The organism is Paracoccaceae bacterium Fryx2, from assembly GCA_032334235.1.
GTDB lineage: Bacteria > Pseudomonadota > Alphaproteobacteria > Rhodobacterales > Rhodobacteraceae > JAVSGI01.
In genome coordinates, this window is sequence record JAVSGI010000003.1 from 1,175,217 (window position 1) to 1,232,887 (window position 57,671).

The 57,671-nt window shown below is 64.3% G+C and carries 42 protein-coding genes, 5 pseudogenes and 3 other annotated features (2 of these 50 cut by a window edge); of the genes and pseudogenes, 22 read left to right on the top strand and 25 right to left on the bottom strand.

Annotation, left to right across the window (positions count from 1 at the left end):
- The 5 genes in view from RNZ50_06815 to RNZ50_06835 are tightly spaced (at most 48 nt apart) and all read left to right on the top strand, a layout consistent with a single transcriptional unit that may run on beyond the window.
- Nucleotides 1–526, top strand: the 3' portion of a protein-coding gene (locus RNZ50_06815) for an iron ABC transporter permease (GenBank protein ID MDT8854737.1). It extends 524 nt beyond the left edge of the window; 526 of the gene's 1,050 nt are visible here — the last part of the coding sequence; its start codon lies off the left edge, out of view; its stop codon occupies nt 524–526.
- Nucleotides 527–1,405, top strand: coding sequence for an ATP-binding cassette domain-containing protein (locus tag RNZ50_06820; GenBank protein MDT8854738.1), 879 nt, complete (start codon nt 527–529; stop codon nt 1,403–1,405).
- 43 nt (nt 1,406–1,448) lie between these two features.
- A complete protein-coding gene (locus RNZ50_06825; GenBank protein MDT8854739.1) occupies nt 1,449–1,856 on the top strand; it encodes a transposase in 408 nt (135 codons plus the stop codon).
- A complete protein-coding gene (tnpB, locus tag RNZ50_06830) occupies nt 1,853–2,206 on the top strand; it encodes an IS66 family insertion sequence element accessory protein TnpB (protein ID MDT8854740.1) in 354 nt (117 codons plus the stop codon). The genes RNZ50_06825 and tnpB overlap by 4 nt, the downstream gene beginning before the upstream one ends.
- Nucleotides 2,207–2,254: 48 nt before the next feature.
- A complete protein-coding gene (locus RNZ50_06835) occupies nt 2,255–3,910 on the top strand; it encodes an IS66 family transposase (protein MDT8854741.1) in 1,656 nt (551 codons plus the stop codon).
- A gap of 45 nt (nt 3,911–3,955) precedes the next feature.
- Here RNZ50_06835 and RNZ50_06840 read toward each other — a convergent pair.
- Nucleotides 3,956–5,199, bottom strand: a protein-coding gene (locus RNZ50_06840) for an IS3 family transposase (GenBank protein ID MDT8854742.1) whose coding sequence is annotated in 2 segments (ribosomal slippage) — nt 3,956–4,896 and nt 4,896–5,199 — 1,245 coding nt in all. Because the reading frame shifts where the segments join, the coding sequence is not laid out codon by codon here.
- Nucleotides 4,787–4,903 (bottom strand) — a sequence feature (AL1L pseudoknot). Its footprint overlaps the gene before it by 117 nt.
- A gap of 79 nt (nt 5,200–5,278) precedes the next feature.
- Here RNZ50_06840 and RNZ50_06845 point away from each other — a divergent pair.
- Nucleotides 5,279–5,806 carry a YecA family protein gene (locus RNZ50_06845; GenBank protein ID MDT8854743.1) on the top strand — a complete coding sequence of 176 codons (528 nt, stop codon included), beginning with the start codon at nt 5,279–5,281 and terminating at the stop codon, nt 5,804–5,806.
- A gap of 100 nt (nt 5,807–5,906) precedes the next feature.
- Here RNZ50_06845 and RNZ50_06850 read toward each other — a convergent pair whose 3' ends face one another.
- Nucleotides 5,907–6,095, bottom strand: coding sequence for a DUF1826 domain-containing protein (locus RNZ50_06850; GenBank protein MDT8854744.1), 189 nt, complete (start codon nt 6,093–6,095; stop codon nt 5,907–5,909).
- A 160-nt stretch (nt 6,096–6,255) separates the two neighbouring features.
- On the opposite strand from RNZ50_06850, the gene istA (RNZ50_06855) reads away from it, so the two are divergent.
- On the top strand, nt 6,256–7,764 hold the full coding sequence (gene istA, locus RNZ50_06855; protein MDT8854745.1) for an IS21 family transposase: 1,509 nt from the start codon (nt 6,256–6,258) through the stop codon (nt 7,762–7,764).
- Entirely contained in the window at nt 7,761–8,576 is an 816-nt protein-coding gene (istB, locus tag RNZ50_06860; GenBank protein MDT8854746.1) for an IS21-like element helper ATPase IstB, read from the top strand. Before istA (RNZ50_06855) ends, istB (RNZ50_06860) begins: the two co-directional genes overlap by 4 nt.
- Nucleotides 8,577–8,757: 181 nt before the next feature.
- Here the strand turns inward: istB (RNZ50_06860) and RNZ50_06865 are convergent, their stop codons facing one another.
- From RNZ50_06865 to hutW, 6 genes and pseudogenes are all read right to left on the bottom strand, one after another.
- The gene (locus RNZ50_06865) at nt 8,758–8,988 is read right to left on the bottom strand and encodes a DUF1826 domain-containing protein (GenBank protein MDT8854747.1); all 231 of its coding nucleotides are present in this window, start codon (nt 8,986–8,988) and stop codon (nt 8,758–8,760) included.
- Between the two features lie 86 nt (nt 8,989–9,074).
- Nucleotides 9,075–10,318, bottom strand: a protein-coding gene (locus RNZ50_06870) for an IS3 family transposase (GenBank protein ID MDT8854748.1) whose coding sequence is annotated in 2 segments (ribosomal slippage) — nt 9,075–10,015 and nt 10,015–10,318 — 1,245 coding nt in all. Because the reading frame shifts where the segments join, the coding sequence is not laid out codon by codon here.
- Nucleotides 9,906–10,022 (bottom strand) — a sequence feature (AL1L pseudoknot). (Overlaps the previous gene by 117 nt.)
- Before the next feature lie 161 nt (nt 10,319–10,479).
- Nucleotides 10,480–10,734: pseudogene (locus RNZ50_06875) on the bottom strand (IS21 family transposase).
- A gap of 291 nt (nt 10,735–11,025) precedes the next feature.
- A complete protein-coding gene (locus tag RNZ50_06880) occupies nt 11,026–11,916 on the bottom strand; it encodes an SDR family NAD(P)-dependent oxidoreductase (GenBank protein ID MDT8854749.1) in 891 nt (296 codons plus the stop codon).
- Nucleotides 11,913–12,461, bottom strand: a complete 549-nt coding sequence (hutX, locus tag RNZ50_06885) for a heme utilization cystosolic carrier protein HutX (GenBank protein ID MDT8854750.1) — start codon at nt 12,459–12,461, stop codon at nt 11,913–11,915. The genes RNZ50_06880 and hutX overlap by 4 nt, the downstream gene beginning before the upstream one ends.
- Nucleotides 12,462–12,511: 50 nt before the next feature.
- Entirely contained in the window at nt 12,512–13,888 is a 1,377-nt protein-coding gene (hutW, locus tag RNZ50_06890) for a heme anaerobic degradation radical SAM methyltransferase ChuW/HutW (GenBank protein MDT8854751.1), read from the bottom strand.
- A 450-nt stretch (nt 13,889–14,338) separates the two neighbouring features.
- On the opposite strand from hutW, the gene RNZ50_06895 reads away from it, so the two are divergent.
- From RNZ50_06895 to RNZ50_06905, 3 genes are all read left to right on the top strand, one after another.
- A complete protein-coding gene (locus tag RNZ50_06895; protein MDT8854752.1) occupies nt 14,339–15,421 on the top strand; it encodes an AAA family ATPase in 1,083 nt (360 codons plus the stop codon).
- Between the two features lie 251 nt (nt 15,422–15,672).
- Nucleotides 15,673–16,916, top strand: a protein-coding gene (locus RNZ50_06900; GenBank protein ID MDT8854753.1) for an IS3 family transposase whose coding sequence is annotated in 2 segments (ribosomal slippage) — nt 15,673–15,976 and nt 15,976–16,916 — 1,245 coding nt in all. Because the reading frame shifts where the segments join, the coding sequence is not laid out codon by codon here.
- Nucleotides 15,969–16,085 (top strand) — a sequence feature (AL1L pseudoknot). (Overlaps the previous gene by 117 nt.)
- Nucleotides 16,917–17,586: 670 nt before the next feature.
- The gene (locus RNZ50_06905; protein MDT8854754.1) at nt 17,587–18,810 is read left to right on the top strand and encodes an IS256 family transposase; all 1,224 of its coding nucleotides are present in this window, start codon (nt 17,587–17,589) and stop codon (nt 18,808–18,810) included.
- Nucleotides 18,811–19,147: 337 nt separating this feature from the next.
- On the opposite strand, the gene RNZ50_06910 is transcribed toward RNZ50_06905, so the two are convergent.
- From RNZ50_06910 to RNZ50_06935, 6 genes are all read right to left on the bottom strand, one after another.
- Entirely contained in the window at nt 19,148–25,132 is a 5,985-nt protein-coding gene (locus RNZ50_06910) for a DEAD/DEAH box helicase (protein MDT8854755.1), read from the bottom strand.
- Between the two features lies 1 nt (nt 25,133).
- Nucleotides 25,134–28,337 (bottom strand): hypothetical protein, encoded by a 3,204-nt coding sequence (locus tag RNZ50_06915; GenBank protein ID MDT8854756.1) that lies wholly within the window; start codon nt 28,335–28,337, stop codon nt 25,134–25,136.
- Between the two features lie 14 nt (nt 28,338–28,351).
- Nucleotides 28,352–30,193 carry a hypothetical protein gene (locus RNZ50_06920; protein ID MDT8854757.1) on the bottom strand — a complete coding sequence of 614 codons (1,842 nt, stop codon included), beginning with the start codon at nt 30,191–30,193 and terminating at the stop codon, nt 28,352–28,354.
- A gap of 54 nt (nt 30,194–30,247) precedes the next feature.
- A complete protein-coding gene (gene istB / locus RNZ50_06925) occupies nt 30,248–31,009 on the bottom strand; it encodes an IS21-like element helper ATPase IstB (GenBank protein MDT8854758.1) in 762 nt (253 codons plus the stop codon).
- A 12-nt stretch (nt 31,010–31,021) separates the two neighbouring features.
- Entirely contained in the window at nt 31,022–32,560 is a 1,539-nt protein-coding gene (gene istA / locus RNZ50_06930) for an IS21 family transposase (protein MDT8854759.1), read from the bottom strand.
- An 87-nt stretch (nt 32,561–32,647) separates the two neighbouring features.
- Nucleotides 32,648–33,616 (bottom strand): hypothetical protein, encoded by a 969-nt coding sequence (locus tag RNZ50_06935; GenBank protein ID MDT8854760.1) that lies wholly within the window; start codon nt 33,614–33,616, stop codon nt 32,648–32,650.
- 129 nt (nt 33,617–33,745) lie between these two features.
- On the opposite strand from RNZ50_06935, the gene RNZ50_06940 reads away from it, so the two are divergent.
- Nucleotides 33,746–34,612: a WYL domain-containing protein gene (locus RNZ50_06940; GenBank protein MDT8854761.1), complete on the top strand. Its 867-nt coding sequence runs from the start codon at nt 33,746–33,748 to the stop codon at nt 34,610–34,612.
- Between the two features lie 26 nt (nt 34,613–34,638).
- Here the strand turns inward: RNZ50_06940 and RNZ50_06945 are convergent, their stop codons facing one another.
- From RNZ50_06945 to istA (RNZ50_06955), 3 genes and pseudogenes are all read right to left on the bottom strand, one after another.
- Nucleotides 34,639–35,667 (bottom strand): hypothetical protein, encoded by a 1,029-nt coding sequence (locus tag RNZ50_06945; protein ID MDT8854762.1) that lies wholly within the window; start codon nt 35,665–35,667, stop codon nt 34,639–34,641.
- Nucleotides 35,664–41,630 (bottom strand): AAA family ATPase, encoded by a 5,967-nt coding sequence (locus RNZ50_06950; GenBank protein MDT8854763.1) that lies wholly within the window; start codon nt 41,628–41,630, stop codon nt 35,664–35,666. The genes RNZ50_06945 and RNZ50_06950 overlap by 4 nt, the downstream gene beginning before the upstream one ends.
- A gap of 151 nt (nt 41,631–41,781) precedes the next feature.
- Nucleotides 41,782–42,477 (bottom strand): annotated as a pseudogene (gene istA / locus RNZ50_06955) (IS21 family transposase).
- 116 nt (nt 42,478–42,593) lie between these two features.
- Here istA (RNZ50_06955) and RNZ50_06960 point away from each other — a divergent pair.
- Nucleotides 42,594–43,331 (top strand): annotated as a pseudogene (locus tag RNZ50_06960) (phage tail tape measure C-terminal domain-containing protein).
- Nucleotides 43,331–43,957: a DUF2460 domain-containing protein gene (locus RNZ50_06965; GenBank protein MDT8854764.1), complete on the top strand. Its 627-nt coding sequence runs from the start codon at nt 43,331–43,333 to the stop codon at nt 43,955–43,957. The pseudogene RNZ50_06960 and the gene RNZ50_06965 overlap by 1 nt, the downstream one beginning before the upstream one ends.
- A 3-nt stretch (nt 43,958–43,960) precedes the next feature.
- Here RNZ50_06965 and RNZ50_06970 read toward each other — a convergent pair whose 3' ends face one another.
- On the bottom strand, nt 43,961–44,455 hold the full coding sequence (locus RNZ50_06970; protein MDT8854765.1) for a GNAT family N-acetyltransferase: 495 nt from the start codon (nt 44,453–44,455) through the stop codon (nt 43,961–43,963).
- A gap of 17 nt (nt 44,456–44,472) precedes the next feature.
- A complete protein-coding gene (locus RNZ50_06975) occupies nt 44,473–44,766 on the bottom strand; it encodes a DUF1778 domain-containing protein (protein MDT8854766.1) in 294 nt (97 codons plus the stop codon).
- Nucleotides 44,767–44,843: 77 nt separating this feature from the next.
- On the opposite strand from RNZ50_06975, the pseudogene RNZ50_06980 reads away from it, so the two are divergent.
- Nucleotides 44,844–45,248, top strand: a pseudogene (locus RNZ50_06980) (DUF2163 domain-containing protein).
- Between the two features lie 21 nt (nt 45,249–45,269).
- Here the strand turns inward: RNZ50_06980 and RNZ50_06985 are convergent.
- Nucleotides 45,270–46,361 (bottom strand): IS630 family transposase, encoded by a 1,092-nt coding sequence (locus RNZ50_06985; protein ID MDT8854767.1) that lies wholly within the window; start codon nt 46,359–46,361, stop codon nt 45,270–45,272.
- Between the two features lie 80 nt (nt 46,362–46,441).
- Between RNZ50_06985 and RNZ50_06990 the strand changes: the two genes are divergently transcribed.
- The 3 genes and pseudogenes from RNZ50_06990 (at nt 46,442) to RNZ50_07000 (ending at nt 48,377) form a co-directional block, all read left to right on the top strand.
- Nucleotides 46,442–46,900, top strand: a complete 459-nt coding sequence (locus RNZ50_06990; protein ID MDT8854768.1) for a DUF2163 domain-containing protein — start codon at nt 46,442–46,444, stop codon at nt 46,898–46,900.
- Nucleotides 46,897–47,317 (top strand): annotated as a pseudogene (locus tag RNZ50_06995) (NlpC/P60 family protein). Before RNZ50_06990 ends, RNZ50_06995 begins: the two are co-directional and overlap by 4 nt.
- Before the next feature lie 127 nt (nt 47,318–47,444).
- Nucleotides 47,445–48,377, top strand: coding sequence for an IS5 family transposase (locus RNZ50_07000; GenBank protein ID MDT8854769.1), 933 nt, complete (start codon nt 47,445–47,447; stop codon nt 48,375–48,377).
- 62 nt (nt 48,378–48,439) lie between these two features.
- On the opposite strand, the gene RNZ50_07005 is transcribed toward RNZ50_07000, so the two are convergent.
- Together RNZ50_07005 and RNZ50_07010 are read right to left on the bottom strand one after the other, a co-directional pair.
- Nucleotides 48,440–49,747 carry a HipA domain-containing protein gene (locus RNZ50_07005; GenBank protein ID MDT8854770.1) on the bottom strand — a complete coding sequence of 436 codons (1,308 nt, stop codon included), beginning with the start codon at nt 49,745–49,747 and terminating at the stop codon, nt 48,440–48,442.
- Nucleotides 49,744–50,082 (bottom strand): helix-turn-helix transcriptional regulator, encoded by a 339-nt coding sequence (locus RNZ50_07010; GenBank protein MDT8854771.1) that lies wholly within the window; start codon nt 50,080–50,082, stop codon nt 49,744–49,746. Before RNZ50_07010 ends, RNZ50_07005 begins: the two co-directional genes overlap by 4 nt.
- Before the next feature lie 322 nt (nt 50,083–50,404).
- On the opposite strand from RNZ50_07010, the gene istA (RNZ50_07015) reads away from it, so the two are divergent.
- Together istA (RNZ50_07015) and istB (RNZ50_07020) are read left to right on the top strand one after the other, a co-directional pair.
- On the top strand, nt 50,405–51,943 hold the full coding sequence (gene istA, locus RNZ50_07015) for an IS21 family transposase (GenBank protein ID MDT8854772.1): 1,539 nt from the start codon (nt 50,405–50,407) through the stop codon (nt 51,941–51,943).
- A gap of 12 nt (nt 51,944–51,955) precedes the next feature.
- On the top strand, nt 51,956–52,717 hold the full coding sequence (istB, locus tag RNZ50_07020) for an IS21-like element helper ATPase IstB (GenBank protein ID MDT8854773.1): 762 nt from the start codon (nt 51,956–51,958) through the stop codon (nt 52,715–52,717).
- Nucleotides 52,718–52,990: 273 nt separating this feature from the next.
- Here the strand turns inward: istB (RNZ50_07020) and RNZ50_07025 are convergent, their stop codons facing one another.
- Complete coding sequence (locus tag RNZ50_07025; protein MDT8854774.1) at nt 52,991–53,251, bottom strand: hypothetical protein; 261 nt, start codon at nt 53,249–53,251, stop codon at nt 52,991–52,993.
- Nucleotides 53,252–53,339: 88 nt separating this feature from the next.
- Nucleotides 53,340–53,924 (bottom strand): poly-gamma-glutamate hydrolase family protein, encoded by a 585-nt coding sequence (locus RNZ50_07030; protein MDT8854775.1) that lies wholly within the window; start codon nt 53,922–53,924, stop codon nt 53,340–53,342.
- Nucleotides 53,925–54,354: 430 nt separating this feature from the next.
- On the opposite strand from RNZ50_07030, the gene RNZ50_07035 reads away from it, so the two are divergent.
- Complete coding sequence (locus tag RNZ50_07035) at nt 54,355–55,248, top strand: phage exclusion protein Lit family protein (protein MDT8854776.1); 894 nt, start codon at nt 54,355–54,357, stop codon at nt 55,246–55,248.
- A 378-nt stretch (nt 55,249–55,626) separates the two neighbouring features.
- Here RNZ50_07035 and RNZ50_07040 read toward each other — a convergent pair whose 3' ends face one another.
- The gene (locus tag RNZ50_07040; GenBank protein ID MDT8854777.1) at nt 55,627–57,069 is read right to left on the bottom strand and encodes a hypothetical protein; all 1,443 of its coding nucleotides are present in this window, start codon (nt 57,067–57,069) and stop codon (nt 55,627–55,629) included.
- A 225-nt stretch (nt 57,070–57,294) separates the two neighbouring features.
- Between RNZ50_07040 and RNZ50_07045 the strand changes: the two genes are divergently transcribed.
- Nucleotides 57,295–57,671: the 5' end (the start) of a tyrosine-type recombinase/integrase gene (locus RNZ50_07045; GenBank protein MDT8854778.1), read on the top strand. It continues 778 nt past the right edge of the window; only the first 377 of its 1,155 coding nucleotides appear in the window; it begins with the start codon at nt 57,295–57,297; its stop codon lies off the right edge, out of view.

Below are 57,671 nucleotides of genomic sequence, written 5' to 3' on the forward strand. Positions count from 1 at the left end.
CGCGGTAACGGGCGTGCTGATCTATCTGGCCGATGACAGCCAATTGCGCGATCTGACATTCTGGTCGATGGGGTCGCTGGCCGGAGCGACTTGGGCTAAACTTCTGACGGTGCTGCCTTTGATCGGTGCGGTGCTGATCTTTGCCCCGCGCCTTGGCCGGGGCTTGAACGCGCTGGCATTGGGAGAAGCGCAGGCCGCCCATATGGGCATCGACGTTCAGCGTCTGAAACGTCTGACCGTGCTGGCCACCGCGTCGGCCACCGGGGCAGCAGTGGCGGTGTCGGGCGGCATCGGCTTTGTCGGTATCGTGGTGCCGCATCTTCTCAGGCTGGCAAATGGCCCCGATCACCGTAGGCTGTTACCGCAATCGGCACTGTTGGGTGCGGTGCTGCTGGTACTGGCCGACCTGGTGTCGCGCCAGATCGTCGCCCCGGCCGAACTGCCCATAGGCATTATCACCGCCCTGCTGGGCGCGCCGGTCTTTTTGTGGATCCTGTTGCGGCAGGCCAATGCGTTGGGGGGATAAATGCTGCACGTTGAAAACCTGCACGCCAGCCTTGGCAGCCGCCCCATTCTGTGCGGCGTCACCCTGACTGCCAAACCGGGCGAAGTCACTGCCATCTGCGGCGCAAATGGCGCGGGCAAAAGCACGCTGTTGCGGGCAATCTTGGGCGAAATTCAGTCTAGCGGGAAGATGACCCTGAACGGCCGAGACCTGCGCAATCAAAGCGCGCACGCATTGGCCCAAATCCGCGCGGTGCAGACACAGGATACGCAGGTAGCCTTCGCCTTTACAGTGGATGAGGTGGTTTCCATGGGCCATGAGGCCGGGGCGGCAGCACTGGAGCCCGGCATTGTCGCCAAAGCCCTGTTCGCTGTCGGCCTCGTCGGGTACGGCCCCCGTCCCTTGCAAAGCCTGTCCGGCGGTGAACGCCAGCGCGCCTACCTCGCCCGGGCCTTGGCGCAGGTTTGGCACCCCATGGGCCCAGAAGGCCCACGCTGGCTGTTTCTGGATGAGCCTGTGGCTAGCCTTGATCTGGGTCACCAGTTGCAGGCTATGGCGATAGCACGGGCCTATGCCGATGCGGGCGGCGGGGTGGTCATGGTGATGCACGATCTGAATCTGATCGCGAGTGTGGCCCAGCACATTGCCTTTGTCATGAATGGGCACATTATGTCAGCGGGGACCGCCGATCAGGTCATGTCATCAGACCTGCTTGGGCAAGCTTTCGCCTGCCGCGTCAAAATGAAAACCCCACCGCAAAGCGGTCCTTGGTTCCTACCGCAAAGCTGCACGTTGAACGTGAGCGCGACGAGCGGGGCATCTTGCGCACTGGTGGGCGTTTGCGGAGATTTGTCGCCTGACTTGCGAGGAGCACAGGTGAATGGATTGGGTCGAAGCTGATGCCATGCTTCAAGGCAGGCATGAAGACGGAGATTATCGCCGGATCGAGGTGATAACGGGGAAGCGGCGTAGACGTAACTGGACCGCCGAGGAGAAGGCAAGGATCGTTTCGGAGAGCGCGGAGCCGGGTGCGTCCATTTCCGACGTGGCGCGCCGTTGGGGTGTGAACCGAGGCCTGCTGACGGTTTGGCGACGCCATGTTGGCCTGGTTCAGGCGCGTCCGACACGCGGGACCGCAACGGGGCTGCACTTCGTCCCGATATCGATTGCCGACGACGATCGTCCTCTTTGTCTGGATGCGGCGGTTTCCGGTCTGGCGAGTGATCCGCGAGGTTCTGCGGAGCCAGGACGGATCGAGGTGGAGATCGGCAGCAACCGGATGGTGGTGACTGGCCGGGTGGATCCGGCCGTTGCGGCTGCGATGGTGGCAGCCCTGCGTCGGTCGCGATGATCTCCTTCGCGGGTGGGATCAAGGTCGTGGTGGCGACGCAACCGGTGGACTTTCGTCGTGGTCTGAACGGGCTGGTCGCCCTGATCACCGCGGCGCTGGCTGCAGACCCCTATTGTGGCGATGTCTTTGTCTTTCGCCCCAAGCGTCGCGACCGGTTGCGCCTCGTCTTTTGGGATGGCAGCGGAATGGTGGTCGCCACGAAATGGCTGGAAAGCGGCCAGTTCATCTGGCCGCCTGTTCGGGATGGCGCGATCTGGCTGACCCGGGAAGAGTTCGCTCTCCTCGTGGCTGGTCTCGACTGGACGCGGGTGCAGAGAATTCAGGTGAAGAGGCCTGTCCGGGCAGCGTGAAGCTGCTGTATTCGCTTGAAGATTATGGGCTTCATGGTAGGTTTTGCCATGGCGTCCTGCACCGTTTCCCTTCCCTCGGATCCCGCACGGTTGAAGCGGATGGTTCTGGCCCTTCAGGCCGAGAACGCGGATCTGCGTGTCTATGCCGACCTTCTTCGGCTGATGATCTTCGGGGCGAAATCGGAGAAGATGGCGGCCCTCGATCCTGCGCAGATTGCGCTCGATCTGGGTGATCTGTCGGATATCGCCACGACGGGCCCAGCGGCGGCCAACGACGATGCGCCCGGCTCCGGGGGGCCGCCGCGACGCAAGCCTCGTGCCGCGTCACGCAACATGGGCGCCTTGCCTGTGCATCTGCCGCGGCACGAAGAGGTCATCGAGCCGAAGAACACCATCTGCCCCTGCTGCAACCTGGCACTTCACCGCATCGGGGAAGACATTAGCGAGGCGCTCGACATCGTGCCCGCCCTGCTGCGCGTGATCCGCACGATCCGGCCGAAATACGCCTGCCGGTCCTGCGAAGACGGCGTCAGCCAGGCTCCAGCCCGGGCGCGGGTGATGAACGGTGGCATGGCGACCACGGCGCTGGTCGCGCATGTCGTCGTCGCGAAGTTCGGCTGGCACCTTCCGCTTTACCGCCAGGCGCAAATGCTTGCGGGCGCAGGCCTCGACATCGACCGGGGCACCCTCGGAGGCTGGGTCACCCGGGCCGCCTGGTGGCTCAAGCCGCTGCACGAGCGTCTGCTCGGCTTCATCCGGGCGCAGCCCCGCGTCTTCTGCGACGAGACCCCATTGCCGCGGCTCGATCCGGGCCGAGGCAGGACGAAGGTCTGTCAGTTGTGGGCACAGGCAATCGATGATCGGCCATGGAAGGGTCCGGCGCCGCCGGCCGTGGGCTATGTCTTCACGGAAGGTCGCGGAACGGATGATCTGGAGGCCCAACTGGGGCGTTTCGGCGGCGTTCTCCAAGTCGATGGCTATGGCGCCTACAAGAGCCTGGCCAAGCGGCGGCGCAAGAGCAATGTCGCCCCGCTGCGCCTGGCGTTCTGCCTTGCCCATGCCCGCCGCAAATTCGCCGATGTGGTCAAGACCACCGGGTCGACGGAGGCGCTGGCGGTCATAGGCACGATCGCCGAGATCTACCTCATCGAAAGCCGCATCCGCGGGCTGAACGCCGAGGCTCGCCTGACAGCGCGAAAGGCAGAAAGTGCCGTCCTCATGTCGGCGCTGAAGGCGCAGCTCGAGCAGCTGATGGCCGAGGTCTCATCAAAGTCCTCGATCGGCAAGGCTGCTGCCTATACCCTCGGGCACTGGCAGGGCCTGACGGCGCCCTCCGGGCCTCCGTCCGCCTTCGTTCGATCCACCGGATCGAACGATCGCCATGCGACCGGCTCCCGAAGCCTCGACGACGGCAGGATCGAGGTGGACAGCAATATCGTCGAGCGCTCGATCAAGCCGGTGTGCCTTACGCGCAAGAATGCGCTCTTCGCCGGCTCGAAGCGTGGTGGCGAAAGCTGGGCCATTCTGGCCTCGCTGGTGAACACGGCCAAGCTCAACGGCATCGACCCGGAACTCTGGCTTGCGGACGTTCTGGAGCGCATCGTCTCCGGTGCCACCCCAATCAATCGGCTCGACACGTTGCTGCCCTGGACCTGGAAGGCCGAGCGCGAGGCACAGAGACACAGCGAGGTCTTGGCGGCATGACGGGTGAACCGCCCCGGGTTTACCGGAGGGTGGTTTGTTCAATGACTACGCGACCATATCGAGTGAGTTCAGGTTTGCATAGAACGCCTCCTCTGCTTCTGCGGGTGGGATGTATCCGATTGGGCCAAGCAGGCGGCGGTTGTTATACCAATCGATCCATTTCAGCGTTTCCCATTCGACCTCGCGCATTGATTTCCAGGGGCCGATCTGGTTGATGACCTCTGTCTTGAACAGGCCGATGACGCATTCAGCCAAGGCGTTGTCATAGGCATCGCCAACTGTTCCAACGGAAAGGTCGATCTCGGCCTTGGCCAGGCGTTCGGTGTATTTGATCGACAGGTATTGTGATCCGCGGTCCGAATGGTGGACCAAGCTCTTGTTATCCGGCGTCTTTCTTTGCCAGATCGCTTGCTCCAGCGCGTCGAGCACAAACTGGGTCTTCATCGATGTCGAGACGCGCCAACCGACAATACGACGTGCAAAGACGTCGATGACGAAGGCCACGTAGACGGTGCCGGACCATGTGGGCACATAGGTGAAATCTGAAACCCACAGCTTGTTCGGCCGATCCGCCATGAACAGCCGGTTCACCTTGTCGTCCGGGCAAGGCAGAGACGTGTCAGGATTGGTCGTGATGACCTTCTTGCCACGGACCACGCCCCTGATGCCCAGATGGCGCATCAATCGTTCCACGGTGCAGCGGGCGGCGTCTTCACCCTGCCGTCGCAAAACATGCCAGATCTTCCGCGCGCCATAGAGCTTGCGGTTGGCATCCCAGGCCGCGTCGATCTTGAGGCTCAGGGCGGCATCCGATTTGGCCCGGGCCGAGGCCCGGTCAGGATCACGCATGATCGCCCGCCGGTCATAAAAGGTGGAAGGGGCAAACTGCAGTGCCCTGCAGATCGGCTCGACCCCGAATGCCTCTCGGCTTTCCTCAATGAAAGCAGTCATTTGCGAAACGGGCGGTCGAGCTCCGCCTGGGCAAAATACGCTGAAGCTTTGCGCAAAATCTCGTTCGCTTGCCGCAGTTCCCGGTTCTCGCGCTCAAGCTCTTTGATCCGCGCGATCTCAGCGCTGGTAGGTCCCGGCCGTTCGCCACCATCGCGCTGGACCTGTCGCATCCAGACGCGAAGGCTGTCCGTCGAACAGCCCAATTTACCTGCAATCGCCGTCAGCGCCGCAGCCTCGCTCTGATAATCATCGCGGTGTTCCATCGCCAGCCGCACCGCACGCTCGCGGAACTCAGGTGAATACGGCTTCGAGGTCTTCTTCTTTGAGGTCTGTTCCATAACGGGCAATTCTCCGAGAGTTTTGCCCTCCGGTAAACCCGGGGCGGTTCAGGGTTCTTCGGCCGCTTCGCCCCGGAAGATGCTGGATGAGGCATCTTTCGTGGAGTTCCTGCGGAAGCGGCGGCCGCAGCCGCCCGCCTTCACGATGGACGGGCTCGACGGCTATCTCACCGCGTTGATCGTCGGGCCGCGCTTCATCGACCCGCGGAAGTGGATCCCGCTGTTCGTCGGCGACACGGCCTTGATGGCTCCCGAAGAGACAGATGAGGCCCGTGCCCTGCAAACACTCGTGGCCGCCTACAACGCCATCTCCACAGGTCTTGCCGAAACGCCGGACGCTTGGCGTCCCCGCCTTGCTCTGCGGGACAATGGCACCTTCGATCCGTTCTTCTGGTGGATCGGCTTCCTCGCCGGGACTGACTTCGCCCCCCGGATCTGGCGGCCAGTACTGCATGGCCAACCCGAAACCGGCGATATCATCGCTCCCATTCGCGAGATGTCGGAACCGCACGCAATCCTGGACCAGACCGGGGTCATCGGCGTGGCAAAGGCGGTGGTCGCCATCCGCACCTACTTCATGCCGCGCCGCGCAAAGTCCCCCATCTGACGCGCCGTCCCGATGTCAAGAGCGCAAGGCCGCGTCCCGCTCGTGACGCTTACCGTTGAACGACCAAGTGGTTCTTCAACAGCCTCACTACGATTAGGGTCTATGGTGCAAGGGCGTCGTGCCTTGTGACGCCGCCATCGACTGCGGCGGGACCATACTCGGTGCCGTGGCCGCGATAGCTGCACAGAAAGCGCGCGGTCACCCGGTCGCAATGGAACTTGTGGCACGCGTTGGTCTGGATAACGTCGAGGCGGATCTGCACCCGGGGCGTTTGTTGCGCGACAACCATCTTGGCCGGTGCCGGCAACCACCTTGGCCGGTGGGGCTGAACGGAAGACGGGCATGCCCGTCTGGAGGGCAGCCGCACCGGCTTGATTGATTTCGGGGAAGGTGCTGGTCGCTGCGGGTTGGTAAGCCGGGTTCCTCTGCCGTCAAACGGAGGATCCGGGTTGGCCTACAAACCCATCAACGACCAGCAATTGAGATTATACATGTCCGACCTCCGATATCACAGTCAGCGCACGTCGGCCGCCCGCGCCGGGTTCAGCGAGCGCACGGCCCGACGGTTCGATGCCAACCCGACGCTGCCCTCGAACCGCAAGATCGTTCACGGGCGCACGGTGGCCGATCCCCTCGAAGGCTTTTGGGAGGGCGACATCCTTCCCTTGCTGGAGAGGGACAGCGCCTTGCAGGCCGTCACCCTGCTGCGCCACCTTCAGGGCCTGCATCCGCTGGCCTTCCCCGATGACCGCATCCGGCGCACCCTGGAACGGCGGGTGCGGCAGTGGCGGGCGCTGAACGGACCCGAGCGCGACATCATCTTCCGCCAGACGCCGGAGCCGGGCCGCATGGCCCAGTCGGACTTCACCCATGCCGAGGAGCTGGAGGTGACGATCGCGGGCCAGCTATTCCCGCATCTGCTCTACCACTTCGTCATGGTCTACAGCCGGTGGGAGCATGTCGGGGTGGTCCTGGGCGGGGAGAGCTTCACGGCCCTGGCCGAGAACCTGCAGCAGGCGCTCTGGTCGCTCGGCGGGGCACCACAGGAGCATCGCACCGACAGCCTCTCGGCCGCTTTCCGCAACCTGACGGCTGACCAGCGCCAGGATATCACCACGCGCTACAATGCCTTCGTCGGCCATTACGGCATGGAGGCCAGTCGCAACAACCGCGGCGAGGCTCACGAGAACGGCGCGGTGGAATCCCAGAACCGGCACCTCAAGAAAGCCATCGAACAGGCGCTGATCCTGCGCGGCAGCCGCGACTTCGCCAGCATTGAGGACTACCGCCGCTTCATCGACATTCTGGTGGCACGGCGCAACCGGCAGCGGGCGGCGGCCACGCAGGTGGAACGGGCGCATCTGAAGCCCCTGCCGCGCCGGCGCACCACCGACTTTACAGAGACCGTGGTTCCGGTCACCCGCACCAGCGGCTTTCTGGTCAAGAGCATCTTCTACAGCGCCCCGTCGCAGCTGATCGGGCAGCGCTTGCGGGTCCACCTTTACGACGATCGCCTTGAGGCCTTTCTCGGCAGCACCCTGGTCGTCAGCCATACAAGGGCGCGAGGTCGCGGCGATGGCCATCGCGTGCATGTCATCAACTACCATCACGTCATCCATGCGCTGCGGCGCAAACCGCAAGCCCTGTGGAGTTCGATCTACCGCGACAGCCTGTTCCCGCGAACCGAATACGCTGAGGCCTGGAAGGTGCTGCAGCGCGATCTGCCCCGCCGCGACGCCTGCCGCCGCATGGTCGACCTGCTGTTCATCGCCCACGACCGGGCCTGCGAGGCGGAACTGGCACATCTCCTGACGGACGATCTCGACGCCGGCCGGGCGCCGGACCCTGACCTGCTGATGCTCCGCCTGAGCCCCAAGCAAACGGCGCTGCCGACAGATGTCACCGTCGCCCATCCCTCGCTCGACAGCTTCGATGCCCTTCTGGGAGCCTGCGCATGACCTCCCGCGAGATCGACATCCACACGCTGCCCGGCATGCTGACCGCGCTGCGCCTGCCCAGCTTCCACAAGCTTTGGGCCGACATCGCCACCCGTGCCGACACCGAAGGCTGGCCCGCTGCCCGCTTTCTGGCTGTCCTCGCGGAATACGAACTGGCCGAGCGCGACATGCGCCGCATTCAGCGCCACATGAACGAGGCACAGCTACCGGCTGGCAAGACGCTGGCGACCTTCGACTTCAAGGCGCTGCCAACCCTGCCGCGCGCCCGGATCGAGGCCTTGGCGGCCGGCGACTGGCTGGAGGGTGGCGGCAATCTGATCGCCATCGGCAATTCCGGCACGGGCAAAACGCACATTCTCTGCGCGATAGGCCATGCCCTGATCGAGCGGGGACACCGCGTGTTCTATACCCGGACCAGCGATCTGGTGCAGCGACTTCAGGCCGCCCGCCGCGATCTGGTGCTCGAAGCCGCGCTCGCCAAGCTCGACAAGTTCGACCTGATCATCCTCGACGACATCACCTACGCCCACAAGGATCAGGCCGAGACAGGCGTGCTCTTCGAGCTGATCGCCCGGCGCTACGAATGCCGCAGCATCGCCATCGCCGCCAACCAGCCCTTCAGCGGCTGGGACCAGATCTTCCCGGACAAGGCGATGACCGTCGCCGCCATCGACCGGCTGGTTCATCACGCAGCGATCCTGGAGATGAATGCCGAAAGCTTCCGCCAGCGCGCGGCCGCCTCCAACAAAGAGGCGCTGAGCAGACCGCCAACGACAACCATCGCCGACAACAAGGACAAAGGAGAAGGCTGAGCGAAAAACAATTCCAGATACGCCAACCCAGCGGCCTAAAACCGGCCAACGTGGTTGACGGTCACGGACATGCTGGTTGACGCGCTACAGCGTTGCCATCGCCGTGCCAAAAGCCGCAGCCAGCAATGCGGCGTCCCTGGCCAGCATGTCCCTACCCTGTGAGGGAGCAAGGCCAACGACATCAGGCGGCATGAACCGCCGCCTCGACCTTGGTCACAGCCAGCAGGGCGCGCAATCGCGGCAGATGGCTGGGGGCCAAGCCCTCGATCCAGGCCGCAAAGCCCGGATCGCGCCGTCTTCGCCAGGTGGCCGCCGCAATGCCCGCGCCGTGGATGCGAGAGAGCCCACCCGGTTCTTCGGATGAGGCCACCCAGACAGCGCGCGGGCGCGGCTCGCGAAGGGCGTTTGTCATGCCGCCTTCGCATTCCACTGCGGGAAAGGATCGGGAAGCTTGGTCTGAACCGCCCCGGGTTTACCGGAGGGTGGTTTGTTCAATGACTACGCGACCATATCGAGTGAGTTCAGGTTTGCATAGAACGCCTCCTCTGCTTCTGCGGGTGGGATGTATCCGATTGGGCCAAGCAGGCGGCGGTTGTTATACCAATCGATCCATTTCAGCGTTTCCCATTCGACCTCGCGCATTGATTTCCAGGGGCCGATCTGGTTGATGACCTCTGTCTTGAACAGGCCGATGACGCATTCAGCCAAGGCGTTGTCATAGGCATCGCCAACTGTTCCAACGGAAAGGTCGATCTCGGCCTTGGCCAGGCGTTCGGTGTATTTGATCGACAGGTATTGTGATCCGCGGTCCGAATGGTGGACCAAGCTCTTGTTATCCGGCGTCTTTCTTTGCCAGATCGCTTGCTCCAGCGCGTCGAGCACAAACTGGGTCTTCATCGATGTCGAGACGCGCCAACCGACAATACGACGTGCAAAGACGTCGATGACGAAGGCCACGTAGACGGTGCCGGACCATGTGGGCACATAGGTGAAATCTGAAACCCACAGCTTGTTCGGCCGATCCGCCATGAACAGCCGGTTCACCTTGTCGTCCGGGCAAGGCAGAGACGTGTCAGGATTGGTCGTGATGACCTTCTTGCCACGGACCACGCCCCTGATGCCCAGATGGCGCATCAATCGTTCCACGGTGCAGCGGGCGGCGTCTTCACCCTGCCGTCGCAAAACATGCCAGATCTTCCGCGCGCCATAGAGCTTGCGGTTGGCATCCCAGGCCGCGTCGATCTTGAGGCTCAGGGCGGCATCCGATTTGGCCCGGGCCGAGGCCCGGTCAGGATCACGCATGATCGCCCGCCGGTCATAAAAGGTGGAAGGGGCAAACTGCAGTGCCCTGCAGATCGGCTCGACCCCGAATGCCTCTCGGCTTTCCTCAATGAAAGCAGTCATTTGCGAAACGGGCGGTCGAGCTCCGCCTGGGCAAAATACGCTGAAGCTTTGCGCAGAATCTCGTTCGCTTGCCGCAGTTCCCGGTTCTCGCGCTCAAGCTCTTTGATCCGCGCGATCTCAGCGCTGGTAGGTCCCGGCCGTTCGCCACCATCGCGCTGGACCTGTCGCATCCAGACGCGAAGGCTGTCCGTCGAACAGCCCAATTTACCTGCAATCGCCGTCAGCGCCGCAGCCTCGCTCTGATAATCATCGCGGTGTTCCATCGCCAGCCGCACCGCACGCTCGCGGAACTCAGGTGAATACGGCTTCGAGGTCTTCTTCTTTGAGGTCTGTTCCATAACGGGCAATTCTCCGAGAGTTTTGCCCTCCGGTAAACCCGGGGCGGTTCAGTCCACGCCTTTGGGGTAAAATCACAGGAGGTGACAAGGGCTGCATTCAGCGCGGCACAAATAGCCTCGCGGTCAAGGTCTGCGCCTATGAAGACAATGTCTTGCCGCCGGTCGGGCAAGGGCCGCAGGGCGGCGCGCTCGACCTGCTCGAAGAGGTCGCGGCGGCTGGCGCCGAGATGCCGGGTGACACGATCGTTCAGTCGGTCGACCAGTTCGCGGATGGCCTCGTTCAACTCGGAAAGCGAGAAGAACCGTCGGTTGCGCAGGCGCGCGCCGAACCAGCGCTCCGCGATCTGGACCGCCACCTCGACCTTCGCCTTGTCGCGGGGCTTGTAAGGACGCGCGGGCACCACGGCGGTGCCGTATGCTCGGCCATGTCGGCATAGGTGGCCTGCGATTGTCACCTCCAGCTCCTCGGCATGGGTGAAGTCGGCCCCAGCCCCACCGGCCAAGGTGGTTGTCGCTCACGAACAGTGAGCCTTTGCGTCAGCTTTGCAGAAAGTGCCTGGCAATCGGCTGGGCAGGATGGGAGGAGCCTCGTGATGCGCCGTCAGGGCAGGCGGCAGCGGGGCTGGGGACGACCGGGGGGCGGTGGCGCCGGACCCTTGCCCCTTCCGCTTCCGGTCAGGGGCGCCACGGGGGCCGCGAGCGCCGGATCATGCCGCCTGGGCCCGCCGCTCGGCTTCGAGAATGGCGGCAAGCCCCGCGTGATGGTCGGGGTAGCGCAGCGCGAACCCCGGCAGCGCCCGCAGGCGCCCGTTCAGGATCCGGCGGTTCTCGGCATAGAAGGCGGCCATGGCGGGCGGCAGGCCCGCCTCCTCCAGCGGCACCTCGGGCGGCGGCGGCAGGCCGAGCAGGGTGGCGGCGTGGGCCAGAACCTCGGACGAGGCTGCGGGCCAGCCATCGGCCAGGTTGAGGATGCGACGCCCCGCCGGAAGGTGAATGGCCGAAAGGATCGCCCCCGCGATGTCCTCGACATGGATGCGGTTGAACACCTGGCCCGGCTTGACGATCGCCCGCGCGCCGCCGCGCCGAAGCTGGTCGAAGACCGAGCGTCCCGGCCCGTAGATCCCCGAGATGCGCAAAAGGTCGATCGCGGCGCCGCGGTGGCGGGCCAGCGCGCTCCAGGCCCGCTCGGCCGCCACCCGCCCCAGCGCATCGGCCGATTGCGGCGCGACCGAGCGGGATTCGTTGATCCACGCCCCTCCGCAGTCGCCATAGACCGCGGTCGAGGAGAGATAGCCGATCCAGACGAGACCGGGCAGCCGCACCAGCCTCGCCCGGTTCGCGAGGAAGGCCGGGCAGCCGAAGCGGCCGGGCGGCACCGAGACGAGGATGTCTGTCACCCCCGCCAGCGCCTCCTCGGGAAGGGGTGCCGTGCCGTCGAACACATGTGCCGCGACGCCCTGCGCCTGCCAGTCGGCGGCGCGGGCCTCGCAGCGCACCGTGCCCGAGACGCGCATCCCCGAGGCCATCAACTGCGGCAGCAGCGCCCGGACCGAGTAGCCCAGCCCGAAGCAGAAGATATGCCGGTCCCCGAGAGTCACGGCCGGCGCTCCGCAAACCGGGCGGCGGCGGCCTCGAAGGCCGCAACCTGCGCCGGGATCAGCTGCCGGTCCGGCCCGCGGCCGAGATAGACCTTGAACATGCAGCCGCCCGTCACGGAATAGAACTGCACCGAGCGGGTGGGCGTGCCGAAGAGGTGGCGGGTGACGAAGGCGACCGTGCGGCAGGCATCGGTGCGCAGGTGCCCCCCGATGGACGTGCCATGAAGGTTGAGAAAGCCGCGAGCCTCGCTGCCCCTCGGCAGTTCGCCCTTGGCCTCGAGGATCACTTCGCCGGTGTTCATGACCAGCGTGATCTCGCCCCAGTTCGCGATCTCGTCCATCACCTCGACGAAGAGGCTGCCCGGCAGGCACAGCGCCTCGCCCTCGGGCAGGGCGGCCAGCACCTCGGCCGGAGTGGTGCCGGTGCGGGCGGCCACGTCCTCGAGCGCCGAGCCCGGATTTGTCTCGAGATCGGCCCGGATTGCGGCGACCGCGGCGGTGGCACGGGGTGAACTGGCGACGGCTTCGGGGCTTTGGACAGACATGCGGATCTCCTTGCGGACGGGGTTGGACGGAAAGGGGCGGGGCGTGACGCTCATCCTGGCGCGGCCCGCAGCCGGGGAACTTCCTGGATGAGCCACTGGATCAGGTGCCCGGTCAGCGTCACCTGCCAGAACCGCCCGGCAAGGGTCAGGTCCATGAAGCGGTGGTTCGGGCGCATCAGCCCGGCCTCGCACCACTGGTCCAGAAGCGGCGCCGCGACGGCTGCGAAGTCGGTCCCGAGCGCCTGCGACACCGGAAGCGGGTCGAGCCGCCCGCGCTCCATCCCCGCCCGCAGCGCGCTCAGCGCGGGCGCGAGCGGCCCCGCCTGCATCATGCCCGTGGTCAGGCAGCCGCCACTGCCCGCACGGTCGAGGTAGTCCGCAAGCCGGGGAAGGATGCGGAAGCCCGTGCCGCCGAGGTTGCCCCCCGCACCCGCGCCGAAGGCGAGGCAATGGGCGCCCGACTTGGCCTCGAAATTGTAGATGTTGCGTTCGCGCGTGCCCTGCCGCCAGTGGGAGCACGAGAGCCAGCGCCAGCCGGTCCGGTCCATCGCCTCGGCCCCCGCGCGGTAGAACTGCCCCAGCTGCTCGCGCGGGGCGGGCGTCAGCTTGCCCTTCTCCTGCGCCACCAGAAGCGGCGTGCCGGGGATCAGGTTCAGCGCATAGAGGTCGATCCCGTCTAGCCCGAGGCCCGCCGCAAGTTCGACATCGGCCGCGAAGCTCTCGGGCGTCTGGTCTGGCAGGCCGAACATCAGGTCGATCACGATGGCGCCGCGGTCGAGCGCCGCGAGCCCTTCGAGAAAGCGCGCCGCCTCGGCGCGGCCGGCGCGGCGGCCGAGACGGCGGCGCAGGCGCTGGTCGAAGCTCTGCACACCCAGCGAGACCCGGTTCACCCCCGCGTCGAAGGCCGCGCGCGCCTTGTCGAGCCCGAAGGAGAGGATGCGACCCTCAAGCGTGATCTCGCAATCCGGCGCCAGCGGCAGGTGGCGCCGCACGCCCTCGATCAAGCGCACGAGATCGGCCGTCGCGAGCGCCGTGGGCGTTCCGCCGCCGAGATAGACCGCGCGCAGCGGCTGGCCCTGCTGGGCCGGGGTCTCGGCGCCGCGCTCCAGTTGCATAAGCAGCGCATCGACGTAGGGCGCGCCCGCCTCCTCCCGCCAGGGGTTCTGGTAGAATCCGCAGAACAGGCAGTGCGTCTCGCAGAAGGGAACGTGGAGATAGGCGACCGAGGCGTCGCTGCGCGGCCGGGCGTGGATCTCGTGCCAGAGCGCCTCGACCGCCTCGGGCGGCACGGGACGCGCGCCCGTCGCCGGATGCGCGGCGCGCTTTGGCGGGAAGGCGTCGGTCAGCGGATCGCCGCCGGTGCGGGCGAAGAACTCGGTCGCCGCACGGGGCGCATCGGGATGGGCAAGAGGGGCTGTCGCGGTCATTCCGGTCCTCGGCAAGGGGCGCGCTTGCAGGGGGCCGGGCAGGATGCTGGGGCCTGGGTCGGCTAATCCGACTGATTCTGTCACCTACCGCCATTCGCGGCCGAACGCAAGCGTCCCGGTCCTAGTGCGTTCGGGTCGATAGGCGCGTGCTGCACGATCACCGTCTTGCCAGCGATTTAAATCCGAGCATTCTGATCAACAAATCTGAGCTATCCGGCCAGAGAGGCGCCTTCCCGTGTCCCACCGGAGGCCTCATGCTGGACAGCGCCTTTTCCGCCATGCCCCGCCACATCACCGATTTGCCCGAGGGCTCGGTGGCGCTGGCGGCCCATCCCGACAGGCTGATTCCCTCGCTCGATGGGTTGGGTTCCCTCGTCGCGGCCACTGCCAATCCGGCCTGCCGGATCGCACGGACAGGACCCTATCGCGACTATCAGGGATCCCCGGCGCGTGGCGGATGCGCTGACCGCGCGCACGGCGCGCGCGTCAGGCCCCCGGCTTGCAGACCTGCCGGACAGCCCGGCCGCCCAGGCGGCCTCCGCGTTGGTCGCGGACCTGCACGCCTGGCGGGAGGGGCGGGTTGCCTGGGACGAGATCCCGCATTCCCTCCTCCTGCATGGCCCGGTCGGGACCGGCAAAAGCCATATCGCCCGCGCGATGGCCAACGAGCCGGGCCTGCGGTTTGTCACCGCGAGCTTTGCTGAATGGCAACGCTGCGGTCATCTCGGCGACATGCTGAAAGCGATGCACGCGAGCTTCGCGGAGGCGACCAGCCTCGCGCCCTGCATCCTCTTCATCGACGAGATCGATTCCGCCGGCTCGCGATCGGGCGGAAACAGCTCCAACTCGTCCTACCACCGCCAGGTGGTGAACGGCTTTCTGCTGGCGATCGATGAGCTGAACGCGGCGGGCGGGGTGATCCTGGTCGGCGCCTGCAACGATCCTGAAGCGCTCGATCCGGCCATCCTGCGTCCCGGGCGCCTCGACCAGAAGGTCGCCGTTCCGCTGCCGCACCGCGCGGCCATCGCCGCTGTCCTGAAGCAGAGGCTGGGCACGGCTCTCACGGGGGCAGAGATCGACCGCCTGTCGCAGCGCCTGATCGGCGAGAGCATGGCCACGGTGGATGCCCTGATCCGCAGCGCCAGGTCGGCAGCGCGGGTGGCGGGGCGCCCGCTCGATCTTGCCATTCTCGAAGCCCGGCTTCCCCAGCCTGCGCCGAGCCCCGCGGTGTCCTGGCGCGTGGCGGTGCATGAGGCAGCTCATGCGGTCGTGGCACACCTGCTGAACCAGGGCCGGGTGACGCGGGTCAGCCTCGCCCAGGGCGGCGGCCTTACCGAACAGACTTTTGACCATGGCGAGAGTCTCGAGGGTGCGTTCGATGATCACCTCACCGTCTACATGGCCGGGCGGGCGGCGAAACGCCTGCTGCTCGGGGCGGTTTCTGCCGGGTCCGGCGGGCCGAAGGAGTCCGACCTTGCCCAGGCGACGCGTCTTGCGACCCTGATCGAGACGCAGTTCGGCCTGGGCGCCTAGGCGAGGCATCGATGAAGCCACCATCTGCGTGCTTCGAATAGACGGGCGAGAAAATCACCACAGGTCGCTCGGCGCCTTGCAGCGCGTGGACTGTTCCGACGGTCATTCCTTCGCGCCCTTCGACCGCAATCCTGCGGCTGGCACAAGCTTCCCGAATTTCGCGAACCTGTCGGCCGAAAGGGGTGACGATGCCAACGATCTGAACCGCCCCGGGTTTACCGGAGGGCAAAACTCTCGGAGAATTGCCCGTTATGGAACAGACCTCAAAGAAGAAGACCTCGAAGCCGTATTCACCTGAGTTCCGCGAGCGTGCGGTGCGGCTGGCGATGGAACACCGCGATGATTATCAGAGCGAGGCTGCGGCGCTGACGGCGATTGCAGGTAAATTGGGCTGTTCGACGGACAGCCTTCGCGTCTGGATGCGACAGGTCCAGCGCGATGGTGGCGAACGGCCGGGACCTACCAGCGCTGAGATCGCGCGGATCAAAGAGCTTGAGCGCGAGAACCGGGAACTGCGGCAAGCGAACGAGATTCTGCGCAAAGCTTCAGCGTATTTTGCCCAGGCGGAGCTCGACCGCCCGTTTCGCAAATGACTGCTTTCATTGAGGAAAGCCGAGAGGCATTCGGGGTCGAGCCGATCTGCAGGGCACTGCAGTTTGCCCCTTCCACCTTTTATGACCGGCGGGCGATCATGCGTGATCCTGACCGGGCCTCGGCCCGGGCCAAATCGGATGCCGCCCTGAGCCTCAAGATCGACGCGGCCTGGGATGCCAACCGCAAGCTCTATGGCGCGCGGAAGATCTGGCATGTTTTGCGACGGCAGGGTGAAGACGCCGCCCGCTGCACCGTGGAACGATTGATGCGCCATCTGGGCATCAGGGGCGTGGTCCGTGGCAAGAAGGTCATCACGACCAATCCTGACACGTCTCTGCCTTGCCCGGACGACAAGGTGAACCGGCTGTTCATGGCGGATCGGCCGAACAAGCTGTGGGTTTCAGATTTCACCTATGTGCCCACATGGTCCGGCACCGTCTACGTGGCCTTCGTCATCGACGTCTTTGCACGTCGTATTGTCGGTTGGCGCGTCTCGACATCGATGAAGACCCAGTTTGTGCTCGACGCGCTGGAGCAAGCGATCTGGCAAAGAAAGACGCCGGATAACAAGAGCTTGGTCCACCATTCGGACCGCGGATCACAATACCTGTCGATCAAATACACCGAACGCCTGGCCAAGGCCGAGATCGACCTTTCCGTTGGAACAGTTGGCGATGCCTATGACAACGCCTTGGCTGAATGCGTCATCGGCCTGTTCAAGACAGAGGTCATCAACCAGATCGGCCCCTGGAAATCAATGCGCGAGGTCGAATGGGAAACGCTGAAATGGATCGATTGGTATAACAACCGCCGCCTGCTTGGCCCAATCGGATACATCCCACCCGCAGAAGCAGAGGAGGCGTTCTATGCAAACCTGAACTCACTCGATATGGTCGCGTAGTCATTGAACAAACCACCCTCCGGTAAACCCGGGGCGGTTCAATCTGCTCCAGGGGCCTGCCGTAGCGGCCTTCCAGCCCAGCGCGGTTTTCGTCAAGCCAAGCTGCGATGGTCTGTGCCTCGAACGGATTGGCGCGGCTGCTTCCCGAGGTAAAGGCGCGACCGTCGATGTGAAGATAGCCGAGGGCTGGAAGGGCAGCATCTGATGGCGCCTTACCCCGCAACGGCATCAGCTTTCCCTTGTAGCACAGGGCGTTGCTGAAGCTGATGATTTCATCATAGCACCGCCGGTGTTCAAACAGGTAGAGGCCCCTCTCGAGGTCTGGATACGGCGATACCCGGCAGGCTTGCTGCGCAAGACGCATAGCGCTGCCACTGGTCGAGCAAATCCCGCGGGCCGAAAGGGTGTCGATGTCAGCTTCGCTCGGAAGAAGTCCACTGTTCCGCAAATTGCCCACGTCCACCGACCGGGGCACTGACGAAATAGGTTCGATCTGTTGGGTGTCACCGATGACTAGGGCCCGCTTCGCCAATGAGAATGATGCCCCCGCAACTTCGGGCAGAACCTGCCGGTGGTGTCGCGGGAGTGGTGGAAATTTGAAGGCGGCGTAATCTCCGGGTGAACTGAAACCCACCCAGCCGGCGGCGCCAACCGCCAGGGAGATCACGCCATGAACGACATTACCGACAGCTCGGCCTTTTCGCTACTGCCCGACACGACCGGGTATGACCCGATCGAGGAGCGCCTGCGGGCAAGCGTCCGCGCGACCATCGAGACCATGTTTGAAGAGGAACTGGCCGAGTTTCTCGGCCGCATGCGCTACGGTCGCGGCGACGAGAAGGCGAAGGGCTATCGCCACGGGCACCGCGAGCGGCAGCTGACCGGCACCTTCGGCACCGAAACGGTGCGCGTGCCCCGCGCCCGGGTCGAGGACGAGGACGGCAAGGCTAAGGAATGGCGCTCGAAGGCGCTGCCGCGCTACCAGCGGCTGACGAAGAAGGCCGAGGCGCTGATCGCGGCGGTCTATCTTGCCGGGACCAACACCCGGCGCGTCAAGCGGGCGCTGTTCGGGCTGTTCGAGGGCGCCGTCAGCAAGGATGTGGTCAGCCGGGCTTGGCGCAAGGTGAAGGTGGACTGGGAAGCCTGGTGCGCCCGCAGCCTCGCCGACGAGGACATCGTCCGGCTGATCCTCGACGGCACCGTGATCCGGACCCGGCTGGACCGCAAGGCCACCAACATCTCGGTGCTGGCGGCGATCGGCATCCGCCGCGACGGGCAGAAGGTATTGTTATCCATCAAGAACATGGGTGGAGAGAGCACATCTGCCTGGCGCCAGTTCCTCGACGACCTCGACGCGCGCGGGCTGAAGCGGCCCGAGTTCGTCATTGTTGACGGCGCTCCCGGGCTTGAAGCCGCTCTGGTGGCGCTCTGGGGCGAGGCTCTGCCGATCCGGCGCTGCACGGTCCACAAGCACCGCAACCTGCTGGCGCACGCGCCCAGGCACCTGCACGACGAGCTGACCGAGGACTGCCGCGACATGATCTACGCCGACACCGCCGCCGGGATCGAGAAGCGCCGCAAGGCATTCCTGCGCAAGTGGCAGCTCAAGTGCAAGGCCGTTGCCGACAGCCTCGAAGAAGCAGGGGACCGGCTCTTCAGCTTCACCCGCCTCGATCCCTCGCAATGGAAGTCGGCCCGGACCACCAACGCCATCGAACGGCTGAACGAGGAGTTCCGTCGCCGCGTCAAGACCCAGACCGTGCTGCCCTGCGCCGAGACCGTACCCATGTTCTGGGCGCTGCTGGCATCCGGCCAGATCCAGATGCGCAAGGTCGACGGCTGGGAGACGCTTTCCCAGCCCCTCGACCCGATACCTCTTGACGCAGCCGCCTGAGAAACCGAACCTTCACATGCCCGGACCACGCCGCCAGGGAATTTCCACAGCATTCGCGACATGACCGCTATGCCGCGCAGCGCGGGGTCTCGGAAGCGGCGGCGCGCAAGGCGATCGCAACGAAGCGCATTGCCACAGTGCCCGAGGGCACGATCGACGCCGCCAAGGCCGATGCGATGTGGGACGCGTCCACAGATTCGGGTAACCGTCGCGCAGGCGGCGTCAGGCATCTGGGGCGTGGCACCAAGGCCATGTTGCGGGCGCCAAGGCATGCCACCGCACACTACTAGTCAGTATTGAGCTTTTCACCCCACGTAGACGGCCGCCAAAATGCCCATCAAATCAGACACACAAATATCGCGGGCCGGTGTGCCATCCGCGCTTGGATAGGCGGATCAATTGTTTCGAGGTATTGGGCCAGTCGCGCCATGGTGCTGCCATACGGAGTCGTGACCTTCTGCGAAACCCGCCACAGGTCCATGCCTTGGTCGAAGTAGATCATCACTTTACTGCCGGCAGCGGTGGTCAGGGTTAGGCAGCGTGGATGCTCGGTCTCGTTCCTTTGCCCGATCGACAGGCGATCGCCGGGGAACATCTCGTCGAACAGCGCCTCGCGGTCGGCGTCGGATGCCAACGGATGGTCAATCTGCGCAGGCCGTTCCGAGGGCGGCTTGGTCATCGTGTAAAGCCGCAACCCCGGAGACGCACGCCCCGGAAGCGCAAGAATTATCTCGCGCAACAGCTTGAAATGAACAGGTTGCAGAAGATAGCGGTCGTCATAGCGAACCTCTGCCACGCCCTCGCGCGCCAGCAGGGCGTGCAGAGCGGGGGCGTCCTGCTCGATCACCGACCAGAACGCCCTGCCAAAGCGCGACAGGCTGACTTCCATCCTCTTGCCCATCACGACAAAGGCGGACTTTCCCGGCTCGTCCCGTGGCAAAATGTCCGACAGCGGCATGTGGCGCCAATCGGGCAGGCTGTCCATCGGCCCCGTCACCACAAGATCGGCGGCCCCTGCCCCCCAGGATGCATCCGGTCGCGCCTCGGACTGCGCGGCGGCGGCCACCCCGATCAAGCCCTGCGCCGTCGAGATCACCGCCAGAACCGGCATCAGCCGCACCTGCGGCAGGTCGGCACGGTGCGCAAGACCCGTCTCGTCGGCCAGCCGCACTAGCTGCAGTCGCGTCGGCACGTCCATGCCCGGGTCCTGCAACGCGTCGGTCGCAAAGACGATCTCAACCGGCACCTTTTGCCGCCAGCCCGCCAAAGCGGCAGTCACCGGCCAGTCTGGCAGGCTCCAGCCATGCGGCCGGCCACGGACAAACAGCGTGACCGACAGCGCCGTGCCCTGACCGATGCGCCGGCTGATCAGGTCGAACAGCGGCACATCGGCGGCAACCGTTCCCGGCCCGAACACCTGTTTGCGCGGGTCAAGCGCCAGCAGGTCGCGCAGCTGTCTGGCAAGCTCCAGCCCAGCCTGCCGGGCGGGCAACACCTGCGACATGTTCATATCGGGGCGCAGGATGCAGGCCGGGCAGCCATGCGCGCAGTGCTCGGGGCAGGTCAACCGATCAACCGCATCAAAGATCAGCCCGCCCAGCCGACCCTCTTCGTCCAAGCGAAGCGACAGCCCCGCCCCGCCCGCCGCCTTGTCATACAGAAAGGCCGACACGCGTTTCGACTGATCCGCCCCCAGCGAGGGGCCGGTGGCGATGCCCAACTCGTCGGTCTGAACCCCAAGCCAGGCGGCGAGGCTTTCGCGCAGACCGGCGGCAAGCGCAAAGGCGGCGCCGTGGCCGGTGCCCAGCGGCATCTGCAGTTCGAACACATCGGTCGCGCGGTCATGCACCAGATGCACATGGCGTTGGATCCGGCTTGTCCCTTCGCCGCCCATGCAGCGCCCCGACACCAGCGTGCTCTTGTCGCCGGTCACCAGCGGGCGGTGGCCCACCATCGCCTTGGGAAGCTGGCCGGGGCCAAGGTCGCCGCCCGGCGCCTCGCTTGCCGCGCGCCCGCAGATCAGGCAGATTGCATAGCCCGCCTCCTCTTCGCCCGACCCAAGGGTGATGACCTGCCCCTTGGGGGTGGCGCGCATCGACCAGCCTGCCTCACCGGGCAGCGCGGTGAACGCCGCATCATCGGCCGAGATCTCGGGCATCCGGTAGGGGGCATTGTGCAGCAGCTCATAGCCGATATGCGGTTCTGACCGCCCGACAAAGCCCACCGGGCGCAGGGTCTTTTTCGCCCGCGTGGGCGGGATGAGCGCGCCGCAGCCGCAGGCTTCCGGCAGGTCGCGCGCCAGATGCGGCTTGCCGCAGGCGGTGCATTTGTAAAGCTGGCGCAGGTCCTCCAGATGGCTGGCGCTGGCTTGCGTGCTCCAGGCCGGGCGGATGCCTTCGCTGGTGTAGACCAGACTGTTGATCACCACATCCGCCCCCGGCCCGTATTCGCGCAGCGCCACGTCCAGCGTGCGACTGGCGCTGTGGGTGTCTGATCCGCCGCGCGCAAACCCGCGGCCCGTGCTTATATGGTCAAAGGTCACGACATCGGACGGAAAGCCGTAGGCAGGGGAAAACCCTTCGCGCGCCAGTTCCGACAGAAGGTAGGCGCCATGCATCGTAGCCGCACGGTTGGCGAGCGCAGAACTCACGTCCTTTTCCCCCGCCATCGCGCTGCGCTGGACCAGCGCCTTGTATTCGCCACGCCAGCGGTCAACGATCCCCTGCATCCGTTGCGCCACCTGCGGCGCGAGGTCCCGTACCGACCGCCCGTCCAGGCACGACCCGCGCAGCAGCGCCGGCAGATCGGGCAGGAACGCCTCGGCCCCCGGGCCGCTCAACGCCGCAATGAACCTGTCCACCGGCGCATCAGGCTGCACCTTGCCCGCCTGATCCATGCCAAAGAAGGGGCCGATCTTGTCCAATACCCCCATCCCGCCCTGCTGGCGCAGCCAGCCGGCAAAGGCGGCGGCGTTCACATGGCGACCGATCAGGATGGGCGAATTCAGCGCCACCCGCGGCGGCGTCATCCGCCCCTGCAACAGGCGGCGTGGATCCTCGAACACCTTGTTGTCCAGCGGCATGTCACGGCACCAGGTCACGCCAAAGGCCCACGGCTCGCGCCGCCGCCCCGCCCGGCCCACCCTCTGGCGATAATTGGCGACCGAGGGCGGCACGTTGGCGTTGACCACCAGCCCGACGTTGGACAGATCGACCCCCATCTCCATCGTCGTCGAACAGGCCAGCAGGTTGATCCGGCCTGCATTGAAGTCGGCCTCGTATTCCTTCAGCTGGCTGCGCGGCAACTGGGCCGAATGCTCCTGCGCCCGCATGTAGGCGCCGTACAGCACAGCGCGGCTGTGCAGGCCGCTCCACGCACCCTGCGCGCGCAAGGTGGCGATGGCGGGATCGGCGGCCAGCCAGTCGGCCAACCCGGCGCGCTCGTCCGGCAAAAGACCACCCCGGCGCGCCAGCGGGGCCGCCGGAAAGGTCAGCCGCTGCATCGGGCGCGTGGCATCCAGCGGGCTGCACCCCTTGATCGCATAGGCAAAGACCCGGCGCGACACCGGGCAGGCCCAGGCCTCGCGATAGGGGCGCAGTTCGGCGCGCGCGAAATCCAGGGCAACGGCATGGGTGCTCCAGACCTTGCAGGCATGGGTGACGATCAGGCGATACACGTCGCGCAACAGGGCGTCGGCCTCCTCCAGATCGGCGTCGTTGTCGCGCTTGCCCCCCAGCAGGGTCAGCGCGTTCAGCGCGACGCGGTGCATGCGCTGTTCCCCCCGCACCAGGGCCGAGGGGAAGGGGATCGACTCGAGGCGATCTTCGCGCGCCACGTCATTGGCGCAGGCCTGACGCAGCCGCCCCCATTTCGGCGCGATCCAGCGCATGTGCCGTTCCGGCTGCAGGGCCACCACCATCCGTTCGCGAAAGAACAGATCGACCGCCGACAGTACCAGACCCAGGTAATCGGCAGGCGCTACGCCGCGCTGGCGCAGGCTGTCGGGCATGGGCCGGGTCAGCGCTGCGCGTTCCAGTTCGGGAAAGACCAGCCGGGCCAGCCCCATCGTCTCGGCGTTGTTCTGCCGCTTGGGGCGGCGCATCATCTCTCGCATCATCAGAACCTGCGCCAAGGCGTCGATATGGGTGACGAATTCGTCGCCCCGGTCTTTCCAGACCTCGCGCACGAACAGGCCAAGTTCGGGCTGCGCGGCCAGATCGTCAACGGCCGTGGTCCATTTCACGCCCGAAACGCCGGTCAGGGCCGCCTTCTTTGCGGCAAGGTCCTCTTGCAGCACCGCCGGCGGTTCCATCCCTGCTGCCACCAGCACGGCAAGGGTTGCTTCCAGCTGTGCCACCTCTTCGGGCGATCCGGCCTTTCCTTGGGCCGCCTGCGTTTCGTGCCACAGAAAGGCGCGGGTCAGGCTGCGTTCGGCCTCGGCCTGCAACTTGGCCGCCAGACGCGCCACGCCCTGCCGGCTGTCGGTAAAGCTGACCGCCCCGCGCCCGGCCATCGGCTTTTTCACCGGGTCGGGGTCGGGCAGGCTGAAGGCCTCGATCATGGTCTGCATGTTGTGGCCCATCAGAAAGGCCGGGCTGAAGCGCAGATGCTTGAAGCTGTTGTCGGTGCGGGTCTCATTACAGGGGCAGACCGGATCCGCGTCGATCACGCGAAGGGCCAAATGGCCCTGCGGCGCCTCGGCGGTGTTGGACATCAGCGCGAGGCTCTCTCGGTCAAGGTGCACAAGCCGCCCCCGGTCGGGTGCTGCGGTGACCCACAGATCGGCTTTGGCGGAAACCGCGCCGCCGCCTGCATCCTCGACATCGGCGGCAAAGTCATCCTCGACGCCCGCGCGCGGCAGGATCAGCCGGTGGGCCACGCCAACCTCCTGCGCGGCCTTCAGATGCGGCGTGCCGCAATCGTTGCAAATCGCCACCTCCATGCAAGGCGCGCCGCAACTGCACCGCTCGCGCAGGGTGAAGTGCACCTGCCCAAAAGGCCAGTCGGCAGCCTCGCGCAACGCGGCGGAGGCATGGGGGCAGGCCGGGTCAAGGCAGGCCCAGGCCCCGCCCAGGGCGCGCAGGAACAGATGCCCCCGCCAGCGCAGCAAGGGCAGGCCGTCCGGCCCGGGCCGCGCCTGCGCCACAAGGTCAAGCAGGTCCTCGGCCTCGGCGCGCGCGTCGGGGCGGCCAAAGGCGTGCAGCGCGATCTCGCCCAGCGTGAGGCCCGCCTTCATCCGCCCGCGCAGGGTCTGGATGCGCGGATTGGGCGCCAGCGCGTCCCAACGCGCCCGGTCATCGGGCAACAGGTTCAGCGCCGCAAGGTCCAGCCCAGCCTCGCCGCGGGGCGGCGGCAGCGTGGCCTCCTCGACCTCGCCCTTCAGGATCGTCACCCGGTCGGGCCCGACCCCCGACAGGCCAGCCACGAATTCGGACAGGCGGGTGCCGGTGTCATCCTCGATCGTGGCCGAGGTGGCCATCAGCCGCACCGCTTCGGGCGCCACCCCAAAGGCCGCACGCACCCGGCGCAGCAGCATCGCCATTTCCGACGCCTGCGCGCCGACATAGCTGTGCGCCTCGTCCAGCACGATCCAGCGCAGCAGGCCTTGCGACTTTTTCAGGATCGCCTGATCCTCGGCCCGCAGCAGCATGTATTCCAGCATGGTGATGTTGGTGACCAGAATGGACGGCGGCTTCTGCCGCAACGACTTGCGGTCCGTGATCTCGCCGACGCTGCCCGGAATGCCATCGGATTTCTCGGGCGTGTCGCCGTTGTACAGCGCATAGGTCACCGACCCGCCCAAGCCCTCGGCCCAGGCAGACAGCCGGTCGCGCTGGCTTTGGATCAGCGCGTTCAGCGGATAGACGATGACCGCCCGGATGCCGCCGCCCGGTGCCGGGTTTTGCAGGATGTCGTTCAGGATCGGGATCATGAAGCATTCGGTCTTGCCCGACCCGGTGCCTGAGGACATCAGCACCGACTGCCCCTCTGCGGCGGCCTGCCAGGCCTTGACCTGATGCCGGTAAGGCTTGCGGTCGCGCGGCATGCGTTCGGCCCGTGCCTGATCCAGCGCGGTCACCAACCGGGCGTCCAGGATCGTGCCCGCAAGGTCGCCAAAGGTTTGCTCGGCCTGCGCCCAGTCCTGCGCCACCTCGATCACGGGATCGGCCAGCATGCTGCCGGGCTGGCCCGGGGCGGCAGACAGCGCGCGGCGGATGTGGCGGTTCAGGCCCGGGCTGTTCGAGCGCAGGTAATCGCTGATCGCCTCGGCCGACTGATCGGCGATGCGGGTCAGGGTTGCGCCAAGGTTCGAGGTCAGCATGTCAGGTCCTTTTCTCGGTCAAGGGCAGCAACAGCGCCGGATGCAGCGCGCGCGCAAACAGTTCGGGGGCAGCGGTTTCGATCAGGCTGGCGTTCAGCAGCGCGTCACCGTTCAACGGGCCGCCAAGGCCAAGCGCAGCCTCGGCAGTCACCAGAACGGCCCCGATGGTCATCTGCACCGTCTGCTGGAAATCCGTGCCCGGCATCGCCAGACGCTCGGGCCGAAGGGCCGCGATCCCGCGGGGCAGGCTGGGGTCGGACCTTGCGATCATCTGTATCGCCTCGTCCAGAACCTCGCGCGGGCGCGGCAGCAGCAGCCCCTCGAACCGCGCATCGCGCACGACATGCACCATCAGTTCGGTCTCGATCAGCAGGATGGCAACATGCCCGGCCATATCGGGCCGCATCAACCGCAACAGCGCCAGCCGCCCCAGCACCGCGCTACGCGCCATCGCCTCGGCGCCCTCGATGCCCACGCGGGCCATCCCTTGCGCCATGCTTTCCAGATGGGCGCGGGCCGCGACAACCAGCGTTGCCACCGGAAACGCCGGCCAGAACACGCCCCAATAGGCATCGAGCGAGAAGAGCGACTTCACCTCGGCATCAGGCAAGACGAACAGCATCCGGGCCAGCGCGTCGGGCGAGGCGGCCAGGGCATGGAACTGGTCCAGCATGGCCGGGTCGCCACCTTCGCGCGCCGAAAGGATCATCTGCACCAAGGCGCGCAGCGGGGCGGTCTCTGTCTCGCGCGCCAGCTTCGCGCGATAGGCCGCGATCCGCGCGGCGCGGCTGGTGCGCGGCACGGCAGGGGCGGCAGGATCGGGCCGCGTGGCCAGCCACGCAACGGGGCGCTGCTGAAAACCGTCGAACCGGCCCTGCACCAACCAGAGCCCGGACTCAATCCCGGTGTCGTTCCGCAAGTCGACAGGCTGGGCCGCCAGATCGACCGACCACTCGCGCGTCTCGCCCGTCTCAAGGTGCAGCATGTGCAGATCGGCCCGCCCCGGGCGCTGCTCCGGCTCGTGCATCGCACCGCGCGCAAGATCGGCCCCCAGACCAAGCGTCAGACGGTCCCCCGTCAGCGCCATCTGCCCGTGATAGCGGCGCAGGTTGATCCGCCCGGTCTCACCAGCCAGGGTCTGCAACCACAGCGTCACTGTGCTGTCCGCCGTGCCTTGAGTCATCAGACGGCGCAGCAGTGCCTCGTGCCGGACCAGCGGGGCAAGGCCGGCCACCCGGATGTCGAACACCTTTCCCCCCGCAAGGTTGATGGTCAGCTTGCACCGCGAGCCCGGCGCCAGATAACTGACCTTCACCAATTCATCCAAAGACAGGTCAAGGTCGCGCCGTGGCAGCACCGCAGCATCGCGGATGAACTGCGGCTGCGACGACGGCCAGGGCGCGGTCAGCTCCAGCCGGCGTCCCGTGGCGATCTCGGTCAGGGTCAGCGCGACAAAGGCCGTGGTCGGGGCGCGGGTGCCAAGCACCAGCGGGCCAGCGCCTGCCGGTGCGTGGGCCGCCAAGGCACCGGCGCGCAGGTCTGCCAGCAGCCCGTCCGGCACACCGGACAGCAGCACCGACAGCCCGCCGTCGGGCGGTTCCTTCATGTCGACCCGCAGATCGGCCGACAGGCACAGCGCACGGGCGGCGGCGATCCGGCCCCCCTCGACCCACCATTCGTGGAACTCGGCACCGAACAGGCTGCCGGGCCGGGTGGCGCGGCGCAACTGCGCGTCCCCCAGCGCAACCAGCGCGGCATCGCCCTTTTGCCCATAGACGGTAGGGCGGCCCAGATAGACCGGCTCGCCCCCGGTCGTCCGCCACGTCGGCAGGGTATGGCCAAAGAAGTGCAACGCCGCCGGCTCGCTGTCGCTGTCGGCCTCGGTGGCAATGCGCACGGTGTGCTCGCCAAGGGTCAGCAGCCCTTGCCCCTGCACCTCCAGCAGGCTGGCGCCCGCAACTTCGATCCGGCGCAGGGCGACAAGGCCCCCATCGAGCCCCGGCTTCTGGCCCTCTGGCAGCGTCACCCACAGGCTGGGCGCGCGCGTGCGCCCCCCCGACATCTGGCGCAGCCGCAGACCATCCGCCCCCTGCCCTGCCCAAAGGCTTGGCGCCTCGGCCGGGTCCGGCAGGGCGGGCAGCGCCGACCAGACGCCCAGGCTTTGGCTGTCCGCCATCACGTCAAAGTCAAGCGTTTCGCCCAAGCCCAGCGGCACAACCTCGGGTCCCGATCCGCCCAACCGTTCCAGATCGCGCACCCCCCCTTCGGCGGCGCGCAGCGCGCGATAGGCAAAGGGGCGGCGCGTGGCAAAGCACGGCACCAGACGCAACAGGCTCGCCTCGTCCTGCGGCAGCGCCAGCACCGGCAGGCTGGCCTGCGGGGCCAGCACCGCCACCGGCACCGCGGCACCCGTCCCGGTCAGGTGAATCTCGCGTATGGCGGGGTGCGACCGGGGCCGACTGGCCGGATGTGCCACAGCCAGGCTGGGGCGGATGATGTTCTCGATGATCTGCGGCGTCACGCGCAACGGCAGGCTGCTCTGCCAGCCGGGTCTTTCGCGGTCCAGCCAATCCTGACGCTGCCCGCCTTCCAGCCCCGGCGGCAGCGCCTCGCGCAGGTCATGGATCGCCTGCGCAAGATCAAGGAACAAGGCGACCGAATCGCGGTCTTTCAGGATGTTGGGCAAATAGCGCATCTTCTGATGCGCCATGTCGAACGCCGTGTCATAGCCCAGCCCCGCAATGCTGCCCCGGCTGCAAATGGCGTCGATCATGTCGCGCAAGACCTGCGTGTGGCGCCCGGCGCTTTCCAGCACCGCAAGCGGGATGCCGCCCTCGGCCAGCAGCGTGTACATGAACAGCCGGTTGCCCCCCAGACCCCGGCGCAACGGGCGAAGCCAGACCTCCAACCCCGCCCGGACAAAGCCCGCGATGGTGGTGCCGTCAAACACCTGCGGCACGTCGGTGTTTATGAACTCCCAGCTCAGACCGCTGCCGTCATAGTTCCGCCGGATATGCTCACTCGCCCAAAGGACATACAGCGCGGCCACGGCACGCCCGCGCCTCCCGCGCGGGACAAACCCGTCCAGCACCCGGGGGATCGCTGCAAAATGCGGATCCGACAGGCCATAGGCATGCAGCAGCCGCCCGTCCGGGGCCGCAAGTCCCGCCTCAGCCAGAATGCGGTGCAAAAGGTCCTCGGCCATCGCCATCTCTCCCGTCAAACCGTGTTGCCCCAATGTTCGGCAAGCCCCGTGGTGGCCTGCTCCAGCACAGCCGGCAGCGCGCCCGACGCGGCAAGCCCAAGGAAAGTCGCCGCGCGCGTCGCCCCGACATATAGGAACTTGTCGATCAGGTCGGGCTGGTCGCGGGCAAGGTCCTGCACCGAGTGGAACAGCGCCGCCTCGAACTCCAGCCCCTTGATGTGATCGACGCAGAACACCCGAACGTGCCGATCGCGGCCCAGAACCTTGCCCTCCTTGCAGGCCTCCACCTCGATGTTGGTGTCGGAAAGGCTCTCGCGCAGCGCCTGCGCAACAGGGCCAACCTGCGCCTCTTCAGGCACAAAGACCGCGATGGACGGCAGGTCTGTGTGCTTGCGGGCGATTTCGGCGATCCGCTCGGCGATCCAGCGGCTTTGCCCTCGCGCATCGGGCGCGCGGAAAAAGACGGGGGCAAAGCCCTCGGCCCCGCGGTCGCCTTCGGTTTCGGTTTCGACCAGACGGCCACCCGCAAGGGTGATTAGCCGGTCGGCAAAGGCGCGCAACTCTGCGGACTGGCGATAAGAACGGGTGACCTGATGGAACTCGATCCCCGGCACCGCCCATTCCAACGCCGCGCGCTCTGCCACCCCGTGCGCCGTCAGGCGTTGGTTGAAATCGCCGCAGGCAAAGAACGATCGGATACCTGGCGTGGCCAGCCGCCCCATCGCCCGCAGTTGCAGGGGTGAAAAGTCGGTCGCCTCGTCCACTACGACCTGATTGCGGAACTCGGCCAGCACAGGGGCCAGCACCTGAAGGTTTCCCTGCCCAAGGCTTTTGCGAACCACGTCCGAGGACAAAAGCGCATGCGCCGCGTCAAGATGAACCGCGACCAGCAGGTCAAGCTCGTCCGGGGTCAGCTTGACCGCATCGGCGGCCTGCGGCTCGAACCAGGGCGCAGGCGCCGCCCGGCGAAAGGCTCGATACCGCTTCGGCAGTTTGGTAAAGTGGTTGCGGGTGACCAGCGTGACCCGCCCCACCGCCGCGATCAGGCTGTGAACGCGCCCCATGGCGGCAAGCTCTGCTGGCGGGATCGTGGTATCGCCCAGCCAGTCGATCACCGGGCGGTAGATCGAGTTGCGCGGCACCGTCCGCCGGTTCGCCGCCGCCATCGACAAGGCCCGGATTGCCCCCCGCAAAGCGCGGCGCAGGCTTTCGCCGGTTGTGGCAGGCGCGGCTTCCGGCTCCAGCACGTCGTCCTCGTCGTCGTCCTCGTCATCGGTCTCGGCCGTGGTCATTCGCGCAACGATCTGCTGCAATTGCGCCATGTCGGCAGAGCGGCGGCGCCCGATCACCACGACCCGCCGCGCAATGTCGGCGTTCAGCGCCTCGCGCGCCTCGGCCACCCAGCCCCGCAGGTCCGCCGATTGCGCATCGACCGCCAGAAACGTGTTCAGGATCGATGCGCCTTTTGGCATGGCGTTGAGAATGCGTTGCGCCCCCTCCCGCAGCCCCGCCTCGCCGCTGTCGCGCAACATCACAAGCGCCGCGTCAAGCTCGGCCCCGGCGGTTTCGGTCAGGTAGTGATCAAAGGCCGCGTAAAGGCCGGGCTGATCGGCCAGCGCCTGCGCGGACAGGTGCTGCGCCGTCTCGTCGCGTTGAAATCCGGTCTTGCGTCCACCGCTGCGCAACAGCCCCAGAACGCGGGTCGCGAGATCGTTGCGAAACTCGGCCCAGGTCCGGATGCGGCTTTGCCCGGCGGGCACATTGTCGCGGGCAAACGCCTCGCGCAGGTATTGTTGCGGATTTCGCGGAGAATGGGCGCTGATTTCGCGCGATCGTGGGCACGCGTTTCGCGCCATTCTGGGCAGTCATTTCACGGGATCGTGGGCAGGCTGGCCGACGCTTTCATGGAGTCAGGCTTGAACGATTTGGTCAAGCTTTTTTGTGACGGCGGAGCGCCTGCGCAGGCTTTCACCTGAGAGGGTGAGGCGGTGTGCGTTGTGAACGAGGCGGTCGAGGATGGCATCTGCGAGCGTTGGGTCGCCGATGGCTTCGTGCCACTGGTCAACGGGGAGTTGGCTTGTGACGATGGTGGAAGCGCGGCCGTGGCGGTCTTCGAGGATTTCCAGCAGGTCACGGCGCTCCGGGGCGGTGAGGACGGCGAGGCCCCAATCGTCAATGATCAGCACATCCATGCGGGCGATGGTTTTGAGGATGCGTTCATGGCGGCCATCGCCACGGGCCAGAGCAAGGGCCTCGAACATGCGCGGCGCACGTTGATAGAGGACGGGCCGCCCATCCCGGCACGCCTTGTGGCCAAGGGCGCAGGCGATCCAGCTTTTGCCCAAACCGGTCGGCCCGGTTATCAGCAGGTTCTCGTGCCGGGCGATCCAGCCGCCATCGGCAAGATGCGCCATGACACTGCGGTCAAGACCACGTGGGCTGCGCAGGTCCAGATCCTCGACGCTGGCATCTTGGCGCAGAGCCGCAAACTTGAGCCGGGAGGCCAGTTTCTTGGTGTCGCGCTCTGCAGCCTCGCGGTCGACCAGCAGGCCGAGACGCTCTTCGAACGAGAGGGCGTCGAAGGCGGTTGACCTGCGTTGTTCTTCGAGCGCCGATGCAATGCCGGTCAGGCCGAGCGCCAACAGTCGGTCGTGGGTGGGATGGGTCAGCATTTTAGTCCTTTCTCAATGGTAATAGCTGCCGCCACGAATGTTGGCGTGCTGGAGGGGGGCGACCTCTTCGGAGCCTTCCAGGAAGGCGCGATCGAGGCCGGTCTTGAGGATCGAACGAATGGAGGTGACGGTGCGGGCCCGGATGGTCACACCCCGCTGGCAGGCCGCATCAACGCGCTCCGGCCCATAGGTTTTGACCAAGGCCAGCACACCCAGGCAGGTGCGGAACCCCTGTTCAGGATGGGGGCGGTCAGCCATCACCATCTCGCAAAAGGCGGCGACGGCGGGGCCGGTCTTGGTTGCCTGCGCCAGCATTCTGGCCGGGGTCCATTCGGCAAAGCGACGATGGGCCGATGGCATATGGTCGGCCACGGTGACATGGCTGCGCCGCCCCGGGGTGCGCACGTGGCTCGCAACCCTCTGACCACGATGGAATATCTCGACCGTCTGGCCGCTTGTGCGAACATCGACCTCTTGTTTGATCAGCGCGAAGGGCACGGAATACCATGAGCTGTCGACCTCAACGTGATAGTCGGGTGCCACGCGGGCGCGCTTCCAGCGGGCGAAGACATAAGGTTCGGGCGGTAGGGGCTGAAGATTGGGCCGATCCAAAGTGGCAAACAGATCGGCGCGGCTGGCGCCATAGCCGCGCATCACGCGCATGTTCAACTCGTCCAGCAGCCGCCGGATCGCCACGTTCAACTCGGCCAATGAGAAGAACCGGTGGTTCCGCAGCCGCGCCAGAATCCAGCGTTGTGCCACTTGGACAGCCACTTCCACCTTCGCCTTGTCCCGGGGTTTGCGCGGCCGGGCGGGCAGAACGGCGGTGCCATAATGCGCCGCCATCTCGGCATAGGTCCGGTTCAGCCCCGGATCAAACCGGTCTGCCTTGATCACGGCGGACTTCAGATTGTCCGGAACCACCGCCTTTGGCACGCCGCCCAGAAAGGCGAACATCCGGATATGCGCGAGGATCCAATCTTCCAACCCCTCCGATGCCACCGCCTCGGCATAGGTGTGATTCGATGCCCCCATTGCCGCCACGAACAGCTTCATGGCCCGCGCTTCGCCGGTCGTGGGGTCGATCACGTCGATGGTGTCGCCGGCAAAGTCGACGAACACCTTCTCGCCGCCCACATGTGTCTGGCGCATCGTCGGGCGCACCCGACCCTTCCAAGCCTCGTAATGCGTGCAAAACCAAGTATAGGCAAAACCCCCGGGGTGCGCGGCACGGTATTCTTCCCAGAGCAGCATCCGCGTCACCCCAGGGCGGCGCAACTCGCGGTCAATCTCCGCCCAGTCGGGCACAAGCCGCTCCGCGTCCGGCACCGTGGGCGGGGCTGGAAACAAAAGAAGTTCAAGGCTGTCGTCATCGATCCCCTCCGGCAAGGGCCACGTGAGCCCGGCATGACGCGCCCGTTGGGTGTAGCTTCCGACGCTCCCCTTGCTCAGACCGAGGGAAGCGGCAATGGACCGCTCGCTCAGGCCTTGCCCAAGCTTCAATCGCAAAACATCTCGTATCCGGCGCATGTTCAATCGTCCTGTCGGCATCAAGCCACCCCTTCATTCCTGAAGGCGCAACTATCCTCAATTTGCCGACCAGACCTGCCCGCGATCCCGCGAAATCAGTGCCCAGCTTCACGCGAAATGACTGCCCATGATCCCGTGAAATCGATGCCCACCATCAAGCGAAACACGCAGGTATTGTTCCAAAAGCTCGGTGGGCGAGAACATGATCCAGCTGTCGCGATGCTCGCCGCTCAGGCTGTGTTTCTTGACCAGATCGAAATCCTCGGCGCTGTCCCGCGTCAGCGACAGCTTCTGCGCCAATCGCTTGATCAGCGTCGATGTCTTGCCGGTGCCGGGCGGACCCTCCAGCATCACCTGACGGCTCAGCGGCAGGCGGAAAATGTGGTCCTGCACCTTGTTCAGGATGTCCTGATCACGCAGCCCCGTTCCCTTCAGGCTCTGCCGAAGTGCCTTTGCCCATACCACTGGCTGATCAAAGGCGGCAAAGGGATCGCCCGGGTCAAGCGCCGCCCCGCCCTGCAGCACCGCGCGCAAAGATGGCACGCCGACGGCTTGGAAATCGGTATGGGCGATCGAGTTGTTCAGCCCATCCCACCCGTCGTCCAACAGGCGTGGCGCATACCGCCCCGTCTCGACGACCGTGACCTCGGGGCCATTGGGCAACTGGAACGGATCGCCAAGGTCAAGGGCCGCCAGCCGCGCGACCGGCGCGTCCGACGTATAGCCCGCCATCTGGATGCCCGGCGCGCGGCCCGCGAAATTGCGGCCGAAGTAATAGACCCGCTCTGCCCCGCTGTCCTCTTGCACCTTGACGCGGGCAATGAAGGGTTCGCGCGACAGGTCATAGGCCGCACGCTGGCTATGGCTTTGGATCTGACCCAGATTGTGGGCGACGGCGGGATTGTTGAAATCGTTGCCCGCCCCCATCACCCCCGTCCCGCCGCGAGCCGCGCCTGCTAACTCGGCACGGGCGGCATCTGCAATCGCCTCCATCGCGACCAACGCTTCGGAGGCGATCGAAGACAAACGCTGAGAAACCGGGTCGTTCAGGGCAGCGGTCTGCGAAATCACGGACATTGCAGTGGCACTCCTTGGCAATCGGGGGGGGCAAACGGGCGTTGACGATTCGTGTCAGTATGAATACAATCTATACTGGTGCATTAAATCTGTCCATATACTTTTAATACTCACAAGGGCGAGGACGTCATGACAGCGCTGAAATGGGGGGTAGAGAGGCGACTCGAATTCATCGAGTTCCGCCTCTTTTGGGAGGGCGGGGTGAACCGGTCCGACATCATCAACCGCTTCGGCGTATCGGTGCCGCAAGCGTCGAAGGATCTGACGCACTATCAAGAGATTGCGCCCGACAATGCCCGCTATGACAAAAGCGCACGTCGCTATGTGGCGGGGGCCGGCTTTGTGCCGGTTTTCCTCAATCCCGACCCTGACGGATACTTGACACAGTTGCGCCAGAGGGCTGAAGGGCTGGTGACAGACGCAGAAAGCTGGCTGGCTTTGCCGCCTGCAACCGATGTGGCGCTGACCCCGCGCCGCGCTGTCGACGGCTTGGTTCTGCGCGCGGTGCTTCAGGCGCTGCGCGAGGGTGCGGCCGTCGATATGCTTTACCAATCCATGAACGCCGCCCACCCAGAGCCGGTCTGGCGCCAGGTCGCGCCGCATGCCTTCGGCCATGACGGGTTCCGCTGGCATGCGCGCGGCTGGTGCCACGAGACGCAGCGGTTCAAGGACTTTCTTCTGTCGCGCATCCTTGATGTGGGCGCTCAAAGCCGGGCAGAGCGGGCGGGTGCAGAAGATGCGATGTGGCACGACATGCACGATCTTGCCATCATCCCGCACCCCGGCCTTTCGCCGGCACAAGCGGCGGTGGTTGCGCGCGACTACGGAATGACAAAAGGGCGCGCGATCCTGCCGGTGCGCAAGGCGATGCTGTTCTATGTCCTGCGTCGCCTCGGACTTTTGGAAGACGCCCGCGCCAAGGACCCCCGTGTTCAGCACATTGTGGCCGAGGAACCGGTCGGCACGGCAACCGCTCTTGCCGAGGCAAGTTCGTAATCCGCCCTGAGCATTGGCTGCCGATATCACTTGAAGGCTTCCAGCGCCCTGGCAAGATCCTGAGGCTTTGCGGGTTTACGGTGAGCGAGGTCCTTTCTGATTTCGCCCAAGGCAAAGCACGCGCCCTGGTCCTCGCGCGGCAACAGCGCAAGGTCGCGCAGTTGCCGGGCAATTTCAGACACTTCCAGTTCCGCCACATCGTTGATGCGGAACCTCTCGCGGTGCAGGTCCGACAGCGTCAGCGCGTCGCGGAATTGCATCAACAGATGCTGACGCTGGTCCTCGATCCAGGGAAAAATCGCCGTCAAATGCGCCCGCCACAGCCGGTTGCGCAACTGTCGGCTGTCCTGTTGACCAAGCAGATGCAGCGGGCATTCAAACCGCCGCCCGTTGAATTCTGAGGCCATGGCCTGCGGCTTTTCCTCGCGCCGCGCCAGCCACAACAAAGGGTCCAGCGCATCGGACATCGCCACCTGCATGAACGACTGCGCCAGATCAAGCCGCCAGCCCAACAGCTCGATGCTGATTGCGTGGATCAGATGGCCCAGGGGTTCGGGACGATCGGTAAGCGCGTGCATATCGGCCCAAAGCGCCGCATCGGCCCTGCGGATGCGGCCAAGCCAGGCGGGCGCACGCATGTCCGGGGGCGGCTCGGCCTGCGACAGCACACACAGGCTCAGCCCGGTGCCTTCCTCGCGGCGAATTGGCGCAAAACGCGTGGCGAATTCGACCCAGGACGCAGTCTCGGCAGGCCGGGCATCGCGCAGGTCCACGACCACGACGTGCTGCGAGAGGCCGGGCGTGGCAAGCGCAAGCCGTGTCGCCGAAACGGCAAACACCTCGGCCACCCGGTTCAGCGGCTTGTCCGGGCCGGCCGCAGGTACGGATGCCACCCGCCACCTGTCATCGTGCAGCCGGTTCTCCAACGCGGCGACGAAATCGTCCGGAAACGACGCATCCGGCGTGATCCAGGCCCCACCGTCGTAAAGAGCCTCGGTCACCTCGTCGAGAAACTGGACGCCCGAGCGCAGATGCCACGGTTCCGAGAATGTCACTTCATCAACAGCCTTCCCATCGGCGACAGCCCGAACCGGTCCTGCCGACGGTACAACAGCCCAAGTGCCTCGGCCGGGGGGATCAGCACTTCTTGCCAGGCCTCCGTCAGAGAGGCAGCCACCAGCGTCTCGCCGGGTGAGGTCAGCATTTCCATCGCCAGATCACGCAGGCGCTGAACCTCGGCCGGGTTGAAGCCAAAGCTGGCCAGATCGACACGCAGGGCCTCGCGGCCCGTCGGGGCCTGCCATCCGCCGATCGCGGCAGTCAGGGCCTCGGGCGACGGTGTGGTCTGCTGTTGCAGATGCGGCAGGATCGCCCGCAGCAAGGCAGGCAGCCCCCCCGTCACCGCAAGAATCGTTTCGCGCACCTTTGGTTGATCCAACCGAGTCAGCCCATGGCTGTCGAGCCAATGCCGCAGCATCGCCTGCGACCATGGCCGGGCACAGACGACGTGCAGGAAGCCGGGCACGTCCTGCCGCCGGTGCGCCTGAACCAGCCACTCGGGCGGCAACACCCAGATCGGCCGCAACATCCCCTGACGAACCCGCGCATTATCGGCCAGAACCTGTGCCACCTTGGCATCCCAGTCACCATGGATCAGCAGGGCCCGCTGTTCGTTCGGCTGATCAAACTTGGCGTCGATCTGGGTGCGGATGTGGCGATGCTCGGCAGACGACACGACAACACTCAGTGGCCTTTGCCGGTCTGCCCGCATTTCGATCAGGTCGCACAACCCTTTGGGATCGGCAAAATGCCAAAGCTCACGCTGCACGACCAGCGCCGCGACTTTGCCCTGCCCGGGGTCATCCCCCAGCAGGCTGTCAAGCTGCGCATCGGTGACCGGCGCGCTTTCGTCCGTTTCCTTTGCAACATAGGGGCTGTGAAAGCTCGCCGGGTCATAGTCGACCTGCTCTTCGCGCGCCATCGCGGTCAACAAGGCCTGCTCCAGATCCGATCGGGCGCCCAACAGCTGCGCGACCTGCGCGTTGCGCAGCACATAAAGCCCCTCGGCAGGGCTGCTGAGCACGCCAAGGTCCGTCATTTCCTCCAGCAGAACCTGAAAATCATTCCGGGTCAAAGGCTCGATCCCGTCTGGCCAGAACCCCATGACCATCTCGTGGATGTCGTTCGCCGAAACACCGGTGCGCAGGATGCGGGTATTCCCCTCGGGTCCCTCGCTGCCAAACAACGCGATCACCTTGGCAATCGCCTCATACCGCCAGTCCAGTTCCAATGTGACCTGGAACCGCGTCTGGATTTCGTCGTTGATCGACCGCCAAATCGCGCCTTCGAAAAGTTCGGCCCGACCCAGTTTCCAATAGGGACCGGATCCTGACTGGCGCTGCAGCTTGCCTGCGTTTTCGATCACGGCCTGACAAAAGACCTGCACCAGCGACGGGTAATAGTTCACCCGCGCAAGGACCGAGAATGCCAAGTTCGGGTCGGTGTAATCATAGCCCGCCGCGCGCATCGGCGCTGTCACCAAACGCCGCGCCTCGGCAAGATTGTCGGCGTTGCTGTCCAGGGGGCCGATACAGATCGGTGCGCCCAGATGCGGCAAGGGCGAGTTGGCCGCACGCGACATGCGCCGCACATTGTGCAATCCGGCAAAGACGACCTTGAAGTCCCAGTTCGAGGTCTCCATCAGATCCTTGAGCGCGTGCAGGTTGGAGTAGCTGCCATTTCGCGCCTCGGAGGCCAGAAAGTTGTCGGCTTCGTCCAGCATGATCAAAAGTTGCCGCCCGGGCTTGGCGCGCAACCATTGGCGGACCTCCGCGCGAAAGCTTTCCGCCGTATAGTCTTTGACATCAAACACATTGGCATCATGCAAGGAGTCCGCAAGGTCACGCCAGATGCGCGCGGCCGGGACGCCGCGCCCGCCAACGGGTTTGATGTCGAGATTTATGACCCTGTGACCCGTCTCCGAGTTGTCATAAAGCTGTTTTACGTGGTTCAGCAGCGCGGACTTGCCCAACTGCCGCCCGCCATAGACCAGACAGCCGCCGCTTTGCCTTGCCACGATCTTCTGGACTTCATCCTTGCGACCAAAAAACATCTCGGGCGGAATGGTGCGCGGTTTGGTGGTGTAGGGCTGAATATAGCCGAAGGGCAGGCCGCAGGCAAAAAGCGTTTCCAGCGGCTCGTTCTCGCCAAGCGCCAGATAGATCATCAGGCTTTCGTCCAGCAGCACGGTCGTCTGCCGTTCCAGCCGCAGCTCATGCGCCAGCGTTTCACGCCGGCGCCGGTCAAGACGACCCAGAACGATAAGGAAACTGGGCTTGTCCCGTCCCGTCGCACCAAGATGAGTGACAAGCTCTCGATCTCGCACGGCCTCGTCGGCGATAAGGATGTTGTAAAGGTCGCGTGATTCTGAGCCGTAGATCGGCGGCAGAAACTGTTCACGGCCCAGTCGCACCTTCGCGCCCAAAGTAAAGCGATGCAGACGCCCCCGGATCAGGGATGCGCTGTTTTCCAATCGGCTGCCGACAAATCCCAGCGTTCCCAAAAGGCTCATCAAATGCGCACGCATCTGGTCGCCCGCGCCCGACTTCATCGCGTTGGTAAAGCTTGACCAATAGCGCATCAGGTCCAGCGCGCGCTTTTCCTGATCTGGGCCCCGCAGGCAGGGCGGAAGCGGGATCAGGGGCCTGCCCTGCAACTCGGCCTCGACCAGCCGGGTCGCCGTCTCTCGCTGGGCAGCAGCGGCCGCGACGAAATCGGGGTGAAAGCGGCCAAACGTGTCAGGGCCGCGGTTTTCGATCGCGGCAAAGGGCAGCCCGTCCTGAATCTGGCCAATCATCGAGTCGACGGTGACAGGGTCAAACTCGGTCATCCGTGCCAACAGCGCACCGGCGGGAAGCCGGTAACGCTCTTGTCGGGAAAGTTCGTCAAGGCGCCGGCGCTGGTCTTCGATGATGTGGTCGTGACGGCGCTGCACCAGGGCGCCGACCTGCTCCAGCACCCTCACCAGTTCGGGAAAATCAGGCGGCACCGCGGCCGACCGCAGCCCGTTGACAGCCGGGATCATGATCTCGTCGGACGCCTCGGACAGGTCGGCCGCCAGCGCGGTTTCGATCAACGACAGGCGCTGCATCGAGGCTGCGATCTGTTCGCGATGATCCCCCGCCAGATGCCACAGCATCGCCAACTGGCTTGACAGGCGCTCAATCTCGGCCTTGTGCGTCTTGCGCAGCGTACCGATCCGGGCATCCAGCTGTTCCTCGGCATCGACGCGATCCAGCGCCCCGACCGCGTTGGGAAATCGCCGTGCCAGCGCCAGAATGTCATGCGCCGCCAACGTCGCCTGATCCGCCAGCCGTTTCGGAAAGGCTTCGGCCAGGGTCTGGGCATGGCTGCTCGGCCGCAGCAAGCAGACATACAGGGCGTCGCGCTGATCCCGGCGCTCTTCCGAGTAGGCCGGGTCGTCCTCATATCGGGGCTGCGCGCCGCCCGTCAGCCGCAGCAGGTCGCTGCCGCCAATCCGTGTCAGTCGCGGGGCGGGCATCACCGGCTCGCGCCCTTCGCACAGGTGCACAAGATCCTGCAACGCCGCGCACAAGGCGATTGTAACGGCACCGTCCAGTGGCGTGTCCTGACTGGCTTCGTCTTCCAGTTCCTTCAGGACTTCCAGCGCAGACTTGCGCACCTGCTTGATGGTCGCCTCCAGCGTGGTGCGCCGACGGTTGTCGATCTGGGATTGCGCCGACCTCGCAGCCTCCAGCCAGTCGCGCAACGCATCGAACGCGGCCTCCAGCAGTTTGCACAGCCCGCGCAAGGATGTGCCCTCGATGGGCTGTCTGCGCCCCAGCAGTTCCGTCGCCTGTTCCGCGATAAAGACCGTAATCCCGGCGCGGTCCGAGGGCAGTGTCGCGACGCACGCTTCCACCAGGCGCACCGCACCCGCCTGACCAGTGGCGGCCGCTTCAAACGCCCGGCCAAAGAGGCTGCTCGAATCGAACAGCCGATGCAGCAGTTCCGACGCCGGCTGATAGTTGAGCTTCTTATGACGGTTCGCCGCCATCAGATCGGCAAGCTGCTCGGTGAGGCCGGGCAAGGGATCGGACTGTGTGTTTCCCAGGATCGTCCGTAGATCATCAAAACTCAGGCGGATGTCATAGCCCAGATCCCCCAGAGTGCGGGCCAGCTGTTTCTCGGCCCCAACAAGGGGCATCTGGCGCAACCACCCGCGCGCCGTATCATAGGCACCAAACAAGGCCGGCCGCAAAAGCGCGGACAGCACCAGCCGCCGCGCCAGTTTAGCTTTGTGCGCGTCACCCGCGTCCTCGATATCGGCCAGCACCGCCACCGCCTGATCCAGCGCTTCGGTCAGCCGAGGGTTGACATGGTCTTGCGCGCGGATGGCCATCCGGCTTTCATACAACGCCCAGAAAAGCGCGGCGGGAAAGGGAACAACGACGCCCTTTTCCTCTGCGAGTTCCAGAAGATAGGCCGCCAGCAACGTATCCCCACGCCGAAGATAGACATGCAGGATATCCCCGATATCCTGAGCTGCGCTCCAGGGTCCAATCTCCGGACCTTCGTCCAAGGTGTCGAGCGACGCGGTGGCCTCGACCAATTCATTTACGGGCGGTTGAAAAGCCTCGGGGGCAACCTCGGGAAGGCACTCCGGTTCATTGCCCCCCGTCGTCGTTGAAGCAACCTCCGGCGCGACCGTCCTCGCCTTTGGCTCCGGCTCATCCAACGCTGTGATGGTGGGTTCCGGATCATTCAGAGGCGCGGCAGCACCGTCTTGCTCCGCTTCGTCGTCCTCCACCGCGCTCTCTACTGGTTGCGGCTCAGGCGCGACTTCAGCAGGCACGGGATCTGCAGTTGGCAGCAAGGTCTCGGCGATTTCCCCTTCGCTGTCTTGCGTAGGCGGCGAAATCTCAAGAACCAGCACCAACTCTTCGATCGTGGTTTCGCGGGCCGCGAGCAGCTGCTTGCGGGCATTGTTTTCGTTTCGTCGCTGTTGCAACAGACGATCCGCAACCTCGAAGTCATCGGCGTCGTTCGCCTTGGCAACTGCATCCTTCAACTCTTGCGACTGTCGGTCGCTCGCCGCCAGTGCGCGTGCCGAAACTTCGCAGGCCTCGACAAGCACCTCCAGTCGGGCAATGTCGGTCGTGTCGGGCAACTGCTCCGGGAATGCCCTCAAGGCCAGTTCATCTGACGTAAGGCAATCGTCCAGACGCGACCGAAGTGCCGCGAGGCGCTCTGTGATCCGAAGGCGCAAGGCCGAACGCGCGCTGTAAGCCTCGGCAAGCGCCAGCAGCGACTGGGCCTCTGCAACGATCTGTTGGGCAAGTTCCGGATCAGGCTCGGTGGCCTGCGCCACAAAAGCGGCGAGTGCGGCAGTGCCCCGCTGCCATTCTGCGAGCTCGGCCTTGACATCAGCAGGTATCGCGACCGTGCTCACATCAGGCATTTTCACTTGAGCAGCCTCGCCCCCTTGCGGATCATTCAGATGATCACTTTTCAGAGGGCCGGTTTGGGCAAGATGCAGCCGCATCAGGAAATGGGCCATCAGGTGGGTTTCGGACGGTAGGGTTTCATCTAAACAGAGTTCTTCCAGGTCATCCAAGATGTGGGCCGGCTCTAAAGGCCTTGCGAGGTGTGCCGTGACCGCCCTTGCAGATCGGACCCAGAATGACTTTTCTGGCTTCCTTTCCTTCACCATTGTGCGATCGAATTTCAAAACTGCAGAAAGATCACCGTTCAACAGTTGAGTGAGATATGCGTAAAATCGACGATCGTCTTTGGCCGTGTCAGCTATCAATCCGGGGAAAATTGCGATATGCAGACGGCGCAACTGAGCTGGTACTGGCAAGAATTTGCGGACCACTTCTTCAGTAAGGTAGAGATTTTTATCATCTTGGATAGTAAGCAAAATTTCACCAGCCCTGGAGTTGCGCGCCTGAGGAAGGGTAAAGCTGAGGTTAGGCGTAAGCAACCAGAATCGCATGCGGCAATCCAAGCTGCGGAGCAGCACTAACAGGCTGCTGAAGAACTCGCCTATAGACGCGGATTAAGGAACATTATTCCCTTTTCCTGCAGCGTTTGCGGGGGTGATCATGCGGGGAACGGACGAGGCGGCGGGTTCGCTTTTCAGCTATGCAGGCGACAGGTTGGACAAGGTAATGGCTGCACATCTGCAGAAAGCGGCGGTTGTAGTGCCGGTCCTTCCCGGTGAAGACCGCCTCCACAGCCGTCTTCATGTTGTCGTAGATGCCTCGCGTGCAGGTGCCCCTGAAGAAGGCGAACGCCCGGTCATGCGCGTCAAAAACCATCTCCTGGCTCTCGCGCATGTAGGCCCGCACGAACATCATCCGGCTGTGGCACAGCCGGACATGGGCCACCTTCACGGTGACCGTCACGCCCGAGATCAGGATGACCTCGTGGCTCCAATCGAATTGATAGGCCTCACCCGGCGCATAGTAGAGCGGCACATAGGCCTCGGCCGTCGCCGCCCCCCGGTTCTGCGCCCAGGCTTTGGCGAACCGGCGCACAGCGTCATAGCCGCCCTCGTATCCGAGCCCGCGCAATTCCTCGAAGATCCGGATCAGCGTCAGCCGTTCGCGCGATGGCTTGCCCACATTGGCCGACAGGAAATGTTCAAGCTGGCCCTGCCACGGCCCGATCCGCGGCATAGGCTGCCGTTCCCGCTCGTAAGTGAAGTCCGTCTCGCCCGACCGCAGGATCTTGCGCACGGTATTGCGCGACAGATGCAGATCCCGGGCGATCTTCTTCATCGACCAACCCTGAACATGAAAGGCCCGCCGGACCCGCGCGATCGTATCCACCCGCTTCAACTCCCCCTCCGTCCGCTGCCCCGCAACGAACGGTCTGACAGATCAGCAGGGGGGGCAAAATTGCACGCCGATCACCCCGCCTGAGGGGTCAAAATTGCACGCCGAAACACAACCTGGACGGGGTTGCCGGGGCCGGGACAGAAGGCGAGGCCGCGCTGGACGGGGCCGCAGATGCTGCTGACCGGCAGGACGAGTCGATGACCGAGGCCGGACGCGCCGCCGGTGGGGCTGGTGCCGCAGCTGCGGCCGGTGCCGAAGTGGCCAAGACCGGATGGGAAGCCGCCGTGGCGACCCTCGCCGATTATGCAGCCAAGGCCCGCGACATTGGTGGCGATATCGGCAATGCGCTGGTCAGCGCCTTCACCTCGGCCGAAAACGCCGTGGGCGAGTTCGTGAAAACCGGCAAGCTGGATTTCCGCGACCTCGTCACCTCAATGATCGCCGATCTCGCGAAACTGGCGGCGCGGCGCTTCATCCTCGGCCCCATCGCCAATGCACTGTCGGGCGCGCTGGGCGGTGCCGGTGGCATCTTCGCCAACATCCTGCATGCCGGTGGAGTGGTCGGATCGTCGAGCCCGGGCCGCATGGTCCCCGCCATGGCCTTTGCCGGTGCGCCGCGCATGCATTCAGGCGGCTGGGCCGGGATCAAACCGGACGAGGTTCCGGCCATCCTGCAGCGGGGTGAGCGGGTTCTGTCTCGCCGGGAAGCTGCTGGTTATGGCCAAGGGCAAGGCGCGGCCCCGATTATTTCGGTCACCATCATGTCCCGCGACGCCGAAAGCTTCAGGCAATCCCGCACGCAGGTTGCAGCCGATATCGCCCGCGCCGTGTCCCTCGGCCGGAGGGGCATGTGATGGCGTTCCATGACATCAGGTTCCCCGACAACATCAGCCGCGGGGCGCACGGGGGACCGGAACGGCGCACCCAGATCGTTGAACTGGCCAGCGGCGACGAAGAGCGCAACGCCAGCTGGGCCAATTCGCGCCGCCGCTATGATGTGGCCTATGGCATTCGGCGCGCCGATGATCTGGCGGCGGTGGTGGCGTTCTTCGAGGCGCGGAATGGTCGCCTGCACGGTTTCCGCTACAAGGACTGGGCCGACTACAAATCCGCCTTGCCGTCGCAGCCAATCACTGCAACCGACCAGCAGATCGGCACCGGCACTGGCAGCCTGCAGATATTCCAGTTGGCAAAACGCTACACCTCCGGCGCGCAAACATGGGTGCGGACCATCGCCAAGCCCGTCGCCGGGACCGTCCGCGTGGCGCTGGGCATGGTCGAGCAGCTGTCGGGCTGGACGCTGAATGCCACGACTGGCGTCGTCACCTTCACCACCGCGCCCGCCAATGGCGTCATCGTCCGCGCCGGTTTTGAATTCGATGTGCCGGGCCGGTTCGATAGCGACACGCTCGACGTGACCCTCGACTTTGAACGGCTCGGGTCGATCACCTCAATCCCCCTCTTGGAAATCCGCAGATGAACGTCACGCTTCGCCCAATACCGCCTTGGCATCCTTGATCCGCAGAAACAGCGTCATCGGCTCTACTGCGGTTTCTACAAACCCCGCATCAAGATAGAACGCCTTGGCGCGGTCGTTCAGCGCATGCACCAGAATGGCCGCGATACCGACCTCATGCGCGGCGGCCGTGATCCGCAGCACCGCGTCGCGCAACAGGGCACGCCCCAGGCCATTGCCCTGCTCGGAGGCATCAATCGCTAATCGGCCCAGCACAATGACCGGCACCGGATCGGGCATGTTCTGGCGCAGCTTGCGCGGGGCCAGATCGTGGCTGACCGATCCCGCCGCCAGCGCGTAGTACCCGACAACCCGCGCGCCCCGGCAAAGGACATAGGTGCGCGACGCGCCTGAGGACTGATTGGCCCGGGCCTTGCGTTTCAGCCAAGCGTCGAGGGTCGGCGCCCCTGATGAGAACGCATCGTTCAGATGATCGTCCGTCAGGGGTTCCGGCGCGCGCAACGGGCCTTCGCCCGACGTCACTTGTCCCATGGTGCGGGTGTGGTCAGCAGCCTGCGCAGGCGCTCGTTCGGAGCGGGCGGCGCGTCGAGCTGCGCCATGAAGGCACCGAACTGATCTGCATCCAGCCGGAACGCTGTGCGATCCAAAAGCGCATCCTCGGCCGCCTGACGACTGGCCTCCATCATGAACTCCGAGCGGTTCTTGCCCAAGGCTGCTGCGGCACGGTCAATCAGGTCGCGGTCACGCGGGGTGACGCGAAGGTTGATCAACGACCGGCGCTGGGCGTCCTCGTTGGGTGTCACGGCGACCATGGCGCGTTTCCTTTGCTGCACTGAACATCAGTGTAAAGACAACAGCTTTACAATTCAACCATGGAACGGAAGCAATCGTGAAATCCCTTTCTCCCGCGCTGCAAGCCCATCTCGATGATGGCACCACCACCTTGTCCTGGTGCTGGCGGATTTCGCGGTCGGACGGCATTGCGCTGGGCTTCACCGATCATGATCGCACACTGGCTTACGATGGCACCGCGTTTGAACCGGAAAGCGGGTTTGCCGCCTCGGAAATCCGCGCTGGATCCGATCTCGCTGTCGATGCGCAGGACGCAACCGGCGTGCTGACCTCCGACCGGATCACGGAAACCGACATCCTCGACGGGCGCTGGGACAATGCGGCGGTGGAGCTCTGGCGGGTCAATTGGGCCGATACGAGCCAGCGGGTACTCTTGCGCCGGGGTGTGGTCGGGCAAATCCGGCGCGGGCGCATGGCCTTTGTCGCAGAGGTCCGGTCGCTAGTGTTCTGAGTCTGACACTTCCTACCTGTTTCCGCGAATTTCGTCGAGTTTGTCGAGCGCGCGGCGTTCTCGGGTGAGGATGTCCTCGGCGGTTTTGGTCCACCTGAAGGGCTTCGGCTTCTCGTTGTGCTGCGCCAGATAGTCGTAGATCGCGGTCTTCAGGTCATCGACGCTGGAATAGCTGCCACGTCGGATGCGCCTCGATGTGATTTCGGCGAAGAAGCGTTCGACCAGGTTCAGCCATGAGGCGCTGGTGGGCGTGAAGTGCAGCTTGAAGCGCGGGTGCTTGTCCAGCCATGCTTTCACCTCGGGCGTCTTGTGGGTGGCGTAGTTGTCGAGCACCAGGTGCACGTGACGACGCGCGGGCACGGCCTTGTCGATCTGCCGCAGAAATTTCAGGAACTCCTTGGCGCGATGGCGGGGCATGCAATCGCCGATGACCTTGCCGGATTTCACATCCAGCGCGGCGAACAGCGTGGTCGTGCCGTGCCGCTTATAATCGTGTGTCATGGTAGCTGCGCGCCCCTTCTTGAGCGGCAGACCGGGTTGCGTCCGATCCAACGCCTGGATCTGCGACTTCTCATCAACACACAGAACCACAGCCCGATCCGGTGGATCAAGGTAGAGACCGACGATATCCGTGACCTTTTCCTCGAACAGCGGGTCATTCGAGACCTTGAACCCCTTCGTGAGATGCGGCTTCAAGCCAGCTTCGGCCCATATGCGACCCACACTCGACGGCGAAATCCCCATGGCTTCGGCCATCAGGGCGCGGCTCCAGTGGGTGGCGTTGGGCGGCGTCTCCTGCACCGTCTTGGTGATCACCTTCAGCCTTGTTTCCATGGGCAATGGCGGCACGCGCGAGGGCCTTGTCTTGTCGCGCTTGAGGCCGTCCACACCCTCATCGAGATACCGAGCCTGCCAGCGCCAGACCGTGGGCTTCGAAGTGCGTGCGCGCCGCATGATCTCAAAAGTGCCGTGACCGTCCGCTGTCGCCAGCACGATCTCGGAACGCCAGACGAGCTTGCGCGCAGTGTTGCGGTTGGTGATCAGAGCTTGAAGCTCAGCACGGTCGGCGGGGCCAAGGTAAAGGCAAATGTCATCGCGTCTCATGCCCCGAATATGGCACATCAGGCCCTCAATGGGAATCCTGTGTCAGGTGGGGAACACTAGCGCATGTCCTCGGCCAGACCGTGGGGCGCACGTTTCAAGCGGGGTGCGACGCCCGCTTGGGCGATGCGCGATGCGGCATTGATCTGGAAAACGCCATCTACAAGGGTACGGGCGTCGTCACCGACCTGTTGCGTGATCGGGCCTTCATGGCATCGGGGCTGAGCGGGTTTGACGCGGGCTGGTTCACGTCTGGCACCTTGACCTGGACCAGCGGCGCGAATACGGGGCGGGTCACCGAGGTGCTGTTCCATGGCTTGGCCGATGCCATCGCCACATTGACTTTGTTGGAAGCTCCAGTGTTGCCCATCGCCGAGGGCGACAGCTTCATCGCGCGCGCGGGCTGCGATAAGGGGATCGCGACCTGCAGCGCAAAGTTCGTGAATGTCGCCAACTTCCGAGGCTTTCCCAACATCCCCGGTCAAGATGCGGTCCTGCGCTATGCCAGCCAGGATGGCGGGCATAAGGGGAACGTGCTGTGATTTCCGCCGATCCCGCCTTGGTCATTGCCGTCGCGCGGTCTTGGCTTGGCACGCCCTACCATGATCAAGCCAGCCTGCGTGGCGTCGGTTGTGATTGCCTCGGCCTCGCGCGAGGTGGTCGGCGACGAGCCATTCCCGATCCCACCCTATAGCCGGGATTGGGGTGAGACCGGGCCGCGAGAGGTTCTGGCGGAAGGCGCGCGCAGGATGATGCCAGAAATCAGCCCGGCTGATGCCAACCCCGGCGCGCTGGTCCTGCTCCGGATGGCCCCGCGCGCCATCGCCAAGCATGTCGGGATCCTGACCGCACCCGACCGCTTCATCCACGCCTATGAACGCCTCGGTGTCGTCGAGGAAACCTTGACCCCGGCTTGGGCGCGAAAGATCGCCTTCGCCTTCTTGTTCCCAAAAGGCTGAGTCCTCACACATGATGGTGTGGATGGCTCCTCCCCCAACGGCATCGCAATGTGCCATGCTGGTAGGCTCTGTTGCACAAATCCCGTGAGGGATTCATCTTGTGAATCCAGCGTGGTAGCTGGACGGCATGAGCAGACCCATACCCCCCGCCTACAAGACCAGGAACTGGCCCGCCTATAACGAAGCGCTGAAGCGCCGCGGCTCGCTGACGATCTGGTTTGATACCGCCATGATCTGGGAGGCTGCGCCGACAGGTAAGCGCGGCCGACAGCCTGACTATAGCGATGCCGCGATCCAGACCTGCCTGACCATCAAGGTGTTGTTTGGCATGGCGCTCAGACAGACGACTGGCTTCGTCGAAAGCCTGCTGGGGCTCATCGATTTGGATTGGGCTGTGCCCAATTTCAGCACGCTGAGCCGTCGCCAGAAGACCCTGAAGGTCAACATCCCCCACCGCGGCTCGCAAGGCCCGCTGCATCTTCTGATCGATAGCACCGGGATCAAGGTTGAAGGCGAAGGTGAATGGAATGCGCGCAAGCACGGCGGCACCAAACGTCGGGTCTGGCGCAAGATTCACATCGGGATAGACGAGAAAACACTGGAAATCCGCGCAGCCGAGTTCACCACCAGCGATGTCGGTGACGCGCCGATGCTGCCCGAACTGCTCGACCAGATCCCGCCCGATCAGGAGATCGCCAGCGTCACCGCTGATGGCGCCTTCGACACACGCAAGTGTCACGACGCCATCGCCGCCCGCGGTGCGGCCGCCATCATTCCGCCCCGCAAGAACGCCAAGCCATGGAAGCCCGACACCCCCGGGGCAATCGCCCGCAACGAAGCCCTACGCGCGTCGAAACGCTTCGGCCGAACCATCTGGCGACGATGGAGCGGTTATCACCGCCGAAGCCGCGTCGAGACGAAGATGCACTGCGTCAAATTGCTGGGTCAGCGCCTCATGGCGCGGGACTTTGACCGTCAGGTCGCCGAGTTTCAGGTCCGTGTAGCCGTGCTGAACGGCTTCACGGCGCTCGGTATACCCGTCACTGAAGCCGTGGGATGAGTCTGTCCAGGGAAAGGGGAGATCTGTCTGTCACCCGATTTGTGCAACAGAGCCCTTGCCATCTACAACCGCCCCGCAATTCTAAGCGCATTTCCCTCGACAGCCTCTGCGGTTTGCAGGGCATAGCCTGCGGTCGCCCCCGGCAATGCGGCAACCTCGGCAGTGACCGGAACCCTGCTTGTCACCAGCCGATCGACAAGCCCCTGCACGCGATTTCGGACATCGGTCGGGCGATAGCCGATCTCGCGCGCGACCGCCTCCCAGTGCCGGGCTGCAACCGCGTCTGGCGCGCGCTTCTTGCCTGCTATGTTCTGGGCCAGCGTTTGAACCACATGGGGCCAGGACAGCACCGAGGACACATCATAAAGCGGAGCAAGGCGCGGCGCCGCTCCGACCGGCAGGATCAGCGAGTAATTCTTCGCATGCGCGTCGGTATTGGCGACAAGAATGTTGAAGATGACCTGATCCAACAGGGCAAGAGCATCGTTTGCGCTGACATGGCGCCCCGTTTCCAGTAGCGTCTTGAGGTCAAGCCCGCGCAAGGTTCCACGCTCGTATTTCCGCCCCGGTGGAATACCATTCGCCTGTGCGAAATCTTCCTGATGAAGCCGCAGGATCTGACCTTTCCGCCCCAACCTGCGATCATAACGCAGCACGCCGATTGCACTGCGACCGGAAGCCTTGAGGATCGTCGCCTGTGCCGCCTCGATGCCGACGGCCTGCGCCATCCGCAGACACCAGACCTCGTTCTCGGTAATGCCCGGAAGATTGGGATTGTCCGGCTTCACGATCAAAGTGGACGGAGCCCCGTTCAGGGGAATGGCGAGCACGTCCTCCGGGCCGGGCAGGCGCAGCACAGGAACCCCATCAGGCCCCAGGACAGCGAGAGCCGACTTCTTCTGACCACCGGCGAGAGACTGACGAACCCCCTCCTCACCCACCAGAAATGGTCTGCGACCCAGATCCGCGAAATGGCGCTCCAGCGCGTCCTGTGAGTCGTCAGTGCCGTAGAAGCGCGTCAGCGGCGCATAGGCCCAACGGCTGCGATCCGCAGGCTCCCCGAAGGACAGCGCGCCCGCAGTGTCCCCGCCAATCTCTTTCAGCACGGCCAGCACATCGGCCTGATCCAACCCCAGCGATCGGGTTAGAACCTGCAGTTGCTCTTCCTCTGGCAGCAGGTTGGCAAGCCAAGGTGAGATGACGTCAGACGAATAGGGCTCGTCGCGCAGTGGCATGGTGACCGAAAGCGGAAACGCTCCTGCGGTCTGCAGCCAGCGCTCGCCATAGCGCAAAGACAGCGCCCCATCGGCGGCCACATCGACATGCCCCACTTCAAGCGCATCAAACCAGATCGGGACCGATGCCGTCATTGGTAGTCACCAAGGTCGTATCCTTGGGAGGCGCTTGTTGCCTTAAGGTCAGGGTCGGGCGAAGGATCCTCCAGCAGCGCCGGAAGCGCCACACGCAGCGCGGCCGCAATTTTGGCAAGCGTCGTCAGCCTCGCATCACGCTTGCCCGTCTCAATCAGAGACAATGCCGGAGCGCTGATCCCCGTGAGGCGCGCCAATTGATCAAGGTTGAGGCTCTGCTGCCCACGGATCGCCCTGATGCGCTGGCCAACCTCTGCAAGGAGCTTCTGCTCGTGTTCGGTTGAAATGGTGGTACTCCTTATCTTTATCGATAAGAGTAGACCAAGATGACAGATCGCTCAAGCGATCTTATCGTTATCAGTAAGTCAGCAAAGGTTCTGGCTGAACACACATTGGATTTACCCTATTGGGTAAGTATTCATCACCGTGCCTCGACAGACCAATCACTTCATCCGGAGCCATAAATGCCGGTGAATACAGCCCAATGTCGGCGAATACCGGCGAACGCTGCGTGTTTCGCTTGATGGTGGGCATCGATTTCACGGGATCATGGGCAGTCATTTCGCGTGAAGCTGGGCACTGATTTCGCGGGATCGCGGGCAGGTCTGGTCGGCAAATTGAGGATAGTTGCGCCTTCAGGAATGAAGGGGTGGCTTGATGCCGACAGGACGATTGAACATGCGCCGGATACGAGATGTTTTGCGATTGAAGCTTGGGCAAGGCCTGAGCGAGCGGTCCATTGCCGCTTCCCTCGGTCTGAGCAAGGGGAGCGTCGGAAGCTACACCCAACGGGCGCGTCATGCCGGGCTCACGTGGCCCTTGCCGGAGGGGATCGATGACGACAGCCTTGAACTTCTTTTGTTTCCAGCCCCGCCCACGGTGCCGGACGCGGAGCGGCTTGTGCCCGACTGGGCGGAGATTGACCGCGAGTTGCGCCGCCCTGGGGTGACGCGGATGCTGCTCTGGGAAGAATACCGTGCCGCGCACCCCGGGGGTTTTGCCTATACTTGGTTTTGCACGCATTACGAGGCTTGGAAGGGTCGGGTGCGCCCGACGATGCGCCAGACACATGTGGGCGGCGAGAAGGTGTTCGTTGACTTTGCCGGCGACACCATCGACGTGATCGACCCCACGACCGGCGAAGCGCGGGCCATGAAGCTGTTCGTGGCGGCAATGGGGGCATCGAATCACACCTATGCCGAGGCGGTGGCATCGGAGGGGTTGGAAGATTGGATCCTCGCGCATATCCGGATGTTCGCCTTTCTGGGCGGCGTGCCAAAGGCGGTGGTTCCGGACAATCTGAAGTCCGCCGTGATCAAGGCAGACCGGTTTGATCCGGGGCTGAACCGGACCTATGCCGAGATGGCGGCGCATTATGGCACCGCCGTTCTGCCCGCCCGGCCGCGCAAACCCCGGGACAAGGCGAAGGTGGAAGTGGCTGTCCAAGTGGCACAACGCTGGATTCTGGCGCGGCTGCGGAACCACCGGTTCTTCTCATTGGCCGAGTTGAACGTGGCGATCCGGCGGCTGCTGGACGAGTTGAACATGCGCGTGATGCGCGGCTATGGCGCCAGCCGCGCCGATCTGTTTGCCACTTTGGATCGGCCCAATCTTCAGCCCCTACCGCCCGAACCTTATGTCTTCGCCCGCTGGAAGCGCGCCCGCGTGGCACCCGACTATCACGTTGAGGTCGACAGCTCATGGTATTCCGTGCCCTTCGCGCTGATCAAACAAGAGGTCGATGTTCGCACAAGCGGCCAGACGGTCGAGATATTCCATCGTGGTCAGAGGGTTGCGAGCCACGTGCGCACCCCGGGGCGGCGCAGCCATGTCACCGTGGCCGACCATATGCCATCGGCCCATCGTCGCTTTGCCGAATGGACCCCGGCCAGAATGCTGGCGCAGGCAACCAAGACCGGCCCCGCCGTCGCCGCCTTTTGCGAGATGGTGATGGCTGACCGCCCCCATCCTGAACAGGGGTTCCGCACCTGCCTGGGTGTGCTGGCCTTGGTCAAAACCTATGGGCCGGAGCGCGTTGATGCGGCCTGCCAGCGGGGTGTGACCATCCGGGCCCGCACCGTCACCTCCATTCGTTCGATCCTCAAGACCGGCCTCGATCGCGCCTTCCTGGAAGGCTCCGAAGAGGTCGCCCCCCTCCAGCACGCCAACATTCGTGGCGGCAGCTATTACCATTGAGAAAGGACTAAAATGCTGACCCATCCCACCCACGACCGACTGTTGGCGCTCGGCCTGACCGGCATTGCATCGGCGCTCGAAGAACAACGCAGGTCAACCGCCTTCGACGCCCTCTCGTTCGAAGAGCGTCTCGGCCTGCTGGTCGACCGCGAGGCTGCAGAGCGCGACACCAAGAAACTGGCCTCCCGGCTCAAGTTTGCGGCTCTGCGCCAAGATGCCAGCGTCGAGGATCTGGACCTGCGCAGCCCACGTGGTCTTGACCGCAGTGTCATGGCGCATCTTGCCGATGGCGGCTGGATCGCCCGGCACGAGAACCTGCTGATAACCGGGCCGACCGGTTTGGGCAAAAGCTGGATCGCCTGCGCCCTTGGCCACAAGGCGTGCCGGGATGGGCGGCCCGTCCTCTATCAACGTGCGCCGCGCATGTTCGAGGCCCTTGCTCTGGCCCGTGGCGATGGCCGCCATGAACGCATCCTCAAAACCATCGCCCGCATGGATGTGCTGATCATTGACGATTGGGGCCTCGCCGTCCTCACCGCCCCGGAGCGCCGTGACCTGCTGGAAATCCTCGAAGACCGCCACGGCCGCGCTTCCACCATCGTCACAAGCCAACTCCCCGTTGACCAGTGGCACGAAGCCATCGGCGACCCAACGCTCGCAGATGCCATCCTCGACCGCCTCGTTCACAACGCACACCGCCTCACCCTCTCAGGTGAAAGCCTGCGCAGGCGCTCCGCCGTCACAAAAAAGCTTGACCAAATCGTTCAAGCCTGACTCCATGAAAGCGTCGGCCAGCCTGCCCACGATCCCGTGAAATGACTGCCCAGAATGGCGCGAAACGCGTGCCCACGATCGCGCGAAATCAGCGCCCATTCTCCGCGAAATCCGCACGAACGCACGCGAATGCTGTTTTTCTGTGTCGGTGTTGATGTGGCGTTGATGTAAACTGAACAAGCAAAAACCCGACTGTTTAGGTCGGGTTCTATCTATTTGATATCTTGTGATTTTTTGGTTGCGGGGACAGGATTTGAACCTGTGACCTTCAGGTTATGAGTCGTGGCGAACAAACCCTGAACAATCCCTCAGAAACGCGCTATCCTTCGCATTTTCCGTGGCTTGCCGCCCCTTGCCGTGAATCGCCTCTGCACGGACTTTCGCAACAATCCGCAGCGAACCCCTCCCTCTTGCTTCCACTGTGCTTCCGCACGGCCAACGCTTGATGTTCCGGTAGCCTGAATTCATCAATTCAACTTGATCGCTACCAGCCAAATGCAGCGCTTCATAGTTCGCCTGGATCTGGGCATTCACGGTCTCACCTTTTTTCCGACACGGCAGCTTGCCTCGCGCACGCCGCGGAGAAAGTCGACGCATCCCGAAGGCGGGCGCACGGAACTGTTCAGATGGCGCGCGACTGCTGGACAGCGTTTCGAACAGCTTCGCAGAACGATTGCAGCAGTCTTGCATCAGTTGTCAGCATTGTGCGCAGCCGAGGGGAAAGCTCAAGTTGTACACCCATACGGGACCGCGTGCGGTTACAAATATTTGCTTCATCCAGGCCCGGAAGCCGTCGGTTGATCTCCGCGCCGAAGCCCGCCTCTTGCAGCGAGATTCCGACAGATTCGCGTAGGCGGGTGTCGCGACCACCCAACCAAACCGCATCCGTCCCGTCGTGTCGCCGCCCATGGATTGCAACTGACGTCGACGACTTGCCGACAAGGCCTACGGCAGTAGGTTCATCGAAACAATGGGAAGTAATATGATAATCGCCGTGAGGCCCGTTCCGTAGGGCTTCAAAGGTATAGAACGATAAATCCGTTCCTGCAATCGCCTCGGCGATATCAGATGTCTTCGGTTCGATCCATCCGCCGTGCGGTGCTAGTATCAACGCGTCTGAGCCACGATCCAAGGCTCGGATGCGATAGTCGATGTCGAGGCACTCGTTGGCGGAAAGCTCGCTAAAGGATTTGTATCGGTCGACCATGATGCATCATCGGAGCACACCGAAGAGCTTGTCAACCAATCACACGATCCAAGATGTAGCATGGCCCAAAGCCGACTGTCGGCTGTGAACATCCCTGTAGCGCAGCTACCCCTGACCTGCCGTTCCCGCTCATTGCAGTGAGGTCAGCCGTTGTGACCGTTTTGGGGACGGAGCTGACTTTCGCTTCCGTGGCGACGAATGTTTGCTTTTGGGTGGGAAGCGGCTAGTTCGAAGCGTAGCTGCGAACAGCCGCACAGCGTCAACAGCGGAGCAGTCATTGTGAGCGACTGCGCGGCAGCGATAACAGCCGACAATGAGCAGCCAGACTAGTCACGTTCCATGGCTAGACCGGAACCGGTAAATCCTGTTAGTCAACCAAGGTGCCAAGTTCCGCTTAGTTGCTCGGTCATTGATCTTTCAGGGGGAATGCGTGACCACATCGTACATTAGCGACGCTGAGAAACTCATGCGTCCGTTCGGCGATCACGTGGCCGAAACACCATCATATCTTGCGCCGGAGCGGTTGCCGGAGTTGCAAAGCATCTTGGGCGATCCACCTTGGGAACTCGTATTCTTGGACACCGCAACCAACCTCAAGGCCATTCCTGCCACCGGAGCCGAAGATCCTAAGCTAGCGGCATCGTATTGGGCACTGCTGAGTCTGTGGGCTACAGCGAAATATGCAGTGCTCATAGGTGATGCAGTGGCCGTCACGCTATTAAGCGGCGAGACGACTCTCTCCAGCGCGCCCGGAAGTGCGTACGACACCGCTTTGAAATACTTGCAGCTCGCGCGTGATCTGACCAAGAACCGACACCACCCATTCCCGGCGAACCTTGCTGTGCCAAACGCTTCTCCCACCGCAGCAGAAGACCTGCGGGTAAACAACCTTTTCTACGGTGCTGTTGGATGGGTTTTGCTGCACGAGATCGGACACATCCACCTATCTCACGAAGTCGACACCACGGCGGACCTGAAGAAACAGCAAGAGTACGAAGCCGATCTCTGGGCCACTAAATGGATCTTGGCGGGGAACGGTATCTCGCCACAACACTATCAGTTCCGACTCTTTGTTGTGTCTACCGCGCTGCTTTGGGTTGGCCAGATGAACGTCGTGAAAGGACCGTCTAATACCCATCCTGAAGCGGTGGACCGCATAGATCGCTGTCGGCGGTTGATGGAGGCGCGGGACGACCAAGAGGGCTTAGAGTTGGCCGCCTATGTCCTAAAAGTCGCTTTTCTTCCACGCTTACAAATCGGAGAGTTCGGCACTGCTGCTCAAGCTTTTGACGAGGTACTCTACAACTACACGCGCCTTGCATGAATCCGGCCCACGTGAATAACGCAGCAAGATCGAGCGATGATCGTCATCTGTGTGGGACGACGCGGCCGATCGGTGCGGGGGCGGCCAATATCTGTTTTTGGTGGAAGGCGCAAAAGGCAGTTTCGAGCAGCTACGCGGGAAAAAGCTGCCTTGTTGCCGTGGCTTGAGTTGTTCGACAATTTTGTTAGGTCCTTTCTTCCGCCTACTACACGGTGGAGGATTTGGACTTCGTCACGGTCCGCGCAAACGACGGCTATCTGCATTTGCCGCGCCTGCTAGGCCGCACCACCAACAGTCGGCTTTCGGCTCCTTACGTCTGCAACAACGCACTTTGCCGAGCGTCACGCATGTGACCCTAATTCAGGGAGCCAGGCCACATCATTTTCCCTCGCCCCGTGTCCAGAAGCCGGACTTGCGGCCATGCTCGCGCTTCAAGCGTGCGACATAGCTGGCGTGCGGCTCAATGGTCGCGAAGTCCTCGATCTGGCTGGCCAGCGCATCACACTCCGCCAAGTGACGTGCCGCATGTTGGTAGCGGCTCGATTTTCCGGCGTTCAGCGTGAAGTCGATCATCGACCGCAAGGCCAGCGAGGCGGCCAGCGGATAGCGCGCCGACAGGGCCTCGGCAGCCAGGGTCAGGATTTCGTAGCGATCACCGTCCAACTCGTCGAACCGTTGGTGCACCAGCTGCGCTGCCCGGTCGAGCGCGGGCCAGTGGGTCAGGAAATGCAGCGCCGAAAGGGGGTCAGGGTAGGCAATAGCATGGGCCAGCGCCTGCTCCTCGGCCTCGACATCGTCGAAATCCGCAAGGCGCTTCAGATATGCGCGAAGGTGGTCCGCAGCGAGGCTGCGGTGATAGCACTCCAACCGGAACACCTGCGCCTCGTCCGACCGGCCTAGCGCTTCCAGCACATCCAGCCTGGCCGCCTGCCATTCCTCCGGCACCCAAGCGCGATCGCGAAACTCGGCTCGCTCCAGAAACCCCAACGCGTCCCCTGCCCGGCCAGCGGCCAGCAACCGCACCGCAATCACCGCAGCGATCTTCGGCACCTTGCGCGTGGCGGGATCGTATTGGGCAATGAAGGCGCCCACGTCGCCCATCGCATCGGCAATGTCCTTCAGCGCCATCCGCACCAGACTTTGCCGGGCGCGTTCTTCCATCTGATGCGCATAGGTGGCGCCACCGCTGCCATAGCCCACCGCCTCCCATTCACCCTTCGGCGGCACGGGAACCGGGGTCGCCGCCAGCGCCTCGATGCGCGCCTTGAGATGCGCAAGCCCCTCGGCCCCCAGTGCCGGGGTCAGGATGGCGATGAGGCCGTCATATTGGCCGTAGCCATTGTCGCGCAAAGCCTCGACCGCCGCATCGGCCAGCGCCTCGGGCGGCGGTCCAGCGGCAAGTGCGATCTCTCCCAGCAGCGCGCAGGCATCGTGAAAGACGCCAATGACGATGCCGCTGCTGTCGTCGCACCGCTCGAACAGCGGCGTGGCGACCTGCATGAAGCGCCAGGTCAGCGTCAGCGCCTCGGTCGGATCGGTAGGTGCAATCTGCTCCTTGATCGCGCGCAGCTGGCTTTCCAGATCGATGACCAGCGGCTTGCGGTTCTGCCAGTTCACGAAACTACGCGCCCGCGCGATACTGGTCAGCCGTTTGGCCACCTCGCGCCCGGCCTCCTTCGGGCTTTGCGCCCCCGCAAGTTCCAGCCGCAGCCGCCGCTTGGCCACGGCGGATCCGGTGCTGATTTCGATCAGCAGTTTGGCCAGGCGCTCTGCACCCAGCGTCTCGAGGTTCTTTGCATTCAGGGTGGTCTTCGATGCCATTGGAAATCCTTGTCAATTCGGACCCACACTAGCAGCGGCCAGTTCGGAGTGAAACGCGGACGCTGATTCGATATCACTAACACTCTGGCAGTCTCGACGGGCAGATCGACGGTCCCCTCCTCTACGCATCTTTTCCTTTTATTGCGCAATTTCAATGTGTTCGTTGACTGTTCGGAGCTGATCCCCACTGTAGAGGCAAGCCATAAGCCCTTACAGGATCGCCAAATGCCGAAACTGACCAAACGCATCATCGACGCTGTCGAGCCGCAGGCGACCGAGTTCTTCCTCTGGGACGAAGGGATTCCTGGCTTTGGCCTGCGCGTGATGCCCAGCGGGCGGAAAAGCTTTGTGGTGCAGTTTCGCGCCGGGCGACGTGCGCGCCGGATGAGCCTCGGGCCCAGCACGGTTCTTACCTGCGATCAGGCACGCACCCGCGCGATCACCATCATCGCTGCCGTCAAGAACGGCGATGATCCGGCCGCCGAACGCGATGCCAAGCGCAACGCTGCAACGGTTCGCGAATTGGCTGAACGCTTTGATCGAGAGCATATTGCGGTCCGTCTGAAGGCGAGTACGGCAAAGGAATATCGTGGCACCCTCAA

Coding starts and splice junctions, on each gene's coding strand:
- tnpB (MDT8854740.1), top strand. CDS start 1,853: ATGATCTCCTTCGCGGGTGGGATCAAGGTCGTGGTGGCGACGCAACCG.
- RNZ50_06975 (MDT8854766.1), bottom strand. CDS start 44,766: ATGGTCGCCGTGACACCCAACGAGGACGCCCAGCGCCGGTCGTTGATC.
- istB (MDT8854758.1), bottom strand. CDS start 31,009: ATGCTGACCCATCCCACCCACGACCGACTGTTGGCGCTCGGCCTGACC.
- RNZ50_06985 (MDT8854767.1), bottom strand. CDS start 46,361: ATGAGACGCGATGACATTTGCCTTTACCTTGGCCCCGCCGACCGTGCT.
- istA (MDT8854759.1), bottom strand. CDS start 32,560: ATGCCGACAGGACGATTGAACATGCGCCGGATACGAGATGTTTTGCGA.
- RNZ50_06850 (MDT8854744.1), bottom strand. CDS start 6,095: ATGGTTGTCGCGCAACAAACGCCCCGGGTGCAGATCCGCCTCGACGTT.
- RNZ50_07030 (MDT8854775.1), bottom strand. CDS start 53,924: ATGGTCGACCGATACAAATCCTTTAGCGAGCTTTCCGCCAACGAGTGC.
- RNZ50_07000 (MDT8854769.1), top strand. CDS start 47,445: ATGAGCAGACCCATACCCCCCGCCTACAAGACCAGGAACTGGCCCGCC.
- RNZ50_06935 (MDT8854760.1), bottom strand. CDS start 33,616: ATGTCCGTGATTTCGCAGACCGCTGCCCTGAACGACCCGGTTTCTCAG.
- hutW (MDT8854751.1), bottom strand. CDS start 13,888: ATGACCGCGACAGCCCCTCTTGCCCATCCCGATGCGCCCCGTGCGGCG.
- RNZ50_06835 (MDT8854741.1), top strand. CDS start 2,255: ATGGCGTCCTGCACCGTTTCCCTTCCCTCGGATCCCGCACGGTTGAAG.
- RNZ50_06950 (MDT8854763.1), bottom strand. CDS start 41,630: ATGCGATTCTGGTTGCTTACGCCTAACCTCAGCTTTACCCTTCCTCAG.
- istB (MDT8854746.1), top strand. CDS start 7,761: ATGACCTCCCGCGAGATCGACATCCACACGCTGCCCGGCATGCTGACC.
- RNZ50_06965 (MDT8854764.1), top strand. CDS start 43,331: ATGGCGTTCCATGACATCAGGTTCCCCGACAACATCAGCCGCGGGGCG.
- hutX (MDT8854750.1), bottom strand. CDS start 12,461: ATGTCTGTCCAAAGCCCCGAAGCCGTCGCCAGTTCACCCCGTGCCACC.
- RNZ50_06905 (MDT8854754.1), top strand. CDS start 17,587: ATGAACGACATTACCGACAGCTCGGCCTTTTCGCTACTGCCCGACACG.
- RNZ50_06845 (MDT8854743.1), top strand. CDS start 5,279: ATGCTGGATGAGGCATCTTTCGTGGAGTTCCTGCGGAAGCGGCGGCCG.
- RNZ50_07005 (MDT8854770.1), bottom strand. CDS start 49,747: ATGACGGCATCGGTCCCGATCTGGTTTGATGCGCTTGAAGTGGGGCAT.
- RNZ50_06915 (MDT8854756.1), bottom strand. CDS start 28,337: ATGGCCGAGGACCTTTTGCACCGCATTCTGGCTGAGGCGGGACTTGCG.
- RNZ50_06920 (MDT8854757.1), bottom strand. CDS start 30,193: ATGGCGCGAAACGCGTGCCCACGATCGCGCGAAATCAGCGCCCATTCT.
- RNZ50_06910 (MDT8854755.1), bottom strand. CDS start 25,132: ATGCTGACCTCGAACCTTGGCGCAACCCTGACCCGCATCGCCGATCAG.
- RNZ50_07040 (MDT8854777.1), bottom strand. CDS start 57,069: ATGGCATCGAAGACCACCCTGAATGCAAAGAACCTCGAGACGCTGGGT.
- RNZ50_06820 (MDT8854738.1), top strand. CDS start 527: ATGCTGCACGTTGAAAACCTGCACGCCAGCCTTGGCAGCCGCCCCATT.
- istB (MDT8854773.1), top strand. CDS start 51,956: ATGCTGACCCATCCCACCCACGACCGACTGTTGGCGCTCGGCCTGACC.
- RNZ50_06940 (MDT8854761.1), top strand. CDS start 33,746: ATGACAGCGCTGAAATGGGGGGTAGAGAGGCGACTCGAATTCATCGAG.
- RNZ50_06865 (MDT8854747.1), bottom strand. CDS start 8,988: ATGACAAACGCCCTTCGCGAGCCGCGCCCGCGCGCTGTCTGGGTGGCC.
- istA (MDT8854772.1), top strand. CDS start 50,405: ATGCCGACAGGACGATTGAACATGCGCCGGATACGAGATGTTTTGCGA.